At 63.5% G+C, this 53,748-nt stretch carries 60 protein-coding genes, 1 tRNA gene and 1 riboswitch (1 of these 62 only partly in view); of the genes, 29 read left to right on the top strand and 32 right to left on the bottom strand.

Annotated elements, in window-relative coordinates; genetic code table 11:
- The 9 genes from IB272_RS05810 to IB272_RS05770 all read left to right on the top strand — a co-directional run.
- Positions 1-1,087 carry the 3' portion of an ABC transporter substrate-binding protein gene (locus IB272_RS05810; protein WP_029742594.1) on the top strand. The gene continues 74 nt to the left of window position 1, outside the view, so only the last 1,087 of its 1,161 coding nucleotides appear in the window; the start codon falls outside the window, past its left edge; its stop codon occupies positions 1,085-1,087.
- A 194-nt stretch (positions 1,088-1,281) separates the two neighbouring features.
- Positions 1,282-2,280: an ABC transporter ATP-binding protein gene (locus IB272_RS05805; RefSeq protein WP_029742593.1), complete on the top strand. Its 999-nt coding sequence runs from the start codon at positions 1,282-1,284 to the stop codon at positions 2,278-2,280.
- Positions 2,277-3,227, top strand: a complete 951-nt coding sequence (locus IB272_RS05800) for an ABC transporter permease (protein WP_060515874.1) — start codon at positions 2,277-2,279, stop codon at positions 3,225-3,227. The genes IB272_RS05805 and IB272_RS05800 overlap by 4 nt, the downstream gene beginning before the upstream one ends.
- Positions 3,217-4,029 (top strand): ABC transporter permease, encoded by an 813-nt coding sequence (locus IB272_RS05795; RefSeq protein ID WP_034792091.1) that lies wholly within the window; start codon positions 3,217-3,219, stop codon positions 4,027-4,029. Before IB272_RS05800 ends, IB272_RS05795 begins: the two co-directional genes overlap by 11 nt.
- Before the next feature lie 24 nt (positions 4,030-4,053).
- On the top strand, positions 4,054-5,481 hold the full coding sequence (locus IB272_RS05790) for a gamma-aminobutyraldehyde dehydrogenase (RefSeq protein WP_034792090.1): 1,428 nt from the start codon (positions 4,054-4,056) through the stop codon (positions 5,479-5,481).
- Between the two features lie 59 nt (positions 5,482-5,540).
- Positions 5,541-6,035 (top strand): ester cyclase, encoded by a 495-nt coding sequence (locus tag IB272_RS05785; protein WP_060582609.1) that lies wholly within the window; start codon positions 5,541-5,543, stop codon positions 6,033-6,035.
- A gap of 333 nt (positions 6,036-6,368) precedes the next feature.
- Complete coding sequence (gene fhuF / locus IB272_RS05780) at positions 6,369-7,028, top strand: siderophore-iron reductase FhuF (RefSeq protein WP_192444361.1); 660 nt, start codon at positions 6,369-6,371, stop codon at positions 7,026-7,028.
- A gap of 33 nt (positions 7,029-7,061) precedes the next feature.
- Entirely contained in the window at positions 7,062-8,171 is a 1,110-nt protein-coding gene (locus tag IB272_RS05775; protein WP_060605779.1) for an ABC transporter substrate-binding protein, read from the top strand.
- A 250-nt stretch (positions 8,172-8,421) separates the two neighbouring features.
- On the top strand, positions 8,422-8,946 hold the full coding sequence (locus IB272_RS05770) for a hypothetical protein (RefSeq protein WP_060582607.1): 525 nt from the start codon (positions 8,422-8,424) through the stop codon (positions 8,944-8,946).
- Between the two features lie 58 nt (positions 8,947-9,004).
- On the opposite strand, the gene IB272_RS05765 is transcribed toward IB272_RS05770, so the two are convergent.
- Positions 9,005-9,589, bottom strand: a complete 585-nt coding sequence (locus IB272_RS05765) for a cysteine hydrolase family protein (RefSeq protein ID WP_060582606.1) — start codon at positions 9,587-9,589, stop codon at positions 9,005-9,007.
- A 113-nt stretch (positions 9,590-9,702) separates the two neighbouring features.
- On the opposite strand from IB272_RS05765, the gene IB272_RS05760 reads away from it, so the two are divergent.
- Entirely contained in the window at positions 9,703-10,146 is a 444-nt protein-coding gene (locus IB272_RS05760) for an Lrp/AsnC family transcriptional regulator (protein ID WP_246810316.1), read from the top strand.
- A 62-nt stretch (positions 10,147-10,208) separates the two neighbouring features.
- Here IB272_RS05760 and IB272_RS05755 read toward each other — a convergent pair whose 3' ends face one another.
- The 3 genes from IB272_RS05755 to IB272_RS05745 form a co-directional block, all read right to left on the bottom strand.
- Positions 10,209-11,441, bottom strand: a complete 1,233-nt coding sequence (locus tag IB272_RS05755) for an aromatic ring-hydroxylating dioxygenase subunit alpha (RefSeq protein WP_060582605.1) — start codon at positions 11,439-11,441, stop codon at positions 10,209-10,211.
- Positions 11,442-11,562: 121 nt separating this feature from the next.
- Complete coding sequence (locus tag IB272_RS05750; RefSeq protein ID WP_060582604.1) at positions 11,563-14,010, bottom strand: FAD-dependent oxidoreductase; 2,448 nt, start codon at positions 14,008-14,010, stop codon at positions 11,563-11,565.
- Complete coding sequence (locus IB272_RS05745) at positions 14,007-16,454, bottom strand: FAD-dependent oxidoreductase (protein WP_060582603.1); 2,448 nt, start codon at positions 16,452-16,454, stop codon at positions 14,007-14,009. The genes IB272_RS05750 and IB272_RS05745 overlap by 4 nt, the downstream gene beginning before the upstream one ends.
- Before the next feature lie 123 nt (positions 16,455-16,577).
- On the opposite strand from IB272_RS05745, the gene IB272_RS05740 reads away from it, so the two are divergent.
- Positions 16,578-17,453: a LysR family transcriptional regulator gene (locus IB272_RS05740; RefSeq protein WP_060582602.1), complete on the top strand. Its 876-nt coding sequence runs from the start codon at positions 16,578-16,580 to the stop codon at positions 17,451-17,453.
- On the opposite strand, the gene IB272_RS05735 is transcribed toward IB272_RS05740, so the two are convergent.
- From IB272_RS05735 to IB272_RS05720, 4 genes are all read right to left on the bottom strand, one after another.
- Positions 17,450-18,121: an amino acid ABC transporter permease gene (locus IB272_RS05735; protein ID WP_034792072.1), complete on the bottom strand. Its 672-nt coding sequence runs from the start codon at positions 18,119-18,121 to the stop codon at positions 17,450-17,452. The two genes, IB272_RS05740 and IB272_RS05735, sit on opposite strands and share 4 nt — an antisense overlap.
- A gap of 17 nt (positions 18,122-18,138) precedes the next feature.
- A complete protein-coding gene (locus tag IB272_RS05730; protein ID WP_162732994.1) occupies positions 18,139-18,954 on the bottom strand; it encodes a transporter substrate-binding domain-containing protein in 816 nt (271 codons plus the stop codon).
- A gap of 11 nt (positions 18,955-18,965) precedes the next feature.
- A complete protein-coding gene (locus tag IB272_RS05725; protein WP_034792064.1) occupies positions 18,966-19,268 on the bottom strand; it encodes a GYD domain-containing protein in 303 nt (100 codons plus the stop codon).
- 119 nt (positions 19,269-19,387) lie between these two features.
- Positions 19,388-20,056 (bottom strand): isochorismatase family cysteine hydrolase, encoded by a 669-nt coding sequence (locus IB272_RS05720; protein WP_060582600.1) that lies wholly within the window; start codon positions 20,054-20,056, stop codon positions 19,388-19,390.
- Positions 20,057-20,193: 137 nt separating this feature from the next.
- Here IB272_RS05720 and IB272_RS05715 point away from each other — a divergent pair, with 137 nt between their 5' ends.
- Positions 20,194-21,108 carry a LysR substrate-binding domain-containing protein gene (locus tag IB272_RS05715; RefSeq protein WP_060582599.1) on the top strand — a complete coding sequence of 305 codons (915 nt, stop codon included), beginning with the start codon at positions 20,194-20,196 and terminating at the stop codon, positions 21,106-21,108.
- On the opposite strand, the gene IB272_RS05710 is transcribed toward IB272_RS05715, so the two are convergent.
- The 3 genes from IB272_RS05710 to IB272_RS05700 form a co-directional block, all read right to left on the bottom strand.
- Entirely contained in the window at positions 21,102-22,787 is a 1,686-nt protein-coding gene (locus IB272_RS05710) for an alpha/beta-hydrolase family protein (RefSeq protein WP_192444234.1), read from the bottom strand. The genes IB272_RS05715 and IB272_RS05710 overlap by 7 nt on opposite strands.
- A 148-nt stretch (positions 22,788-22,935) precedes the next feature.
- Complete coding sequence (locus IB272_RS05705) at positions 22,936-24,225, bottom strand: mechanosensitive ion channel domain-containing protein (RefSeq protein WP_060515860.1); 1,290 nt, start codon at positions 24,223-24,225, stop codon at positions 22,936-22,938.
- A 137-nt stretch (positions 24,226-24,362) separates the two neighbouring features.
- Positions 24,363-24,821, bottom strand: a complete 459-nt coding sequence (locus IB272_RS05700; protein ID WP_192444233.1) for an Lrp/AsnC family transcriptional regulator — start codon at positions 24,819-24,821, stop codon at positions 24,363-24,365.
- 126 nt (positions 24,822-24,947) lie between these two features.
- Here IB272_RS05700 and IB272_RS05695 point away from each other — a divergent pair, with 126 nt between their 5' ends.
- Entirely contained in the window at positions 24,948-26,231 is a 1,284-nt protein-coding gene (locus IB272_RS05695) for a cystathionine gamma-synthase family protein (protein WP_034792023.1), read from the top strand.
- A gap of 212 nt (positions 26,232-26,443) precedes the next feature.
- Here the strand turns inward: IB272_RS05695 and IB272_RS05690 are convergent, their stop codons facing one another.
- Entirely contained in the window at positions 26,444-26,794 is a 351-nt protein-coding gene (locus IB272_RS05690) for a VOC family protein (protein ID WP_034792008.1), read from the bottom strand.
- A gap of 126 nt (positions 26,795-26,920) precedes the next feature.
- Positions 26,921-27,541, bottom strand: a complete 621-nt coding sequence (locus IB272_RS05685; RefSeq protein WP_060515859.1) for a TetR/AcrR family transcriptional regulator — start codon at positions 27,539-27,541, stop codon at positions 26,921-26,923.
- 83 nt (positions 27,542-27,624) lie between these two features.
- Between IB272_RS05685 and IB272_RS05680 the strand changes: the two genes are divergently transcribed.
- Genes IB272_RS05680 through IB272_RS05670 form a run of 3 tightly spaced genes read left to right on the top strand, consistent with a single transcriptional unit; the run spans position 27,625 to position 29,416 of the window.
- Complete coding sequence (locus tag IB272_RS05680; RefSeq protein ID WP_060582596.1) at positions 27,625-28,440, top strand: crotonase/enoyl-CoA hydratase family protein; 816 nt, start codon at positions 27,625-27,627, stop codon at positions 28,438-28,440.
- Between the two features lie 50 nt (positions 28,441-28,490).
- Positions 28,491-28,853 (top strand): metalloregulator ArsR/SmtB family transcription factor, encoded by a 363-nt coding sequence (locus IB272_RS05675; protein WP_034791974.1) that lies wholly within the window; start codon positions 28,491-28,493, stop codon positions 28,851-28,853.
- Positions 28,850-29,416 carry an SRPBCC family protein gene (locus IB272_RS05670; protein ID WP_060582595.1) on the top strand — a complete coding sequence of 189 codons (567 nt, stop codon included), beginning with the start codon at positions 28,850-28,852 and terminating at the stop codon, positions 29,414-29,416. The genes IB272_RS05675 and IB272_RS05670 overlap by 4 nt, the downstream gene beginning before the upstream one ends.
- A gap of 69 nt (positions 29,417-29,485) precedes the next feature.
- Here IB272_RS05670 and IB272_RS05665 read toward each other — a convergent pair whose 3' ends face one another.
- Together IB272_RS05665 and IB272_RS05660 are read right to left on the bottom strand one after the other, a co-directional pair.
- On the bottom strand, positions 29,486-29,965 hold the full coding sequence (locus IB272_RS05665) for an anthrone oxygenase family protein (RefSeq protein WP_060582594.1): 480 nt from the start codon (positions 29,963-29,965) through the stop codon (positions 29,486-29,488).
- Positions 29,962-30,792 carry an NAD(P)H-binding protein gene (locus IB272_RS05660; protein WP_060515857.1) on the bottom strand — a complete coding sequence of 277 codons (831 nt, stop codon included), beginning with the start codon at positions 30,790-30,792 and terminating at the stop codon, positions 29,962-29,964. The genes IB272_RS05665 and IB272_RS05660 overlap by 4 nt, the downstream gene beginning before the upstream one ends.
- A 104-nt stretch (positions 30,793-30,896) precedes the next feature.
- Between IB272_RS05660 and IB272_RS05655 the strand changes: the two genes are divergently transcribed.
- From IB272_RS05655 to IB272_RS05645, 3 genes are all read left to right on the top strand, one after another.
- Positions 30,897-31,589 (top strand): TetR/AcrR family transcriptional regulator, encoded by a 693-nt coding sequence (locus tag IB272_RS05655; RefSeq protein WP_060582593.1) that lies wholly within the window; start codon positions 30,897-30,899, stop codon positions 31,587-31,589.
- A riboswitch (cobalamin riboswitch) is annotated at positions 31,588-31,850 on the top strand. (Overlaps the previous gene by 2 nt.)
- Before the next feature lie 40 nt (positions 31,851-31,890).
- Positions 31,891-32,067, top strand: coding sequence for a CbtB-domain containing protein (locus IB272_RS05650; RefSeq protein WP_034791966.1), 177 nt, complete (start codon positions 31,891-31,893; stop codon positions 32,065-32,067).
- Between the two features lie 197 nt (positions 32,068-32,264).
- Entirely contained in the window at positions 32,265-33,062 is a 798-nt protein-coding gene (locus IB272_RS05645) for a CbtA family protein (protein ID WP_034791964.1), read from the top strand.
- 38 nt (positions 33,063-33,100) lie between these two features.
- Here the strand turns inward: IB272_RS05645 and IB272_RS05640 are convergent, their stop codons facing one another.
- Together IB272_RS05640 and IB272_RS05635 are read right to left on the bottom strand one after the other, a co-directional pair.
- A complete protein-coding gene (locus tag IB272_RS05640) occupies positions 33,101-33,949 on the bottom strand; it encodes a (2Fe-2S)-binding protein (RefSeq protein ID WP_060582592.1) in 849 nt (282 codons plus the stop codon).
- Between the two features lie 20 nt (positions 33,950-33,969).
- Entirely contained in the window at positions 33,970-35,316 is a 1,347-nt protein-coding gene (locus IB272_RS05635; RefSeq protein WP_060582591.1) for a glucoamylase family protein, read from the bottom strand.
- 147 nt (positions 35,317-35,463) lie between these two features.
- Here IB272_RS05635 and IB272_RS05630 point away from each other — a divergent pair, with 147 nt between their 5' ends.
- The 3 genes from IB272_RS05630 (at position 35,464) to IB272_RS05620 (ending at position 37,569) form a co-directional block, all read left to right on the top strand.
- Complete coding sequence (locus tag IB272_RS05630) at positions 35,464-36,258, top strand: DUF1194 domain-containing protein (protein ID WP_034791962.1); 795 nt, start codon at positions 35,464-35,466, stop codon at positions 36,256-36,258.
- Positions 36,259-36,362: 104 nt separating this feature from the next.
- Positions 36,363-37,085 (top strand): GntR family transcriptional regulator, encoded by a 723-nt coding sequence (locus tag IB272_RS05625; protein ID WP_060515854.1) that lies wholly within the window; start codon positions 36,363-36,365, stop codon positions 37,083-37,085.
- 244 nt (positions 37,086-37,329) lie between these two features.
- Positions 37,330-37,569 (top strand): DUF982 domain-containing protein, encoded by a 240-nt coding sequence (locus IB272_RS05620; RefSeq protein WP_034791960.1) that lies wholly within the window; start codon positions 37,330-37,332, stop codon positions 37,567-37,569.
- A gap of 158 nt (positions 37,570-37,727) precedes the next feature.
- On the opposite strand, the gene IB272_RS05615 is transcribed toward IB272_RS05620, so the two are convergent.
- Positions 37,728-38,744, bottom strand: a complete 1,017-nt coding sequence (locus IB272_RS05615) for a glycosyl hydrolase (protein WP_060582590.1) — start codon at positions 38,742-38,744, stop codon at positions 37,728-37,730.
- Between the two features lie 186 nt (positions 38,745-38,930).
- Positions 38,931-39,284, bottom strand: coding sequence for a hypothetical protein (locus IB272_RS05610; RefSeq protein WP_034791958.1), 354 nt, complete (start codon positions 39,282-39,284; stop codon positions 38,931-38,933).
- 42 nt (positions 39,285-39,326) lie between these two features.
- Here IB272_RS05610 and IB272_RS05605 point away from each other — a divergent pair, with 42 nt between their 5' ends.
- Positions 39,327-39,755, top strand: coding sequence for a hypothetical protein (locus IB272_RS05605; protein WP_162732993.1), 429 nt, complete (start codon positions 39,327-39,329; stop codon positions 39,753-39,755).
- A 358-nt stretch (positions 39,756-40,113) separates the two neighbouring features.
- On the top strand, positions 40,114-41,304 hold the full coding sequence (locus IB272_RS05600) for a glycosyltransferase family 4 protein (RefSeq protein ID WP_192438486.1): 1,191 nt from the start codon (positions 40,114-40,116) through the stop codon (positions 41,302-41,304).
- 59 nt (positions 41,305-41,363) lie between these two features.
- On the opposite strand, the gene IB272_RS05595 is transcribed toward IB272_RS05600, so the two are convergent.
- The 4 genes from IB272_RS05595 to IB272_RS05580 form a co-directional block, all read right to left on the bottom strand.
- Entirely contained in the window at positions 41,364-41,615 is a 252-nt protein-coding gene (locus tag IB272_RS05595) for a hypothetical protein (protein WP_060586354.1), read from the bottom strand.
- Positions 41,612-41,821 (bottom strand): hypothetical protein, encoded by a 210-nt coding sequence (locus tag IB272_RS05590; RefSeq protein WP_060586355.1) that lies wholly within the window; start codon positions 41,819-41,821, stop codon positions 41,612-41,614. Before IB272_RS05590 ends, IB272_RS05595 begins: the two co-directional genes overlap by 4 nt.
- Entirely contained in the window at positions 41,818-42,144 is a 327-nt protein-coding gene (locus IB272_RS05585; protein ID WP_060515850.1) for an ATPase inhibitor subunit zeta, read from the bottom strand. The genes IB272_RS05590 and IB272_RS05585 overlap by 4 nt, the downstream gene beginning before the upstream one ends.
- A 200-nt stretch (positions 42,145-42,344) precedes the next feature.
- Positions 42,345-42,420: transfer RNA gene (locus tag IB272_RS05580), tRNA-Ile, on the bottom strand.
- 259 nt (positions 42,421-42,679) lie between these two features.
- On the opposite strand from IB272_RS05580, the gene IB272_RS05575 reads away from it, so the two are divergent.
- Complete coding sequence (locus IB272_RS05575; protein ID WP_034803426.1) at positions 42,680-43,420, top strand: SIMPL domain-containing protein; 741 nt, start codon at positions 42,680-42,682, stop codon at positions 43,418-43,420.
- Positions 43,421-44,169: 749 nt separating this feature from the next.
- On the opposite strand, the gene IB272_RS05570 is transcribed toward IB272_RS05575, so the two are convergent.
- The 4 genes from IB272_RS05570 to IB272_RS05555 form a co-directional block, all read right to left on the bottom strand.
- Complete coding sequence (locus tag IB272_RS05570) at positions 44,170-44,556, bottom strand: hypothetical protein (protein WP_034803430.1); 387 nt, start codon at positions 44,554-44,556, stop codon at positions 44,170-44,172.
- Positions 44,557-44,963: 407 nt separating this feature from the next.
- On the bottom strand, positions 44,964-45,368 hold the full coding sequence (locus tag IB272_RS05565) for a ketosteroid isomerase-related protein (RefSeq protein ID WP_034803432.1): 405 nt from the start codon (positions 45,366-45,368) through the stop codon (positions 44,964-44,966).
- Positions 45,369-45,468: 100 nt separating this feature from the next.
- Positions 45,469-45,891: a secondary thiamine-phosphate synthase enzyme YjbQ gene (locus IB272_RS05560; protein WP_060516154.1), complete on the bottom strand. Its 423-nt coding sequence runs from the start codon at positions 45,889-45,891 to the stop codon at positions 45,469-45,471.
- A 126-nt stretch (positions 45,892-46,017) separates the two neighbouring features.
- Positions 46,018-46,371: a DUF1428 family protein gene (locus IB272_RS05555; RefSeq protein WP_060515848.1), complete on the bottom strand. Its 354-nt coding sequence runs from the start codon at positions 46,369-46,371 to the stop codon at positions 46,018-46,020.
- 159 nt (positions 46,372-46,530) lie between these two features.
- Here IB272_RS05555 and IB272_RS05550 point away from each other — a divergent pair, with 159 nt between their 5' ends.
- Positions 46,531-46,983 carry a VOC family protein gene (locus IB272_RS05550; RefSeq protein ID WP_113136435.1) on the top strand — a complete coding sequence of 151 codons (453 nt, stop codon included), beginning with the start codon at positions 46,531-46,533 and terminating at the stop codon, positions 46,981-46,983.
- Between the two features lie 44 nt (positions 46,984-47,027).
- Here the strand turns inward: IB272_RS05550 and IB272_RS05545 are convergent, their stop codons facing one another.
- Positions 47,028-47,597, bottom strand: coding sequence for a membrane protein (locus IB272_RS05545; protein WP_034803436.1), 570 nt, complete (start codon positions 47,595-47,597; stop codon positions 47,028-47,030).
- A 251-nt stretch (positions 47,598-47,848) separates the two neighbouring features.
- Between IB272_RS05545 and IB272_RS05540 the strand changes: the two genes are divergently transcribed.
- Together IB272_RS05540 and IB272_RS05535 are read left to right on the top strand one after the other, a co-directional pair.
- Complete coding sequence (locus IB272_RS05540; protein ID WP_113136436.1) at positions 47,849-48,262, top strand: lysozyme inhibitor LprI family protein; 414 nt, start codon at positions 47,849-47,851, stop codon at positions 48,260-48,262.
- Positions 48,238-49,083 carry a DUF2066 domain-containing protein gene (locus IB272_RS05535; RefSeq protein ID WP_192444232.1) on the top strand — a complete coding sequence of 282 codons (846 nt, stop codon included), beginning with the start codon at positions 48,238-48,240 and terminating at the stop codon, positions 49,081-49,083. The genes IB272_RS05540 and IB272_RS05535 overlap by 25 nt, the downstream gene beginning before the upstream one ends.
- Before the next feature lie 55 nt (positions 49,084-49,138).
- Here the strand turns inward: IB272_RS05535 and IB272_RS05530 are convergent, their stop codons facing one another.
- From IB272_RS05530 to IB272_RS05520, 3 genes are all read right to left on the bottom strand, one after another.
- Complete coding sequence (locus IB272_RS05530) at positions 49,139-49,432, bottom strand: GYD domain-containing protein (RefSeq protein ID WP_034803438.1); 294 nt, start codon at positions 49,430-49,432, stop codon at positions 49,139-49,141.
- 193 nt (positions 49,433-49,625) lie between these two features.
- On the bottom strand, positions 49,626-51,683 hold the full coding sequence (gene rpoD, locus IB272_RS05525) for an RNA polymerase sigma factor RpoD (RefSeq protein ID WP_034803439.1): 2,058 nt from the start codon (positions 51,681-51,683) through the stop codon (positions 49,626-49,628).
- 462 nt (positions 51,684-52,145) lie between these two features.
- Positions 52,146-52,490: a GFA family protein gene (locus IB272_RS05520; protein ID WP_034803441.1), complete on the bottom strand. Its 345-nt coding sequence runs from the start codon at positions 52,488-52,490 to the stop codon at positions 52,146-52,148.
- A gap of 217 nt (positions 52,491-52,707) precedes the next feature.
- Between IB272_RS05520 and IB272_RS05515 the strand changes: the two genes are divergently transcribed.
- On the top strand, positions 52,708-53,166 hold the full coding sequence (locus tag IB272_RS05515; RefSeq protein ID WP_060516152.1) for a hypothetical protein: 459 nt from the start codon (positions 52,708-52,710) through the stop codon (positions 53,164-53,166).
- Positions 53,167-53,203: 37 nt separating this feature from the next.
- Here the strand turns inward: IB272_RS05515 and IB272_RS05510 are convergent.
- A partial coding sequence (locus IB272_RS05510) for a zinc-binding dehydrogenase (RefSeq protein ID WP_192444231.1) occupies positions 53,204-53,748 on the bottom strand: 545 nt, incomplete at its 5' end.

Raw genomic sequence — 53,748 nt, 5'->3', positions numbered from 1 at the left:
GCCGCTGAAGGAACTCGGCAAGGGCGAAGGCGAACTCTCCATCGTCGCCTGGGCCGGCTACATCGAGCGCGGCGAGACCGACAAGGCCTATGACTGGGTCACGGATTTCGAAAAGCAGACCGGCTGCAAGGTCTCGGTCAAGACCGCCGCCACTTCCGACGAAATGGTGGCGCTGATGAACGAAGGCGGCTTCGACCTTGTCACCGCCTCGGGCGACGCCTCGCTGCGCCTCGTCGCCGGCAAGCGCGTCCAGCCGATCAACACCGATCTCATCCCGAGCTGGAAGACCATCGACGAGCGCATGCAGAACGCGCCCTGGTACACAGTCAATGGCGTCCACTACGGCACGCCCTACGTCTGGGGCCCGAACGTGCTGATGTACAACAAGGACGCCTTCAAGGGCGAAGCGCCGAAGAGCTGGAACGTCGTCTTCGAGGAAATGAACCTGCCCGACGGCAAGTCCAACAAGGGCCGCGTCCAGGCCTATGACGGCCCGATCCATGTGGCCGACGCTGCCAACTACCTGATGAAGCACAAGCCGGAACTCGGCATCAAGGACCCCTACGAACTCAATGAAGACCAGTACAAGGCAGCGCTCGAGCTGCTGCGCGGCCAGCGCAAGATCGTCGGCCGCTACTGGCACGACGCAATGATCCAGATCGACGACTTCAAGAACGAAGGCGTCGTCGCCTCCGGCTCCTGGCCGTTCCAGGTCAACCTGATGGAAGCCGAGAAGCTGCCGATCGCCTCGACCATTCCGGAAGAAGGCGTGACCGGATGGGCCGACACCACCATGCTGCACGCCGACAGCCAGCATCCGAACTGCGCCTATATGTGGATGGAGCACTCGCTGTCGCCGAAGGTCCAGGGCGACGTCTCCGCCTGGTTCGGCGCCAACCCGTCGGTCGGTGCGGCCTGCAAGGGCAACGAACTCTTGACCGACGCCGGCTGCAAGACCAACGGCTACGAGGACTTCGACAAGGTCAAGTTCTGGAAGACGCCGGTGACGAAGTGTGAAAGCCAGGGCGAATGCGTGCCCTATCACCGCTGGGTCTCCGACTATATCGGCGTGATCGGCGGCCGCTAAGCCGTCAGACCTATCGCAAGCATTTGCCCCTCAGCCTGCCCCTCTCCCCGCACGCGGGGAGAGGGAACGCCCCCGGCCAAACCGTAGGGCGTAAACTTGAGGCAAGACGCCCGCCGCACGTCCCCTTCGCCCCGCCTGCGGGGCGAAGGTGCCCGGCAGGGCGGATGAGGGGCCACATTTCCCGGAGCCATACAATGACCACCGCCGTTCTCTTCGACAATGTTTCCCGCCACTTCGGCGCCGTGCGCGCCGTTGATGGCGTGAACCTCGAGATTGCCGAGGGCGAGTTCTTCGCCATGCTCGGCCCCTCAGGCTCCGGCAAGACCACCTGCCTGCGCCTGATGGCCGGCTTCGAGCAGCCGACCGGCGGCCATATCGAGATCTTCGGCGAAACGGCGGAGGGCGTGCCGCCCTATCGCCGCAGCGTCAACACCGTCTTCCAGGACTACGCGCTCTTCCCGCACCTCTCGATCCTCGACAACGTCGCCTATGGGCTGATGGTCAAGGGTGTCGGGCGCGAGGAGCGGCGCAAGGCGGCCGAGGACGCACTCGCCATGGTCAAGCTGCCGGGCTATGGCACCCGCCGTCCCGGGCAACTCTCCGGCGGCCAGCGCCAGCGCGTGGCGCTCGCCCGGGCACTTGTCAACAAGCCCAAGGTGTTGCTCCTCGACGAGCCGCTCGGCGCGCTCGATCTGAAGCTGCGCGAGCAGATGCAGGAGGAATTGAAGAGCCTGCAGAAGTCGCTCGGCATCACCTTCGTCTTCGTCACCCACGACCAGGGCGAGGCGCTGTCGATGGCCGACCGCATCGCCGTCTTCAACGATGGCCGCATCCAGCAGCTTGGCAGCCCGGAAGACGTCTACAAGCAGCCGAAGACGCGGTTTGTCGCAGATTTCGTCGGCTCGTCCAACGTGCTGCCGCAAAAGCTCTGCCAGCGGCTCGGGCTGAAGGCACCCTTTGCGAGCCTGCGTCCCGAAGCGATCGTCCTCGCCCAGCCGGTAGATGGCGCGCTCAGCCTCTCGGGCACCGTCTCGGCCCATAGCTTCCTCGGTGCCGTCAACCGTGTCGTCGTCGATGTCGATGGCGCCCGCGTCGCGGTCGCCAGCCCCGCAGCGCTCGCCGTGCCCGCGCTCGGCAGCCCCGTCACCATCAGCTTTGCCGCAAACGAGCTGCACCCGATGGAGGACGCATGACCGCCTTTGCCGAACCCCTCGTTCTGCCTGAACGCCGAGGCCCCGCCGGCCGCCTGTCGGACTTCTTCTGGAAGCACCCGCATCTGCTTCTGTTGATCATGCTCGCCCCGCCGCTGCTCTGGCTCGGCGTCGTTTATCTCGGCTCGCTGTTTGCGCTTCTGCTCCAGAGCTTCTTCTCGATCGACGATTTCTCGGGCCTGATCAACTACGAGTTCACGCTCGCGACCTATCGCCAACTGCTCAGCGAAACCAATCTCGACATTATCCTGCGCACCGTGCTGATGGCTGCGACCGTCACCGTCGCTTCCGCCGTCATCGCCTTCCCGATCGCCTATTACGCCGCGCGCTACGCACAGGGGAAATGGAAGGTGCTCTTCTATCTCGGCGTGATGCTGCCGCTCTGGTCGAGCTATCTGGTCAAGATCTATGCCTGGAAGCTGATTTTGGCCAAGGAGGGCATCCTCACCTGGTTCTTCGAAAAGCTGCATCTCATGTGGCTGCTCGACGGCTGGCTGTCGCTACCCGTGGTCGGCGGCAACTCGCTCTCGGTCAGCTACACCGGCACCTTCATCGTCTTCGTCTATGTCTGGCTGCCCTTCATGATCCTGCCGATCCAGGCAGCGCTGGAGCGCGTGCCCGGCAACCTGATCGAGGCCTCCTCCGATCTCGGCGGCACGCCGGCCCAGACCTTCCGCTACGTGCTCTTTCCGCTGGCCCTTCCCGGCATCGTCGCCGGCTCGATCTTCACGTTCTCGCTGACGCTCGGCGACTACATCATCCCGCAGATCGTCGGCTCGTCGCGCCTCTTCATTGGCCAGGCCGTCTATGCCCAGCAGGGCACGGCCGGCAACATCCCGCTGGCCGCCGCATTCACGGTCGTCCCGATCGTCATCATGGGCGCGTACCTCTTCGTCGCCAAACGCATGGGAGCCTTCGATGCGCTCTGAACGAAACCGCTCACCGATGGGCCTGAAGATTGCGGCCGCCGCCGGCCTCGCCTTCCTGCACCTGCCGATCCTCCTGATCTTCCTCTATGCCTTCACGACGGAGGAAAAGAGCTATCAGTTTCCGCCGCCGGGGCTGACGACGCAGTGGTTCGCCGTTGCCTGGAACCGGCCCGACGTCTGGGCGGCGCTGACGCTTTCGGTCAAGGTCGCCTCAATCGCAACCGCGGTCGCGCTGGTGCTCGGCACGCTCTGCGCCGCAGCCGTCAGCCAGACGCGCTTCTTCGGCCGCGAGACGGTCTCGCTGCTCGTCATCCTGCCGATCGCGTTGCCCGGCATCATCACCGGCATTGCGCTGCGCTCCGCCTTCTCGATGGCCGATATTCCGTTTTCCTTCTGGACCATCGTGCTCGGTCACGCGACCTTCTGCATCGTCGTCGTCTACAACAATGCGGTCGCGCGCTTCCGGCGGATTTCCGGCTCGCTGATCGAGGCCTCGATGGACCTTGGCGCCGACGGCTTCCAGACCTTCCGCTACATCATCCTGCCCAACATCGGCACGGCTCTGCTTGCCGGCGGCATGCTCGCCTTCGCGCTCTCCTTCGACGAGGTGATCGTCACCACCTTCACCGCCGGCCAGCAGTCCACGCTGCCGATCTGGATGCTCGAAGAGCTGATCCGCCCGCGCCAGCGCCCGGTGACCAATGTGGTTGCCATGGTCGTGGTGCTCGTCACTTTCCTGCCGATCCTCGGCGCCTACTACCTCACCCGCGACGGCGACCAGATCGCCGGCGCCGGCAAATAACTCGACTATCAAGGGAGAACAGACATGGACACCCAACTGCTGATCGGATCGCGCTTCGAGGCCGGCACCGAGGCCGACGAACACATCCTGAACCCGCGGACGGGCGGCAAGATCGTCGATCTGCCGGAAGCCTCGCATGCCCAGGTCGAGGCGGCCGTCGACGCCGCTGAAAGCGCCTTCACCAGCTGGTCGCAGACGACACCGGCCGAACGCTCCAACTATCTCTTGAAGATCGCCGATGCGATCGAGAAGGATGCGGACGGCTTTGCAGCCCTTGAGGCGCTCAACTGCGGCAAGCCGATCAATGCGGTCAAGAACGACGAACTGCCCGCGATCGTCGACTGCTGGCGTTTCTTTGCCGGCGCCGTACGCAACCTGCACGCCCCGACCGCAGGCGAGTACCTGCCCGGCCACACCTCGATGATCCGCCGCGATCCGATCGGTATCGTCGGCTCGATCGCGCCCTGGAACTATCCGCTGATGATGATGGCCTGGAAGCTGGCGCCGGCGATCGCCGGCGGCAACACCGTCGTCTTCAAGCCATCCGAACAGACGCCGCTGACGGCGCTGAAGCTGGCCCGCGTGCTTGCCGACATCCTGCCGGAAGGCGTGGTCAATGTTGTCAGCGGCCGCGGGGAAACCGTCGGCAATGCGCTGATCAACCATCCGAAGATCTCGATGGTCTCGATCACCGGCGATATCGCTACCGGCAAGAAAGTGCTGGCGGCGGCCGCAAAGACCGTGAAACGCACCCATCTGGAGCTCGGCGGCAAGGCCCCGGTCATCGTCTATGACGACGCCGACCTCGAAGCGGTGGTCAACGGCATCCGCACCTTCGGCTATTACAATGCCGGCCAGGACTGCACCGCCGCCTGCCGCATCTATGCCGAAGCCGGTATCTACGAGAAGCTGGTCGCCGACCTCACCTCGGCGGTCTCGACCATCCGCTACAACCTCGCCGACGACACCGAAAACGAGATCGGCCCGCTGATCTCGCGCCGCCAGCGCGATCGCGTTGCGAGCTTCGTCGAGCGCGCCGCCGACCAGAAGCACATCGAGATCACCACCGGCGGTGCCGCCGGCAGCTCGGACGGCTTCTTTTTCCAGCCGACGGTTGTGGCCGGCGCCACGCAGGAAGACGAGATCGTGCGCCGCGAAGTCTTCGGCCCCGTCGTCTCCGTTACCCGCTTCACCGGCAAGGACGATGCCGTCGCCTGGGCCAACGACAGCGACTATGGCCTCGCCTCCTCCGTCTGGACCAAGGACATTTCCCGGGCGATGAAGGCCGCCTCCCGCCTGCAATACGGCTGCACCTGGATCAACACCCACTTCATGCTGACCAACGAGATGCCGCATGGCGGCGTCAAGCAGTCGGGCTACGGCAAGGACATGTCGGTCTACGCGCTCGAGGACTACACCGCCGTTCGCCACATCATGATCAACCACGGCTGAGGCTCACCGCCCCGGGCGCGGAGAATGCATGCAAACGAAACAAACGGGAGGAGTTTGCGATGTACCGTCGTCAATTGCTTGTTGCCGCTGGAGCCCTCGGCCTCAGCGCCCTCGTGCTCACGCCGGCGGCGTTTGCCGCCGACGCGGCGTCGGATGTGGTCGCGGCCTATGTCGCGGCCTGGAATGCCCATGACTCGAGCAAGGCCGCATCCTACTTCGCCGATGACGTCACCTATTACGACGCGTCGGTCGGCAAGCCGGTCACCGGCAAGGATGCCGCCAAGACCGGCGTCATCGACAATTTCCTGAACGCGGTGCCTGATGCCGTCTGGACCATGAAGGGTGATCCGATCGCTAGCGGCGACAAGGTCTCCTTCGAATGGGAGTTCTCCGGCACCAATTCGGGCGCCTGGGCCGACGGCACGGCCGCGACCAACAAGAGCTTCAAGTTCACCGGCGCCTCGGTCTTCACCGTCAAGGATGGCAAGATCGCCGCCCAGAACGACTATTACGACGCGCTCGGCTTTTACAAGCAGCTCGGTCTGATGCAGTAGACGAGCCGAGCGGAGGTTTCGCCGCTTCGATGGCCGCAGGCTTCGGCTTCCGGCCATCGTCTCTTGGCTTCAAATCATGAATACAAAACTCATAAATGACTTGCACCGGAAAAAATCTTGAGTAACACGATCACTTTATGAGTTTCTGACCACGCTCAGAAGGTATCGCATGCTTGCAGGACGGCGTTCTTCCAAGGCTCCATTTCCGATCGGGCTTACCCGCGCGCGGGTGACGTCTTGACGGCGGCCGTGTCCGAACCGGTCGTCGCGACAGGCGGCCCCAAAGCGCTGTCGGCCGCCTTTGCCGGCACCCATGCCTGGTGCAATGAGAAGATGGTGCTCTCGGACGAGCTTTCCGACGGCATGGCGCTGCCGGACTTCTTTGCCTCCGGCGCCTTCGACCGCGCGCTCGATATCTACACGGAGAAATCCGGCGCCAGCGACCGCCGTGCCGTCGCCTCCATGTGGTCGCTCTACTATTTTTCGAGCCTCACCATTCCCTATCTCGTCGCGCGCGTGCTTGACCATCAGGTACTGCCCGTCGCCTTCGATCAGATGAAGGTGGCGCTCGCCGAGGATGGCCTGCCGCGAACCTTCGGTGTCGCCACACCGGGCGACTGGCAGAAAGCGGACGATAGCGACGTTTTCGCCACGCTTGCCCCCCTGATGCAGGGGCATCTGCGTGAGGTCGTCAGCTATCTCAACTCCGTCGGCGGCATCGCCCCGAAGCTCGCCTGGAACAATGCGCTCGTCTATATCGACTATGCGCTACGCGCCTCCGGCATCGAGCCGCTGAACGCGCAGGCCGACGCGCTGATCGGCAGCAAGTCCCTGCCGGACGGCACACCCAATCCCTTCTTCGATTGCCTGCGGCACGAGGAGGAAGATGGCGCCCGTGTCTGCCGGCGCAAGATCTGCTGCCTGCGCTATCTGCTGCCCGGCGTCCCGAGCTGCGGCAGCCTCTGCGCCCTCCCAAGCCAAAGGAACCAATAGGTTTTGTCTTCCCGCTTCCTCTTCCCGGCCGCCCTGCGGCTGACGCTCGTTTTCATCACCGCCCTGCTCTTTGCTGTCTCCGCCCGCGCCGAAAGCAACTGGCCGATGACCATCACCGATGCGGTCGGCCGCGAGGTGACGATACCGGCAAAGCCGAAGGCGATCCTGCTTGGAAGCGGCTTCAATCTCGTCGCCCTGTCGCTCATCCATCCCGATCCCGTCAGCCTGCTTGCGGCCTGGTCCGGCGACATGAAGACCGACAACCCCGAGATCTACGAGAGCTTCCGGCGTAAGTTTCCTGATATCGCCGACGTGCCGCAGATCGACGATGGCACCGGCCCGGGCCTCTCCTTCGAGACGCTGCTGACGGTGAAGGCCGATCTCGCGCTGCTCAATAACTGGCAGTCCGACACCGAGTCCGGCAGGCGCGCCATCGAGTATCTGACCGGCATCGGCGTGCCCGTGGTGGTGGTCGATTTCAACAACGACGCGCTGACCGGCACGCCGCGCATGATGCGTCTGCTCGGCCGCATCCTCGAACGGGACGAACAGGCAGAAGCTTTCGCCCGGTTCTACGAGGACAAGCTCAAGCTGATCCGCGACCGCATCGCCGCCAAGCCGGAACCGCGCCCGCTGGTGCTGATGGACGCCTTCCCCCAACCCGACCGCTGTTGCTGGGCCTATGGCACCGGCGGTCTCGGAGAATTCCTGACGGTGGCCGGCGGCCGCAACTTTGCCGAAGGCGTTCTGCCGCGGCCGGGCGGCACCGTCAACGCCGAGGCGATCATGGCCGCCAATCCGGAAATCTATATCGCCACCTCCTCGCCCGGCGGCAAATACGGCACGCTCTCGATCGGCCCCGGCGTCAGCGAAGACGAAGCGCGCGAGACGCTGTCCCGCACCATCGAGGCGCCGGCGCTGAAGACCATCCGCGCCGTCGAGGAAAAGCGTGTGCACGGTCTCTGGAACTTCTTCAATGCGATCCCGCTCAACATCGTCGCCGCCGAAGCCTTCGCCACCTGGATCCGGCCGGATCTGTTCGGCGATCTCGATCCGCAGAAGAGCCTTGCCGAGATCAACGCCCGCTTCGCCGCGGTGCCCTTCGAGGGCACCTACTGGGTGGACCTGACACCCGCCAGATAGGGAGACGTCCTGCACACGCGAGCGCGGACCCACACGGTATCGTCACGCGTGTTCACCAATTCGTCAGGGTGCTTCCTTTCGTCCGACGCCCCGGCGTGTTGCCAGTCGGCGCCCACCCTATATAAAGGCCAGGTGGTGTAGCGCGCCGTTCCAAAAGGCGAGCGTCGCTGTAACGCGTTGATCGGCTGCACGATTTCTCTGTTGCGTCGATTCCGGACCAAGGAATGATGCGGGGTTGAGGAGGATCTTGATGCTATGGTTGATCGCGTTACCGCTGGGTCTTGTCGTCGTGTATCTGGCAGCGCGCTTCAGCCGCTTTCGTCATTGGGCCGAACCGATCCTCTCCGTCGCCGTGGCGCTCGGCCTGCTCGTCGCCTTCATCATCTGGTTTGCCGACCGCGACGGTCGCACGCCGGCCGCGCCGCCGCCCGTTGAGACGACCCAACCGGCCGGCCTCGCGGCCGCCGACGTTGCCCTCGAAGGCCTGACCTTCGAACAGAGCCAGCCGGAGAGAAGCTTCCGGCTGCGCGGCACGGTGACGAACAAAGGGCCGCAACTGCTCGAATATTTCCGCCTCGCGGTAACGCTCGAAAACTGCCCTGACGGCAATTGCGAGACGATCGGCAACGACACCGCACTCATCCTCGCCCGCGTGCCGGCGGGCCAGAGCCGTTCGTTCGAAACCTTCCTCACCTTCCCCAACCGCGAGGGCGAAAGCCTGACGGCGCCGAAATGGACGACCGAGATCCAGGAAGTCCGCGGCGCCAACCGGTAGTCGGCGGCGCCGGAGCGGAAGCACCTGAACGGTAGCCCCGTCTGCCCGCGCCCGACCGTCAAGCCGCTGCCGGTCGCTGCAACGCCTCGACGAGCTTCGCCGTCGACAACACCTCGGCAAATTCCGCGCGCAAGGTCGCCACGTGGGCGCGGTGGATTTCGCGCGCCGAGATCACTCCGCCTTCGCCGTCCGGCTGGTCGAAACAATCGCAGGCATCCTCGACGAGGATCATGCGGTAGCCGAGATTGGCGCCGACGCGCACCGAGGTCGAGACGCACATGTCGGTAGAAATGCCGAAGGCGACGACCGTCTCGACGCCGAGACGACGCAGGCGCAAGTCGAGGTCGGTACCGATAAAGGCGGCGTTGACGCCCTTGGTGACGAGTGCCTCGTCTCCCATCGGTCCGAAGCCCGGCCGGAAGCCGTTGCCGGGCGCGCCGAGGGAAAGCGTCGAGCCGGGCATGACGCTGTCGTGGCGCACGTGAATGACTGGTCGGCCGCTTGCCCGCCAGGCGGCAAGAAGCGCAAGGCCGTTGCTGTCGACCGCCTCATTCCAGCGACGCGGCCAGGGGGCGCTGTCAAAGGCCTGCTGCATGTCGATCGGCAGCAGCACGGCGTTGTCGGGGACACTCATTTTGGGCATGGCAAGGCTCCTTGGTTGTAGGGAGACGCTATCTTGCCTATCGTCCGATTTCACTGGACATGATGACGCCTGACCGGACATATGTCCGGAAATGGCGACAAGGAGGCGACGTTTTGACGGAAATCGATGAAAAGGATCGCCTGCTTTTGGCAGCGCTCAGGCGGGATTCGCGCCAGAGCCTGGTGGCACTGGCCCGCCACAGCGGTCTTTCGCGCAGCGCGGCCCATGACCGGCTGCGACGGCTGGAATCGAAGGGCGTGATTGCCGGCTACACCATCCGCCTCGGCATCGAAGACCAGAGCCCGACCGTCAAATCGCTGATCGCGATCACCTTCCAGCCCGGCAAGAACTGCGACCATATCGTGCCGCATCTCTCGGCCATGCCGCCGATCGTCACCTGCTGGTCGCTCGCCGGCGCCACCGACCTGATGGTGCTGGTCGAGTGCGCCTCCAACGGCGATCTCGACACCATCCGCCGCCAGATATCGATCATCCCGGGCGTCGCGACGGTGCAGACGCATGTGGCGCTGAGGACGCATTTCAACCGGCGGGACTAGGCAAACGAAATGCGTCGCCGGCACGCTTGCACCGGCGACGCGATTTGCCTGCAGCTTGCCGCTCAGGCCGGCCGGCTGATCTCGTCGAGATACCAGTTGATGTAGCGCAGCTCGTTCTGCTCCATCGGCGCGATTGGGCCTGGCACAAAGTAGTGCGAACGCACGCCGCGCGACGTGTGCTCGATGATCGCCTTGTCCTCGTCGGTCGTCACCTTCCAGAGCCAGGTGAGCTTTTCCAGATCGTAGTCGCGCCCCTCCTCGGCCTTGCCGTCGACGAGCCAGATCAGCTCCATCTCCGAGGTTTCGGCCGTCTTTGGGATGAAGCGGTAGATCATGCCGTGGTCCGGATAGCAGACGAGGAAGGTGGTGCCACCCAGATGGATCGAGGTGACGCCGCCGTCGAAATCGGTGAAGCGGCCCATCAGCGTGCTCAGCGCCTGTCCGTCCTTGCTGCCGGTCTGGACGCCATCATAGAGCGCGTAGCGGAAGGCATGGATGGTCTCCTTGCCGCCGGTGGAATTCTGCCAGTGATTGCCGGAGGCGACCTCGATCCCGAGCGCGCAGGTACGCGCCTCCATCCTGGCGTTCAGTTCCTCGATCAGGTGCAGCGGCTGTTCCAGCGCATGGGTTTCGGAATACTCCGGATGCGCCGGCCCGCAATGGTAGCACTCGACATAGTTTTCGACCGCAAGCTTCCAGTTTGCGTCGATCGCATAGCTCTGACGATGGGCGATCTTCGCCGATCCCCAGCCATACTGGCCGCAGGTCGCATGCAACAGGCGCTCGACTTCGGAGAAATCAAGCGGCTCGGCGGCAAAGGAGATGAAGATCAGTCCTTCGACGACACGCACGTTGAGCTTCTTCAGGCCGTGGTCCTCACGTTTGAAGTCCTTGGGCATCAGCCGCGCCGCCTTCAGCGCGCCATCATTGCCATAGGTCCAGGCATGGTAGGGACAGACGAAGGCACGGGCATTGCCCTTGTCCTTGGTGCAGACCTCGGCCCCGCGATGACGGCAGACATTGAGCATCGCATGGATCTCGCCGCTTGCCGTACGGGTGACGATCACCTGCTCGGAGGCCATGCGGAAGACCTCGAAATCATTGGCGTTGGGGATCGCGCTTTCATGGGCGACGCAATGCCAGTGACGCCGAAAAACCCGCTCGAGGTCCCGTTCATAGATCTCCGGGTCGAGGTAGAAGGCGCGGGCAAGCCCATGGCCCGGACGATGGCCGGCGACCAGCTGATCGATGCGGTCGCCCGCAACTGTCGTATCCTTAAGCTCCGATGCGAGCATGGACTGAACTCCAGAAAGAAGACCGGAAACCCGCGATCCGGCACGCGTATGCTCTCTATGCCGCCCATCAGCCGCGGTTAGGGGCTGTCTCAAGCGCCAGGCACGCCACCCAAACGCCTGCCTACATCCGCACCCGCTCCGCCCGCGGGTCGTACATCGGCTTCAACGACACCTCCGCCTTCACCCGCGTTCCGGCGATCTCGATCTCGAAGCTTGATCCGAGCACCTCCTCTGCGCTCTCGCCTTCCGAAGGCACGTAGCCAAGCCCGATGGCACCGCCGAGGTGGTGGCCGTAATTGCCTGACGTGATCGTGCCGACGATCTTGCCGTCGCGAACGATCGCCTCGTTGTGGAAGAGCAGCGGCTCTGGATCTGCGAGCCGGAACTGCACCAGCCGGCGCGAAAGCCCGCGATTGTGCTTGGCAAGCACCGCCTCGCGGCCGATGAAATCGCCCTTGTCGGCCTTGACCGCAAAGCCGAGCCCGGCTTCGAGCACATGATCTTCGTCGGTGATGTCGTGGCCGAAATGGCGGAAGGCCTTTTCGATGCGGCAGCTATCCAGTGTGTGGATGCCGCAGAGCTTGAGGCCCAGGTCCTGCCCCGCCGCCTCCAGCGCCTCGAACACATGCGCCGTCTGGTCGGTCGAGACATAGAGCTCCCAGCCGAGCTCGCCGACATAGGTGACGCGGTGGGCGCGGGCGAGGCCCATGCCGACCTCGATCTCGCGCGCCGTGCCGAACGGATGCCCCGCGTTGGAAAAATCGTTCGGGCTCACCTTCTGCATGAGCTCACGCGCCTTCGGCCCCATGACGCAGAGCACGCTTTCGCCAGCGCCGACATCGGTGATCACCACGAACTCGTCCGTCAGATGCTTGCGCAGCCAGGCGAGGTCGCGCTGGAGCGTGGCGCCGGGCACGACCAGCAGGAAGGCGGTTTCCGACAGCCGCGTCACCGTCAGGTCGCTCTCGATGCCGCCGCGGGCGTTGAGCATCTGGGTATAGACGATCCGGCCGGGCTCGACGTTCATCTCGTTGGCGCAGAGCCGCTGCAGGAAGGAAAGCGCATCGCGCCCTTCGACCCGGATCTTGCCGAAGGAGGTCATGTCGAACAGGCCGACGCCGTTTCGCACCGCAAGATGCTCGTCCCTCTGGTTCTCGAACCAGTTCTGCCGCTTCCATGAATAGCGGTACTCGCGCTCCTGGCCTTCCTTCGCAAACCAGTTGGCGCGTTCCCATCCGGCGACTTCACCGAAGACAGCGCCGCGAGCTTTCAGATGCTCGTGCAGCGGCGAACGGCGCACCCCGCGCGCGGTCGCCATCTGGCGATAGGGGAAATGGTCGGCGTAGAGCAGGCCGAGCGTTTCCGAGACGCGGTCTTTCAAATACGCGCGGTTCTTCTGGAACGGCTGCGCCCGGCGGATATCCACCTCCCAGAGATCGAAGGGCGGCTCGCCGTCATTCATCCATTGGGCGAGCGCCATGCCGGCGCCGCCCGAGGAAACGATGCCGATCGAATTGTAGCCGGCCGCGACCCAGTATCCCTTCACCTCAGGCGCTTCGCCGAGATAGTAGCGGTCGTCGGGCGTAAAGCTTTCCGGGCCGTTGAAGAAGGTATGGATCCCAGCCGTTTCCAGCATCGGCATGCGGTTGACCGCCATTTCGAGGATCGGCGCGAAGTGGTCGAAATCGTCCGGCAACTGGTCGAAGCAGAAATCCTCGCGGATGCCGTCCATTCCCCAGGGCTTGGCCTTGAGCTCGAAGGCCCCGATCAGCATCTTGCCGGCATCTTCCTTGTAGTAGGTGCACTCGTCCGGCACGCGCAGAACCGGCAGGCGCTTCAGCTCCGGAATCGCCTCGGTGACGATGTAGAAATGCTCGCAGGCGTGCAGCGGCACCGTGACGCCCGATTGCCGCGCAAACTCCCTGCCCCACATACCAGCGCAGTTGACGACATGATCGGTCTCGATCGTGTAGCTCTCGCCGTTCTGCTCGCAGGTGACGCCGGTGACCCGGCCGTCCTTCTTCAGGACAGAGGTCACCTTGACACCCTCGATGATCGTCGCGCCGTTCTGGCGGGCACCCTTGGCGAGCGCCATGGCGATATTGGCCGGGTCGCACTGGCCATCGAGCGGCAGATGCACCGCCGCCTTCACATCCGAGGTGTTGAGGTGCGGATACATCGCCTTCACTTCGTCAGGCGTGATCTCGCGCACGTCGACATTGAAGGCACGCGCCAGCGACGCCTGGCGATAGATCTCCTCCTTGCGCTCCTCCGTCAGTGCCACGGTGATCGAGCCGTTCTGGCGCATGCCGGTGGAAATGCCGGTTTCGGCCTCGAGCTTGACGTAGAGGTCGGCCGAGTATTTCGCGAGCCGCGTCATGTTCTGCGAGGCGCGAAGCTGACCGATCAGGCCGGCCGCATGCCAGGTGGTACCGGAGGTCAGCTGCTTGCGCTCAAGCAGAACCACATCGGTCCAGCCGAGCTTGGCGAGGTGATAGGCGACGGAACAGCCGGAGACGCCGCCACCGATGATGACTGCGCGGGCTTTCGAGGGAATGGGCTTGCTCATGCGCGCAGTCTTTCATTGGAGGGATCCCAGAGCGGTTGGTCCGCCTCGACCGTCGCCTTGAAGCGATCGCCGAAGATCTCGACCTCGATTTCCTTGCCGGGCACGGCAAGGTCGGCGCGCAGCATGCCGAGCGCGATCGACTTGCCGACGCGGTAGCCCCAGTTGCCCGAGGTCGTCTCGCCGACAACCTGGCCGTCGGACCAGAGCGTCGACATATAGGGCGCGTCGCAGCCGTCGGCGGCGACCGTCAGCGTGACGAAGCGCTTGCTGACGCCCTGCTGCTTTTCACGCTCCAGCGCCGCCTTGCCCTTGAAGCCGGGCTTGCCCCAGTCGACGAAGCGCTCCAGCCCACCCTGCAGGATGGTGTAGTCGGTCGACAGATCGCCCTTCCAGGCGCGATAGCCCTTCTCGATGCGCAGACTGTCGAGCGCTTCCATGCCGAAGGGTTTGAGGCCATGCTTCTGACCGGCCGCCCAGACGGCGTCGAAGATGGCGGCCGTATCCTCCACCTTGGTATGGATCTCCCAACCGAGTTCACCGGCGAAGGAGACGCGCACGAGCTGGCAATAGCGCCCGGCGATCTGCGCCGTCTGGTGCGTGAGCCAGCCCTTGGCGAGATCCGCTTCGCTGACCTCGGCGAGGATCGCGCGCGACTTCGGCCCGGTCAGGATCTGGCAGGAGAAGGACTTGGTGACGTCGTCGATGGTGAAGGCGGCGTCGGCCGGCCGGTGCTTCATCAGCCATTCGAAATCGTGCCACTGCGCGGTTGCGGCGGTGATGAGGAAGAAGAAGTCTTCGTCGAGCATCATCACCGACATCTCGGTTACGATCCGGCCCTTGTCGTCGGCGAAATAGGCAAGACCGATGCGCCCAGGCTTCGGCACGCGGCCGGTGATGAGGCCGGAGAGCCATGCGGTCGCGCCCTCGCCCTTTACCCGGAAGCGCGAGAAGCCCGGCAGGTCGAGAATGCCGGCGGCATCGCGCACGGCCAGGCACTCTTCTTCGATGCGCTTGGCCCAAGGCCCTTCGCGGCCCCAGGTCTGCGTCGCCTCTTCCGAGGTGTCATCGCCTGGTTTGGCGTACCACATCGCACGCTCCCAGCCGTTATAGGGCTTGAACTGGGCGCCGAGTGCGGCGATGCGATCGTGGATCGGCGATAACTTCTTGCCGCGCCCGGCTGGCCAGTAATGCTTCGGAAAGTGCATCGCGTATTCGTGGCCGTAGATCTCCATGCCCTTGGCGATGCAATAATCCTGGTCGGTGTAGTCGGTGTAGCGGCGCGGATCGCAGGACCACATGTCCCACTCGGTCTGGCCCTCGGTGATCCATTCGGCGAGCACCTTGCCGGCGCCACCCGCCTGGCAGATACCGAAAGTGAAGACGCAGGCCTCGAAGGCATTGGGCACGCCGGGCATCGGCCCGATCAGCGGGTTGCCGTCGGGTGCATAGGGGATTGGGCCATTGATGATGCGCGATAGACCGGCGGTGCCGAGGATCGGCACGCGCTCGACGGCGTCGTTCAGGTACCATTCCAGCCGGTCGAGATCGTCCGGAAAGAGCTGGAACGAAAAGTCTTCCGGCATCGGGTCGTCGGGCGTTACCCAGTGGGCGCGACAGTTGCGCTCGTAGGGCCCGAGGTTCATGCCGTTCTTTTCCTGGCGCAGATAGTAGGAGCTGTCGACGTCACGAAGCAGCGGCAGCTTGTGGCCCGCCTCCTTCGACCAGGCGGCAAGCTCCGGGATCTCGTCGAACAGGATATACTGATGGCTCATCACCATCATCGGCACGTCGCGGCCGAACATCTTGCCGACCTCGCGGGCATAATAGCCGGCGGCGTTGACGACGTATTCGCAGCGGATCTCGCCCTGCGGCGTCGAAATCACCCATTCGTCGTTTTCGCGGCGTGCCGCCGTGACGGGACAGAAGCGGATGATCTTGGCGCCCATGTCGCGCGCGCCCTTGGCGAGCGCCTGGGTCAGCTGCGCCGGGTCGATGTCGCCGTCATAGGGATCATAGAGCGCGCCGGTCAGCTCGTGGGTTTCGAGGAAGGGATAGCGGGCGCGCATCTCGTCGGGCGACAGGATATCGAGATCCATGCCCTGGTAGCGCCCCATGCCGACGACGCGTTTGAACTCCTGCAGCCGCTCCTTGGAGTGGCCGAGCCGGATCGAGCCGGTCACGTGATAGTTCATCGGGTAATCGACGAGCGCGCCGAGGTCACGATAGAGCGACGCCGAATAGCGCTGCATGTTCATGATCGACCAGGAGGACGAGAAAGTCGGCACGTTGCCGGCGGCATGCCAGGTGGAGCCCGCCGTCAGCTCGTTCTTTTCCAGAAGCACGCAGTCGGTCCAGCCGGCCTTGGCGAGATGGTAAAGCGAGGAAGCCCCGATCGCTCCCCCACCGATGATCACGACGCGTGCGTGCGACGGCAAATTCGACATCAACTGTTCCCTCGTTTTGGCGAATTCTTGCCGGTGAAGCCGGGCGCCATCAAGCAACGGAAACAGGCTTTATTGATCGATGTTTTCGATTAGATTGGAGCGATTGCAGCGGGAGAGAACGGCATGCAGGTGGAGCTGATCGAAACCTTCCTGGACCTGATGGAGAGCCGCTCCTTCAACCGCACCGCCGAGCGCCTGAATCTCACCCAGTCGACCGTCTCACATCGGGTGAAGGCACTGGAAGCGCAGTTCAACCGCAAGCTCTTTACCCGCAACAAGGGCGGCACCGTGCCGACGGCCGCCGGCCTGCGCTTTCTAGATTACGCAAAAGCCCTGCAAAACCAATGGCATGAGGCCACACGCGCGGTCACCAATGCCGGCGCGCTGGAGCGCTCCATGCGGCTTGGTGTCCAGCATGATCTGGCGGAAGCCTTTGCCGGGGAATGGATGGCAACGATCCGCCGGGAGCTGCCCGGCATCGAGATCTATATGGAGGCGGACTACTCCAACCAGATGAACCGCGATCTCGGCGCTGGCGACCTGGATCTGGCGATCCTCTACACGCCCCACTACCTGCCCGATCTCTATTACGAAAGGATCGGCGATCTGCATTACGTGATGGTGAGCACGGAGGCGCAGATGCTCGCCGAGATCCGCTCCGAGAGCTACATCCGCTCAAGCTATTCGCCAGGCTTCGATCGCGCCCACCGGCTGGCGCTGCCGCATCTCTCCGCAGCGCTGCTTGCCGCCGGCCAGAACATGGCGATCACCCGGCTGCTTCACACACTCGGCGGATCGGCCTACGTGACGGCAGCGACGGCCGAGCGGCTGGCGGACGATGGATTTGCCGCGCGCGTCCACGACGCGCCCGTCATCCCACAGACGGTCTATGCCGCCACCAGCCTGCGCACCCGCCACGCCCACCAGCACCGCAAGATCATCGCCGCCATGGCCGATCTGCTCGCAACGCTGCCGGTGCCGAATTCGGAAGCGGGTTAAGCCATGCGCCGCTGGATCAGCCGCTGCAGAAACATCAGGATCGAAACGATCGCGAGATAGTAGACCAGCGCTGCCGAATACCACTCGACGAAGCGGAAGCTGGAGGCGATCGCGTCGTTGACGACCGCCATGATCTCGCGCATCGAGATTACATAGGCAAGCGAGGTCAGCTTGATCAGGTTGATGAATTCGTTGACCAGCACCGGCATGACGATGCGCAGCGCCTGCGGCAGAACCACCAGAAAGAAGGTCTGCCAGCGATTGAGCCCGAGCGCGCGGGCGGCATCCGTCTGCCCCTGGCCGATCGCCGCAAGCGCCCCGCGCATCGCCTCCGCCATGTAGGCGGCCGTCACCAGCGTAAACGCGATGAAGGCAGCGACGAAGGGCGTGTACCAGGGCGCCCGCGTGAGCCCCGGAAAGAGCTGCGGTGCGCCGTTCCAGACGATCAGGAGCACGAGGATCAGCGGCGCCGAGCGAAACAACCAGACATAGACCTGCGCCGCTGTGCGCCTGACCGCCGCCATCGAATTGAGCGCGACGGCCAGCGGCAGGCAGAGCAGGAACGACGCCGCCTGCACCAGGATCGACAGCAGGATGGCGATGCCCGCCCCCTGCAACATGACGGGCATGGTCAGGGCATCGAAAAACAGTTTCGTATCGAAGTTCATGCCCCGTCTCCTTTCGCTCAGGAGTCGTAGTCGACGTCGAAGAGCGCCGGATCGAGCCCGTATTTCCTGGCGAGATCGCCGAAGAAGCCCTTCTCCTTGAGCGCCTTCAGCCCTGCCTTCACCGCGGCTGCATCGCCACCGTCACGGCGGCTGTAGATGCCGTATTTGAAATCCGATGCCCAGATATAGGGGAGCGTGAGCGCGCCGTCGGAGCGCGACGCGCGATAGGCGCCCTCCGCCTCTTCCGTTACGGTCGCATCGACGCGGCCGACGAGCACCTGCTGGTAGGCGGCCTGCTGGGTCGGGTATTCCTGCACATCGACCGGCGGCAGGCCCTTGGCCGTGAGCGCCTCGTTTAAGGGCCCGATCCGCTCTTCCTTGTAGTAGGCGCCGGCTTCGAGCGCGATGACCTTGCCGCTGAGATCCTCCGGCGCCTTGATCGTATCGCTGCCCGCTTTGGTGACCATGGCGGTCGCCGATTTCATGTAGGGCACGCCGTCATAGGTCTCGCGCCGCTTGGCGTTGATGTAGATGCCGCTGACGATGACGTCGCAGCGCCCTGCCCCGAGCGTCGGCAAGAGGCCGGCGAATTCGGTGACGGTGTAGTTCACCTTCGCATTCCATTGCGCGGCCAGCGCTTCGGCGATCTCGATGTCGATGCCGGTCGGCTTCGCATCGGCCGGATGTTCCTTGAACGAAAGCGGAGGAAAGGCCGCGGTGGTGCACACGCCAACCTCTCCATCGGCGGCGAAAGCCGGCGGCTCGGCCTGTGCGGCGCCGGCCGAAAGCACGGCGGTCGTCAGAAGGGTTGCGCAGGATGCCAGTCTGATCATCTTCATTCCCCTCATTGTGCTGGTGAAACGCGGCCGACGATGTCGCCATAGGTCTGGCTGTCGAAGGCAGGAAGGATGAGCGGATCCACAAAGCCGTCGCGCCGCGCCGTCAGCACGTATTGCATCATCGACGCATTGTCCGGCATCTCGAAAACCTGGACGAAGTCATAGGTCCCGAGCGTGGCATAGAAGGCGACCGAGCGGCCGCCGAGCGCTGCGACCCGATCCTCGCTCACCTTGCGCCGGCTGCCACTATCGGCAAGCTCGGCCAGTCCCTTCGAGGTCAGTCGCATCAGCGAGATGTATCGTTGCATAGGGCATCATTCCGTTGAACGGTTGGCAAAAGGCTTTGGAAATGTGAGGACCGCGCCTGGAGCAATTCCAGGAGAAGCGTGAAGCGGCTTTTCGCCCGGAATTGCGCGGTGCCAGAGCGCTAGCGGGCGGCGGCCTTGGCCAGTCCGGCAATAACGGCATCACTGGTCGAGACCGTGCCGAAGATGCCGTTCTCGATCGAGATCATGTTGATCGCCGCCTCATGCGCCCACTGCTCGCCGCTGGCGCAGCAGTCTGAAATCGTCAGGCACTGGAAATTGCGGTCGCAGGCTTCGCGCAGCGTCGTATGCACACAAACGTCCGTGGTGCAGCCGGTAAAGAGCATGTGGGTGATGCCCTGGGATCTCAAGACATGCTCGAGATCCGTATAGGTGAAGGAACTGTTGCAGGTCTTGTCGATGATGACGTCGGTCTCGGCGACATCGAGTTCCGGGAGCAACTGGAAGCCGGGGCTGGAACGCAAAAGCACCTGCGTGTTCTCAAGTCCGGAGCGCTTGCGCCGCCATTTCTCGTAAGGCGTCATGTCGGCGAGATCGGCGCGGTAGCCCTGGCGCGTGTGGATGATCAGGCAGCCGGCTTGCCGTGCCGCCGCAATCACCCGGTTGACCGCGGGCACGATCGCGGCCAGCGGCGCCGGATCGTAGCCCATCGAGGCGAAGTAACCGTTGGGCGAGCAGAAGTCGATCTGCAGATCGATCACCATCAGCGCCGTCTGCGCCGGAACCAGCTTTCCATCATAAGGAAAATCAAACGGTTGTGCCTCGATCATCGTAGTCCTCCCTCTCTCCGGTCAGATTCATAGGAGCAAAAATCGATTGGGAATAGCGATTTTTTATGCTTGATATTGTGCAGTCTGGCTAAACGATTTCACGCCGTGAGGGGCGCGATCAGAGCGGGAGGGCTCACGTGAAGGCGTTGCATTTCCTGCCCTACATCCGGGCGTTCGAGGCGGTCGCACGCATCGGTTCCGTGCGCCAGGCGGCGGATGAGCTGGGCTTGAGTCCCGGCGCCGTGTCGCTGCAGCTGCGCCGGCTCTCGGAGACGACCGGCCTGACGCTGCTTGAAAAATCCGGCCGCAACATCAAGCTTACGGCCGCCGGCCGCGAGTTCGCGCAGACGGTTTCCCACGCGGTCGGCAACCTTGCCGCCGCCGTCGAGGACGGCACCGACCGACGGCTCGAAAGCCACCAGCGCAAGCTGACGGTCGGCCTGCCCCCGGCGCTCGCGATTGCCTGGATGGCCGGCCTCCTCGTACAGTTCGCGGGTGCGCGCGGCGTCACCGATCTTTCGATGCGCAATTGCATCCGCGCCAGCGACGTCGTCTGGGACGATGTCGATCTCGCCGTCGTCTACGACAATCCGCCCTTCGACGGCCTGTGGTGGCAGGCAGTCAGCGACGTGAAGCTCAGGACGGTCTGCTCGCCGCTCCTCTTCCCCCGGCTCGAGGGCCCGCTGCGCGAGCGGAAGCTGCGCGACGTCACGCTGCTGCATGAGGATGACGGCCGGGAATGGACGCGCTGGTCGGCCGCCTCGCGCATCTCGCTCGAAGGCAGCCGGAGCGTGCGGGTGCAATCGGTCGCGATCGCCGTCGCCTCGGCGCTACAGGGCCAGGGCATCGCGCTCGTCTCCGACGTGCTGACACGCTCCTATCTCTACGAAGGACGCCTGATCCAGCCCTTCCCGACGGCGATACCGGCCTCGGCCGGCTACTATCTGCTCTGCCCGACGGAAAAGGCGGAGGAGCCGCTGATCCAGGCCTTCGCCAACCAGATCGCCGCGCACCTGCGTGGCGAGCGGTCCGGCGACAAGCAGGCTCAGTAGCGACCCTTGAGCAGCGCCTTCAGCCGCTCGGCGTCCGCCTCGCTGACATCAGCCGGTGCCATCACCTGCATCCACGCGTCGATATAGTGCTCCGGCGCATAGACATGGCCGTAGCCGATCGGCGAGGTCGTCGCGAGCGCCATGTCGGCAAGCAACTGAAACATGGTGACGACGGGGAACCATCTGAGCGCAGGAGAGACGTCGGCACCGCGCGGCGCCTTCATCCAGTCGGGCTCGCGGTAGAAGGAGTATGGATCGAAGAAGGTGATCGGATCACTGGCATATTGCAGATAGACGATGCGGACATTGCCCCAGGTCGCGCCCGGGATGTTCAGCGCATTCTCCTGATTGGTGAAACGGATCACCGAGCCGTCGCGATAAAGCGGCCGCCATTCCGGCGAGCCCGGATTGCGGTTTCGGGTGATCTGCAGCCAGGTCTTGGTCGGGAACGGCGAGCCGACCCAGAGCGCGCCCTGGAACGGATCGCTGATGATATCGAAGGGATCGACCGAACCTTGCGAGTTCATCGAGCCGAGGCTGAGGCCATAGAGATAGAGCTTCGGCCTTCTGTCCTTCGGCAACGTCGTCCAGTAGCCATAGACCGCATCGAAGAGCGCATCGGCCGTCTCCGCGCCATATTCCGGCTCGACCAGCACCGACAGCCAGCTCGTGAGATAGGAATACTGCACCGCGACGCTGGCGACGTCGCCCTTCAACAGATATTCGAGCGAATCGAGGCCCGGCGGATCGATCCAGCCGGTGCCGGTCGGCACCACGATCAGAAGGTTCGTGCGCTCGAAGCCGCCGACGCGCTTCAATTCCTCCAGCGCGAGCTTCGCCCGCTCCTTGGCGGTCTCGGCCGAATTGAGGCCGGCATAGACGCGCAATGGCTCTTTTGCCTCTCCGCCGAAGAAGCCGGCGATGTCCTTCGCCGCCGGACCGGAAGCGATGAACTGGCGCCCCTGGCGGCCGAGTTCGTCCCACGTCATCAGCGACGCGTTGCTGCCGGTCTTCAACGGATCGGTCGGCGGCGCGACATCCGGATCGATCAGCGCGTCCAACCGCTGGAACGAGCTGTCGGCCGCATGCAGCGCGAAGCGGAAGATGACGCCGTCAACGGCGGACCAGAACAGCGCAACGGCGGCAACGACGGCTGCGACCTTTGCCAGCGGCCGGGTCAACACATGCTCGAAGCGGCGGGTCAGAAACCGGAAGGTCAAGCGGAACAGGCGCGCGATGAGCACGATGGCGACAAACACGAGTGCCGCGATCAGCCCGAGCTTGAACGGCTCAGCACTTTCGACCGGGTCGAGCCCCATGATCTGCCGCACCGTGTTCTGCCAGTAGGCGGCGCGCCAGAGGAAGGCGAGCGCAACCGCGGTGCAGCCGAGCGCCGCTAGCACCTTCACCGTAAGGCCTGTGCGGCCGCGGATCTCCGGCAGGTCGAGCAAGGACCACAGCCAGCGCAACAGTACGCCGATCGCATAGCCGGCGGAAAGCGACAGGCCCGAAATCACCGCCTGCACCACATAGGGCCGCGGGATGAGGCTCGGCGTCAGCGACATGGCAAAGAAGAAGACGCCGACGATGAGCCCCGTGGTCGAGAACGATGCCAGCAGCGTCGAGAGAAAACGCGGCATCGGCAACCTCGACAGCGGCGTCTGTTGAAGATGGTCCATGGCGTCGGGTCCCCACTGATGCTGGCACGGTCACCGGAACAACTGCGGGCTGTTCCGGCGCCGGCAATGTCGCTTCCCCGGCGTGTCCAGTCAATCGCCACAACCGCAAGACACCCTGACGCGAACCGGTCGACGGGCACTTCGGCCCCTAAACCCGGGTGACCTCGACCGGCGTCTTCATGATGATTTCACGGTGCGGGAACGGGATCGAAATGCCCGCCGCCTTGAACGCATCCCAGAGCGCCATCAGCACCTGCCCGCGAATGTTGGTGAGCCCGTTGCTCGGATCGGAAATCCAGAACCTCAGCTTGAAATCGAGCGACGAGGCGCCGAAACCCGTCATCCAGCACACCGGCTGGGCGTAGCTGCTCGCCACCCGCGGCAGCGATGCGGCGGTCTCGATGGCGATGCGCGCCACCTCGTGCGGGTCGCTGTCATAGGAGGTGCCGAAATCGACCTCGATGCGGACGAAGTCGCTGGAGAACGACCAGTTCACCACCTGCTGCGAAATGAAGTCCTCATTTGGAATGAGGTATTCCTTGCCGTCCCGGGTGATGACGGAGACGAAGCGGGAGCGCAGGTCGCGCACGGACCCGAAGGTATCGCCGAGCGTGATCGTGTCGCCCGGCTTGATGGATTTGTCGAGCAGGATGATGATACCGGAGATGAAGTTGGAAACCACCTTCTGCAGACCGAAACCGATGCCGACACCGACCGCCCCGGAGAAAACCGTCAGCGCCGTCAGGTCGATGCCGGTGGCCGATAGCGCGATTGCGCCGGCAAAGCCAATCAGTGCAATCTTGACCAGCTTGCTGATCAGCACCTTGAAGGAGGGTGTCAGGTCCGCTGACCGCTGGATCCAGTGCGACGAGACATTGCCGATCAAAACGGCAAGCCAGATCAGCGCGGCGGAGAGCACGATGGCCTTCAGGACGAGCAGCAGCGACAGGCGAACCGCACCGAGATTGATGGCAACGCCATCAAGTGTCGTCAGGATCACCCGGTCGAGCCCGACCGCATAGAGCGCAAAATAGATCCAGCCGACGACGGCGGTGACGCGCGCCAGCATCTGGTTGCGGATGATGCGTGTGAGCACCGAGATGACGAACCACGCCGCCGTCAGCGTCAGCGCGGTCGCCACCAACCAGCGATAGGACGGCCAGCCAAAGCGCAGGATCATGCCGTCGGCAATCCAGAGCCAGACGATCAGAAACAGCCACCGCAGCCGCCGCATGAAGGCGATGATGACCCGCAAGAGATCCGGATTGCCCTTGATCAGACGGGCTCGGGCTTCGACCCGCGGCTCTATTCGCTTCGCCAGTGCGCCGCAGACCAGGTAGCCGGCTACGATGATGGCGAGCTGATAATAGGTCCACTCGTTCAAAAAGACCGTCTGCAGCCAGGAAGCGGCGGCATCGAGCGCTGTTGCGAAATCCATCGTCTCTCTCCGAGAGAGTAAGGCGCCCGCCGAGCGTGTGGGACGCCCTCCTAACTCGAATCTAGGGCATCCCTAATGGTTTCAAAGCCGGATGGACGATTATCGAACCGCTTCAGAGGCTTATGGAGGGGTTGGCGCTAGACTCGCCGCTCCTTGATCGTGTTCATCACGAAACTCGTCTCGATCGAGGCGACGCATTTGAGCCTTGCGATCTTCTCCTTGATGAAACGCTCGTACTGATCGAGGCCGGCGCTCATCACCTTCAGCACGTAGTCGCGCGAGCCGGTCACCAGATGGCATTCGAGCACCTCGTCCCAGCCGCGCACCGCCTCTTCGAACATGACGATCTCGTCTTCGTGCTGGCGGCTGAGCGTGACGGTCGCAATCGCCGTCGTCGTCCAGCCGTCGACTGCGGGATCGACCAAAGCCGTATAGCCGCGGATGACCCCGGTCTCTTCCAGCCGCCGTAGCCGACGCAGACAGGGCGACGCCGAGAGCCCCACCCGCTCGGCGAGCTCGTTGTTGGTCAGGCGGGCATCCGCCACCAGTTCCTTCAAAATCCTGCGATCCGTCTCGTCGGCAATTTTCTGCGCCATATCTTCTCAACTCAGCCAAATCTTTGCACAACTCAAGGCGATCCCGCCGGAAATAGCAAGGATCGGTCCAAGCATCTGATATAATTTGCCTGTCAGTCGAGTCCGCTTCGCTTGAGGAGACAAGCCATGACCGCACCGCATCCCTCCAAAACCCACATCGGAAACCACAAGCTGCATCCTGAAACGCAGATGCTGAACTATGGCTACGATCCGGAACTGTCGGAGGGCGCGGTCAAACCTCCGGTCTTTCTGACCTCCACCTTCGTCTTCCGCTCCGCCGAAGAGGGCCGCGACTTCTTCGACTTTGTCTCCGGCCGGAAGGAACCGCCGGCGGGTGTCGGCGCCGGCCTCGTCTATTCGCGCTTCAACCACCCGAACAGCGAGATCGTCGAAGACCGTCTCGCCGTCTACGAGCGCACCGAAAGCTGCGCACTGTTCTCGTCGGGCATGTCGGCGATCGCCACGACGCTGCTCGCCTTCGTCAAGCCGGGCGACGCGGTGCTGCACAGCCAGCCGCTCTATGGCGGCACCGAGACGCTGCTTGCCCGCACCTTCCTCAATCTCGGCGTTTCCGCCGTCGGTTTTGCCGATGGCGTGAACGAGGCGGCCGTCAGCGCCGCCGCAGAAGAGGCGATGGCCAAGGGCCGGGTCTCGGTGATCCTGATCGAGACGCCGGCGAACCCGACCAATAGCCTCGTCGACGTCGCCATGATCCGCCGCGTTGCCGATGCGATCGGCAGGAAGCAGGGCCATACCCCGATCGTCGCCTGCGACAACACGCTGCTTGGGCCCGTCTTCCAGCGGCCGATCGAGCACGGCGCCGACATCTCGCTCTATTCGCTGACCAAGTATGTCGGTGGTCACTCCGACCTGATCGCCGGCGCCGCGCTCGGCTCTAAGGCGGTGATGAAGCAGGTGAAGGCGCTACGCGGTGCGATCGGCACGCAGCTCGATCCGCATTCCTGCTGGATGCTCGGCCGTTCGCTCGAAACGCTGGCGGTGCGCATGCAGAAGGCCGACGACAATGCCCGCATCGTCGCCGAATTCCTGCACGACCACCCGAAGGTCGAGCGTATCCACTACCTGCCCTTCCACGGCGAGGACACGCCGGTCGGCCGCACTTTCAAGACGCAGTGCACCGGCGCTGGCTCGACCTTCTCCTTCGATATCGCTGGCGGCCAGGAGGCGGCCTTCCGCTTCCTCAATGCGCTGCAGATCTTCAAGCTCGCCGTCAGCCTCGGCGGCACGGAATCGCTCGCCAGCCACCCGGCGGCGATGACCCATTCCGGCGTGCCGATCGAGGTGCGCCACCGCATCGGCGTGCTGGAATCGACCATCCGCCTGTCGATCGGTATCGAGCATCCCGACGACCTCGTGGCCGATCTTTCAAACGCGCTGTCGCTCGCCTGATGCAAGAGGCCGCCGGTCCAGCCGGCGGCATCCTTCGCGAGTTTGCAAGGACGCAATTCCGGACGGAAAACCGCTGCGCACTTTTCCTGGAATTCGCTCGCTTGGCTGGCGCAATTCCGGACGGAGAACCGCTTCGCACTTTTCCTGGAATTCGCTCGCTTGGCTGGCGCAATTCCGGACGGAAAACCGCTGCGCACTTTTCCTGGAATTGCTCAGTGCGCCAGGATGTTGACGATATTGCCGAACGGGTCGCGCATGTAGAAACGGCGCACGCCCCAGGGCTCGTTGGTGATGTCGTAGACGATCTCGACACCGGCGGCCTTGGCTCGCTGATAGGCCCGGTCGACATCGTCCACCTCGATCGAAAGCACCGGCACCGGCGTATCGTTGCCGCCCTCGCTGGCGATGCTCACCTGTGGCATCGCGGCCTTGCCCTCGGCGGCAAAGGTCAGGATCCAGCCGTGATCCATCACCACGTCGAGTTCAAGCAGGTCGCCGTAGAAGGCGCGCGCCACTTGCGGGTCCGGGGCGTAGAGGTTTGAGACGATACGCTTGACTGTCATGGAATTCTGCTCCCTTCGACGCGCCGCAACGCGGCAGCATCGACGCTTACTGGTTGTTCGGCTGATAACGATACAGCCCATACTGCCCGCCAACGGCAGCCGATTGAAAGCAGAAATCGCCTCGCTTCAGAATGAAGCCGCCGCATGTTCCGATGGCGCCTTCGGGTTTGCTCCGGCAAGCGCCACCCGCACAAGCGTCGCCGCAGCCTTGCCCGCCACCTCCATGTAGTTTGGATCCCGGTGCAGCAGCACGACCGCGAAACTGCCGTCGAGCAGCAGCAGGATCTGCTTTGCCAGCACGGCCGGCTCGGCGACACCGGCTTCGGTAAAGGTCTCGGCAATCCAGGCCTCGAACTTCTTCTTGTGGGCGGCACCGATGCGGATCGCCGGATGACCGGGCATGTTGGCAAGCTCGGCGGAGGTGCGCAGGAAGCCACAGCCCTTCCATTTCGGATGGCGCGCCGCCCGCGCCAGGTTGACGAAGATCGCCTCGACCTTGTCGGCAATGTCCCCGTCGCCCGCGTCGAACCACTTGCGGAAGAGTTTCAGATTGGGCTGGTCGCGGCCTTCGAGATAGGCGGCGATCAACTCGTCCTTGCTGTCGAAATGATAGTAGAGCGTGCGTTTGGTCACGCCCGCGGCTTCCGCCACCGCATCGACGCTGACGGCGCGGATGCCCTCGGCATAAAACAGCTTTTCCGCCGCTGCGACGATCAGGTCCCGGGTCGATTTCTCTGCTTTCGCCATCTCTCATGTATACCGACTAGTGAATATACATGGCATCTTCCCTCACCTAGCCTCTCCCCGTCAACAGCTGCCGGAGAGCAACCATGTCGAACACCGTGCTGATGCAGATTTCCGAGGGCATCGCCCTCCTCACTCTCAACCGACCAGAGAAACTCAACGCGCTGAACTACGAGCTGATCGACCGGCTCATGAGCCTTCTCGACCAGATCGAAGCGAACGACGGCGTCGGCGCCGTGATCATCACCGGCACCGGCGACCGCGCCTTTTCCGCCGGCGGCGATATCCATGAGTTCTCGGAAAGCGTGGCCAAGGGCGTAAACCCGGCCGTGCGCGATTTCGTCCGTCGCGGCCAGGGCCTGACGGCCCGGCTCGAAGCCTTTCCGAAGCCGGTTATCGCTGCCGTCAACGGGCTTGCCTATGGCGGCGGCTGCGAGATCACTGAAGCGGTGCATCTCGCTGTTGCAAGCGACCGGGCGCGTTTTGCCAAACCGGAAATCAAGCTCGGCATGCCGCCGACCTTCGGCGGCACCCAGCGCCTGCCGCGGCTCGCCGGCCGCAAGCGCGCGCTTGAACTGCTGCTGACAGGCGAGGATTTCTTGGCCGATCGCGCGCTGGAGCTGGGGCTCGTCAACCACGTCGTCGCTCATGAGGAACTGATGTCGGCCGCCCGTGACCTGGCAAAACGCATCATCGGCCACTCCCCGCTTGCAGTGCGCTCGATCATCACCGCCGTCACCCGCGGCCTCAACATGTCGATCGCCGAGGGGCTGCTGGTCGAAAGCGAACAGTTTGCCCAGATGGTGCCGACCGACGATCTTGCCGATGCGCTTGCCGCCTGGACGGGACGGCGCCTCCACGACGACCCACCGCGGCGTGGTCTCTTTTCGCGATACTTTTAAATTCAACCGAACGGTTGACAATTAGGTCGACCGAGAGGATATTCAACAATATGGTTGAATATCAGAACGCACATCTCGATGCCGTGTTTCACGCGCTTTCGGACCCGACGCGGCGCGCCATGCTCCAGGACCTTTCGCAGGGCGAAAGACTGGTGGGTGAGCTTGCGGCGCCGTTCTCGATCTCGCTGGCCGCGGCATCGAAGCACATCAAGGTGCTGGAAGGAGCAGGTCTGGTGCGCCGCGAAGTGAAAGGTCGCACGCATGTGTGCCGGCTCGATGCCGCGCCGATGCATGCAGGCATGGAATGGATGCGCCACTACGAAGCCTTCTGGCGCACCCGCATCGACGCACTCGAGGCGCTGCTTCTCGCCGAAGACGCCACAATCCAAACTGATCCGGAGGAAAAGCCATGACTTCGTCTGCCACAGCCTTTGCCGGCGCCGATTACGGCCGTGTCGTCGCACCAGACGCGGTGCGCATCGAGCGCCTGCTTCCCGGCCCGATCGAGCGGGTCTGGTCCTATCTGACGGAGGAAAGCAAGCGCCGGCTCTGGATGGCGTCCGGAACGATCGGATCGAAGGAAGGGGCCGAGGTCGAGCACGTCTTCCGCCATTCGGAACTGACGACGGAGGACGATCGGCCACCGCAGAAATACGCCGAGCACGCCGGCGAGGTGCACAATTACGGCCACGTGCTCGCCTGGGAGCCGCCACGACTACTGGCCTATACCTGGAACGAAGAGACCGGCACCCCGTCGGAGGTCCGCTTCGAGCTCAGCCCCCGCGGCGACAAGGTGCTGCTCGTCGTCACCCATAAGCGCATCGCCGACCGCGCGGTCATGACCAGCTTCTCCGCCGGCTGGCACGTACACCTCGACATTTTGCGCGCTCTGCTCGAAGGCGAAAAGCCGGCAGCCTTCTGGAGCAAGTTTGCCGACCTTGAAGCGCAATACGACGCGCGTATTCCGAAGCCCTGACGGCGGGATGGGCTTGAAGGTCAGGACGCGTGCAGGCGCCGGCAAGGATCGACTTGCCGGCGCTTTTCGTCAGGTGCGGGCGAAACCGAGAACGAAAAACGCCAGCGCGCCGATCGAGGCCCATGTGCGCACGTGGTTCCACCAGACCCAATCGGTCAGATAGCGCTCACGCCAGAGATCGGTCGCCGCCTGACCGGGGGCTGCCGCGGCGAGCGCGTCATTCATCGGCACGTTGAAGACAATGGTCACCAGCAGCACGCCAACGACATAGGCAATGCCACCGGCGGCAAGCCACCACCTGCCCTCGCCCCCCGAGATGAAGGCGACGACGACGAGCGCCAGGGCGAGCAGCGCCGTGCCCATGAAGGCGCTGAGGAAGATCGGGTTCTGGATCACGACATTGATGGCGTTCATCGCGGCGATCCCCTGCTCCGGCGGCAGCCGCGACAGGGCCTGCATGATGCAGACCGAGAAGATGAAGAACAGCCCGGCCATCAGGCCGGAACCGATCGCGGCGGCAAACGCCAGAGCGGGGATCAACGGGATCATGCGGCAAGACTCCAAACACCAGTTGCTGCGGTTTCCCGGGCGTAATCGGCAAAGTCGCGCGGACGCCGCCCAAGCACGCGCTCGACATCGGACGTCATGCTGGAATTGCGTCCGTCGAGCACCGAGGTGAAGAGATAGCGGATGAGTTCGACATAGTCATCCGGCACGCCGTCCGCCTTGAGATGCGCTGCGAAGTCGGAAACCGGAATGGCCTGATAAGAGATCCGACGGTTGGCGGCCGCGGCGATCTCGGCGACGGCCTGGGCAAAGGTCATCAGGCGCGGGCCGGTCAAGGCATAGACCTTGCCGATATGCGCATCGTCCAGAAGAGCCTCAACCGCCACGTCGGCAATGTCGTCGCAACTGACGAAGGGCTCGGTGACCTCGTCCACCGGCAGGAAGACCGAACCACTCACCACGCCGTCGGCCAGGAAGCCTTCGTCGAAATTCTCGAAGAACCAGCTGCCCCGGATGACCGTCCAGTCGGCGCCGGAGGCCTGCAGCGCACGCTCGGAGGCTTCCGCCTCGTCCTCGCCGCGGCCCGACAGGAGCACCAACCGTTTGATGCCGGAGCGAACGGCAAGGCTCGAGAACTTGGCGATGACGTCGACGGCGCCCGGCACCGCCAGATCGGGCTGGTAGCAGACATAGATGCGATCGACATTTTCAAGGGCGGGCGTCCAGGTCGCCTCATCCGTCCAATCGAAGGAAGGCGACGCCGAACGGGCGCCGATGCGGACCGCTATGCCCCGCTCCCGAAGGCGATCGGCCACCCGCCGCCCCGTCTTGCCGGTACCGCCCAAAACCAGTGTGACTTTCTGAGACATCGTTTCCTCCTGAGGTTCCACCAACAAACATGAGCATCTCTCACATTTGCAAATGTGATAAATCCTCGTATTTTAGGAGTCAAGTCAAAATGTGAGCATTACTCATGATTCCAGATGCAAGTCCCGCCACGCTTCCCGCCAACGACGAGCCTGCGCTGCGCCGGACGCCGAGCCAGAAGCGCAGCCGCGAGCGCGTCGAGCAGATCCTTGCCTGCGCGACGGCGCTCATCCAGGAGAAGGGCAGCGACGCCATGCGCATGAGCGAAGTCGCTGAAAAGGCGGGGATTTCGATCGGCTCGCTGTATCAGTACTTTCCCGACAAGGCGGCAATCGTGCGCACGCTGGCCGAGCGCTACAATGCGGTCTGCAACGAGTGCATCGCGGCCGAACTGGCCAAGGTCACGTCGATAGCCGAACTGCGCGACGCCTTCTCGCTGCTGTTCGACATCTACTACGACATGTTCCTCGCCGAGCCGGTCATGCGCGACATCTGGTCGGCGATGCAGGCCGACAAGGCGCTGCGCGAGATCGATCTTGCGCAAAGCCGCGCCGGCGGAAAGCTGCTTGCCGATGTCTGGGCCCGGCTTGTGCCGGAGACACCGCGCGAAGAGATCGACAGCGCCGCCTTCCTGATCATGCATCTCGGCGACTGCACCATGCGACTTGCAGTCTCGGTCGACCGGGCCGAGGGTGACCAGATCGTCGAAGCCTACAAACGCATGACCATCAAGGATTTTGTCGCGGATGGACCGCGCGGCGGCGCGCACTCAATTGACAACTCCATGACACAATCCTAATCATCTGGGATCGATTGGTTCCCGGGACGCGAACGTGTTTCGGGAGTAAACGGGAATGTGACGGATGGACCCAAGCTGGGCATTCAAATCACGGCCGACCCCGCGACTGTAGAGCGACGTCGATCCACCGTTCCGGAGCGATCCGGAAGAAGCCACTGGCAAGACCGCGAGAGGGCGGCCGAGCTGGGAAGGCGAGGCAGATCGAGGGCATCGAGCCCAACGCCGTGAGCCAGGAAACCTGCCACTCGATACGGGCATAGGGCCCAACCGGGAATTTCCCGATGCCATCACGGAGGTTGTCATGGCTACGTCTACCATTTCGAGCACCCCGCTCTCCCTCAGCGATCGTCTGACCGCTGGCGTCATCGCGCTCTTCATCGGCGCATTCCTCGTCTTTGGCGCCGGCCTTGCCAACTCGGCAGTGCTGCACGACACGGCGCACGACACCCGCCACTCCTACGGCTTCCCCTGCCACTGACCGATGCGCCGGAACGTGAACAACGTTCCGCATCGAACAATCTGCGGACCTGAACGCATCCGGCCCGAGCCGGATGGAGGCCTGCGTGCATCCCGGTTTTTCCGGCGCGCGAAGGCCATCCGCAGCATAGGGAAAATGGGAAGGCTCAAGGACCACGCCACAGGGCGTGGCTTTTGTCGTTATCGAGGGATTTCAAGATGATTGTCAGAACGCTTCTGGCCGCGATCGTGGCTGGATTGATTGCCGGTGTCTTCATGACCGGCGCCCAGGAACTGCGCGTCACACCGCTGATCCTGCATGCAGAAGAATTCGAAGGCGAGGCACCGGCCGCCACCGAACAGCCCGCCGCCCAGCCGGGTGCGGCACAGCCGGCCGCAGAAAACCACGACCAGCATTCGTCGCTCAAAGCCGTGTCGCCGTTCGGCGCTTTCCTCGACGCTTTGTCGCCGATCACCCCGGCCTATGCCCATGAGGGCGAGCATGAGGAAGGCGGCATCATGTTCGGCATGAGCCGCTTCTCCGGCACGCTGATGGCGAACCTCGTCACAGGTTCCGGCTTCGGTCTGCTGCTCGCCGGCGTCAGCCTGGTGATCGGCTACCCGATCACGCTCAGGAACGGCGCGCTGTGGGGCGCCTGCGGCTGGCTTGCCGTGCACATGCTGCCGGCGATCGGTCTGCCGCCGGAACTGCCGGGCTTTCCGGCAGCCGAACTCGGCGACCGCCAGACCTGGTGGCTGGTGACCGTGGCGCTCTCCGCCGTCGGCCTCTATCTCGTCGTCCTGCGCGAGGAGATCGTCTCCAAGGTCGCAGGCCTGGTGGCGATCGCAGCACCCCATGTCTACGGTGCGCCGCAGCCGCTCGATATCACCAGCAACGTTCCGGCCGTGCTCGGCGCCGAGTTTGCGGTTGCCGCACTCGCCACCACGCTTGCCTTCTGGATCGTACTCGGCGTCGTCTCCGGCTTCATCAACGAGCGCTTCGTCAAGGCACAGTGATCACTGATCACAGATCGTCAGCAAAGCGACGGCGGGGTTCAGGTCCCGCCGTTTTGCATGAGATGCGCCGCCAGCCGCGCGCGGCGATCTTCCGGCTCCAGCAGCACGCAAGTGTCGCAGAAGCTGCCCCCTTCCGTCTTGAAGTAGAGACAGCAGCCGCAACGGATCCGATACTGGCGCGACAGCTGAGCGCCGCTTGCCGGATCGAGAGCCGCGATCTGCTCGTAGCAGAGCTCCTCTGAGTAGAGCCGCGAACCCGGTCGCTTGACGATCGCCAGCGCCTCGGCCATGCCGCGCGCCTCGTCGCCGATCGCGCGGCCGATTTCCAGGAACGCGCCGGCCAGGGCATCGGCCGCGAGCCGCCATTGCGCCCCGCTCGACAGCCCTGCTCGCGCTTTCAGAACCGCAACGACGGGTGCCAGATGGGCGATGAAGCCCTGTTCGAATGCGCTGACACCTTCGCCACCCTGGCGCTCCGTCGCCGGCGGATGCAGGCGAAAATGATAGCGCTTGCCCGCGACTTCGACGCCACGGTGAAGCCGCGTCCAATCCTCGAAACGAATGCCGGCCACCTCCGCCTGCGACCCGGCGCCGAGATGGAACGCGCCAAGGACTACGCTCAGCTGGCGGCTATAGAAGGCGATCAGATGCGCCGCCCGGACCCGGTCGGTCATGCCGACCCCGAAGAAATCCTGATAGGCGAGCCCCGCCTCAAGGCCAGCGCTGCCGGTAGCCCAGAAGTCGCCCGGCGCGCTGAAATCACTGGCCGCCGGCCCGAGCGAGACGGCAGCCTCGGGAAACTGGGCACGCAGATGGTCGGCGACGGCCAGCGCCTGCGGCGCAAACGCCGCGGTCTCCGCTGTCGGCCGGTGGTCGTTCAAGCGCATGCCGTCTCCGTCGTCCGTTCTCATCCTCTGGCGCGGGATGCGGGCGGATTACCACACGCGCCTTCCCCCTCCTGCAGCCAGCCACCGTCGAAGCCCGCCCGTTCAAGGCCGAGGCGGATCGCCGGCATGCTGCGCATCAGCGCCCAGCTAAGGCCGCTTTGCCAGTTCTCGATCATCATGACAACGAGGCCCTGGTCAAGACCGACGACCCGCGCATCGATCCAGCCCTCCGGGCCTGCGCCGGCGGCCAGGCTCGGGTTAAAGCCGCCAGGAAAGCGCCCTTCGCTCAAAAGTCCCGGATAACTGTCTGCCATATGCACCAGGGAGGCCTGCGCCGCATCCGGCTCGAACGGCAGGCAGGCAAGCGGCGCCCAGGGCACGAGCGTGCCGTCATCAAGGCCGTAGGGTGCGCCGCGGTTCACATAGCCGAAAAGCCGCTGCTGGCGCCCATCCGCAAGCCGCAGCCGGCCGCGCGGCGCATGGCAGGCGCTGAGGCCCCACAGGTCCTCGCCATATCCGGCGAAACCGCCGGGATTGGAGCGCGCATGGTCCCGCTGCAAGGCGATGGCGCGTCGGGTATTCTCGAAATAGTCCGTCCCCCGCTCTCGCATCGGCCGGTCGGAAAGCCCGCGTAGATCGAGCCAGGCCTGCGGAAAGAGATGGATGAAGAGTGGGGCCGCATGCAGATGCGGCCGGCCGTCGACCGGAATCCAGTCATGGCCCTCGGCGAAGGCCGCATAGTGCTCCGGTTCGATCGAATGGTCGGGCGCGCCGAGTGCCAGCACATAGAGCAGCAGCGCTTCGCTGTAACCCCGCCAGCGATGCTTCAAGAACCGCCCCGGCGGCCGCCAGCCCATCGTCAGCGTGTCGCCCCGATTGAGCGCCCAGCGCCAGTCCACCCGCGCATAGAGCCGATCGGCAAGCGCGCGGATCTCGCATTCGTCCGCATCCCTACCGTAAAAATATGCAGAGGCGGTCAGGCAGCCGGCGATCAGCAGCGCCGTATCGACGGTCGAAAGCTCGCTCTGCCAGGTGCGCTCACCGGTCCGCATGTCGAGGAAGTGATGGTAGAAGCCGCGATAGCCGGTCGCCTGCCGGTGGCGGGACTGCGGGCTTTGGACAAGGAAGCGCAGGGTCGTCGCCACCCGCCGCGCCGCGTCGCTGCGCGAAAGCCAGCCGCGCTCGACGCCGATCGGATAGCAGGAAAGGCCGAAGCCGGTCGCAGCGATGCTCGCCGGCGCGCCCGGCAACGCGGTGTCGGCGATCAGTCCGGTGACCGGATCCGAATGTTCGAGGAAATACCCGAACGCCGTCTGCTGCAATCGATCGATCTGAAATCGCTCAGTATTTTCCGTACGCTGCGGCATTTCGCCTTTCCTGTCCGACATCCGGCCTCATGCAGGACCCGGCAAAATCACTCTTTAGTGAAGGCCAACTACACCCAAACGGTCGCCGAAATCCAATCTTGTGTTACAGTCTTCTAATCTGACCGCGCGCAATGACTGGTTGAAGCGATGTTGAGCGTGTTGGCGTTACTCCTTTCATTGAGTGGTGGCCCGAGCCCATCGACCGCCGAGGCGACGAATGTCGACGTCGAACTGATCCTGGCGGTCGACATGTCCGGCTCGATGGATCTCGACGAGGCCCGCATCCAGCGGGCCGGCTATGTCGAGGCACTCCGGCATCGCGACTTCCTTGATGCGGTCGAAAGCGGCCAGCTGGGCAAGATCGCCATCGGCTATTTCGAATGGGCCGGAACGGTGAACGAGTCCTCCGTTGTCGCCTGGAAGGTCATCGACAATGCCGCCGACGCCGACGCCTTCGCCAAGCTGATCGAAGCGCGGCCGGTCGGCACACGCCGCGGCACCTCCATCTCCAACGCCATTACCTATGGCACGGCGCTGATCGATTCCAACGCGTTCAGCGGCGTGCGAAGGGTCATCGACATCTCCGGCGACGGGCCGAACAACATCGGCCCGCCGGTGCTTCCAGCCCGCGAGATCGCGATCACGCGCGGCATCACCATCAACGGGCTTGCCATCCTCATCCGCCCGTCGGTTTCGACCGGCCCGCTTGACCAATATTATGCCGAATGTGTCATCGGCGGCCCCGGCTCCTTCGTGCTGCCGGTGCACGAGCCCGAAGATTTCTCCATCGCGATCCGCCAGAAACTGGTGCTCGAAGTCAGCGGCCTGCCACCACCGCCGACCATACGCTATGTCGATGCCTTCCCGGCGCCCGATTGCCTGATCGGCGAGAAATTGCGACCGGGCTTCCTCGACCGGGTCTATCCGGAGCTCGACAAGTAGCCTCGCTAGACCGGACGATGCCCCCGCAACCTTTGCGCGTCAGATTGTCGTTTCCCTTCGCTTCGTCCGACGATAAGATGGCGCGTTGCTTCGCGGATCGATTCATGTCCTTGACCACCACGCCCCATCAGGCCGAACTGGCCACAGACCCGACCACCGACACCGGCAGTCAGCACATCCGCGATACATTGCGCGATGCGATCGTCGAGCGGCGGCTTGCGCCTGGCACCAAGCTTTCGGAAAGCGACGTCGGCGAACTCTTCAACGTCAGCCGAACGCTGGTGCGCGCCGCCCTGCAGGCGCTGTCCTATGAAGGCCTCGTCAACGTCGAGAAGAACCGCGGCGCCTTCGTTGCGCACCCTTCGATCGACGAGGCGCGCCAGATCTTTGCGACCCGCCGGCTGATCGAGCCCGGCGTCGTGCGCGCCGCCGCCGCCCAGATCGGCAAGGCGGAGCTTTCCGAACTCAGGCGCATGCTGGCAGCCGAGCGCCAACTGACCGAACAGCGCGGTCAATCGGCCCGTCGTGCGGAAATCAAGGCATCGGGCGATTTCCACCTGGCGCTTGCCGACCTCTCCGGCAACACCATTCTGCGCCGCTTCATGGACGAGCTCGTCGCCCGCTCCTCGCTGGTCATCGCGCTTTACGGACAATCGACCGTTTCGAGCTGCGGCCACAGCGAACACGACGAGATCGTCAACGCGATCGAGCGTGGCGACATCGACGCGGCCGCGCGGCTGATGGTCCACCACATCGACCATATCGAAGCCGACCTCGACCTGCGCGTTCTGAAGTCGACCGACCTCAAGGCAGCGCTGGAACTCTAGTGCCGCCACCTGCGCCGGGCCTGGATTTTCAAAGCTTTTCAACACCGGTCCGAGCTCGATGGAGCTCCCGCCGGACCTCCCTTCGTCCGCCGTCGGCAAAAGCGACGCAACCAAAAGATCAGGTTCGCAAAGCCGGAGAGAACTCGCCTGCCGTCAGCGCGAATAAAATCGGTCGACAACATGGAACCATCCCGCTGCTCTCGCGTTGCCCTCTCGCTCGAAAAGACTGTGAACGAGGAATGCAATGAGCGAGAAACTCTTTCCCACTCCCATCCCCCTGAAACTTTCGGCACGACGGCAGACCGTGGTCAGAACGGTGTTCGAAGCCGTGGAACTGCTCAGGCAGTGGCCGGGCCGTCGTGGCCGGGAATATCGCGCAGCCCTCAGGCGCTGCCTGGATGCGCTGGATGGATTGACGAGTACGGACCGGGCGAGCCGCTGCTTTGCCGCAGCCGCCCGGGAATCGGGCCTGTTGCTGGCCTGATCCGGGCGACCGGGATGATCCGGAACCGCAAAGGTGATCCGGGATATCAAGGGCTCGGAGTTTGAAGCTTTCACGATGCGCCGAAGGACGATCGGCGCATCGCCCCGACCGAAAGCACCTCAGCTGCGATCAGCAAGATTTCATGCCACGCGCGGCGATCAGTCGGCGAGTTCGGCCGCTTCCTTCGGTCCACGGTCGGCAAGCGCCTTGAGCGCCGCCTTGTCGAGCCGCCAGTCCGGCGCTCCGTAACCGAGCGGCCACTTGTACGGCTCCTTGTCGTTGAAGAAGACGACGGTCGTCAGAAGCGGGAAGGCCTGGCGGTAGGTCTGCTGATCCAGGATTTCGGCATACCATGCACGCTTGTAATCGGCCGAGCCGGAGACCCCGAGTTCGGCAACGATCACGGGCTTGCGGTAACGCGAAACGCGCTGGTACTTTTCCTTGAGCGCTTCGCCGAAGCGACGCTCGCGGCCCCAATAGTCGACGTCCATCTTCTGCAGGCCCCAGACAGGGATGCCGATCGCATCGACGACATCGTCGCCCGGATAATAGGCCGCGAGATTGCGATGGCCCTTCGGCGACCAGACGTAGCGGGCGGCCGGCGCGAGTTCCCGGCACTTGCTGACGAAGTAGCGGAACGCCGTCTTGTAGCCTTCGCTGTCGCGCCGCGCCCAGGGATAGCGCTCGCCGGGCTCTTCCATCTCATGGCCCCAGCGAACGTAGACCCGCCCGCGGAAGTCGGCGGCGCGCGTGCAAATATCGGTAATCTCGCGATCGAAGCGGCCCTTGCCGATATCGGCAAACAGCCGGTTGCCGCCGGCGCGCCAGTCGGCGGCATGGGTATAGGGCTCGACCGAAAGCATCAGCGCCCGCCCCTGTCGCGCGGCATTTGCGAACTTCCGTTTCAGCTGCGCCCGATCCGGCTTCTGCCAGTAGACGAAGACATGCTCGAGTGTCAGCGCGTCGCTGGATGCGACCGCATCATGCGGATCGTAAACACCGATTTCGACCGTGCGTGTTTCCCGCTCCCTTGCCTCAGGCGTGATGGCGGCGGTCGTCAGCGACCGGTCGATACCGTCTACGGAATCCTGCGCGCGACCCGGCGTGACTCCGGCAACCGCCAGAAGCGCCAGCGCGCCAGCACCGAGGACCGATCTTGGGACAGCAATAGGCAACGATTTTCTCCGGCGTGCCACATCTGGCACCGCATAAAACCAGACATGGCTTGCTGCGCGCTGGAAGCCGGTGCGATCGCGAGGCCGTGGGCGTCATGCCCGGATGGCAAAAAGGCCGCCGCCAAGGCTGGCAACCGCCCCGTCTCCATGATCGATTGCGCCTGCCTTCCCGAACGCGACAGACTGTTAGAGCGAGGCTCTGAGGAAACAGTGTGACGTGCGCCCGAAGCCGCTCGGCGAGCAGATATAGGGGGCGCGGCCGAGGTAGGTTGCCGTGCGCCTGCGCGTCGGTGCCGGCTCGACGATGTCTTCATCCGCCTCGGCGATCTTCAGCTGCTTCTCTTCCTTGCGGACCTTGATCGAAGGGCTCGCATAGGCACTCGAATGGCCCGATGCAAACAGCGGCGTTTCGCTGACGACCGTCGACGAGCAGCCGGCGGACAGAAGCAGGAGGCTTAGAACTGATGTCGTCGGTACGAGAAACTTGAAACCCGAAACGGCGGTGCGGCCTACGCCGGCACATGCGGTTTTGATTCGCATAAACGTCCTTTCGAATAGCGGTCCAGCCGCCTGGGGCTTCCTTTGGGCGAAAAGGCGGCGATCTTCAACCCCCTTTTTCATTATTCATTGCTTAAATTAACAATTCCTTTCTTAGAGATTCCGCCATGGTTGTGCCGCCGCTTTCGCCCTGCGCTGGCGAACATCGACGCCTTGCGGACGGCGGACGCAGGCATCGGCGCGGGCTATGAGCGAAACAATACGGAAAAGCAAAGGCTTGCCGGGTTCCCTGTATCACGGCATCGGCGAACGGCGACCCGTCTCTGCCGCTTCCGCGCCACCACGCCCGGTGGCAATATCCGGCCGATGCTACGGCTGATGTCCCCGGACAAAAAATCGACCCCAGCCACCGGTTCTCCGCTGGAATCCGGACGGCGGCGGCTGGCGGGGACGACGGGCCGCTGCCATTCGCTATTTTTAGCTATCGCGCATTTACGGATCCTTGACCTCTGACGGCCACCTTGGAGCGAGGCGCAACATGTTTGAGCGTATGCGCCCACTCCAAAACTGCCCGCCTCCCGCGGGCATTTTTTTTGCGCGCACGGTAGCCCTGCGAGCACCAGCCGCCCGGTATTCCCAGAGACGACACCTTCCCCCGCGCGCCGCTTCAACCCGCCCCATCCTCGGCGCCCATTGCACGGGCTGAGGCCTTCCAACGTCTGGTCTTGCCTTGCCGATGGGACATGCGAACTGCGCGCCGGCCAGCCGCGATCGGCTGTTCGCCAGCGCGTTTACCACACTGCGAAAGTCCCATTGCGAGAATTTAAGGAGTTGTTAATAATAGAAAGCGGAGAGCGAGGGGCAATCCAAATTGGATCAAGATACAGGTGCCGACATCGTCGGAGCCGCCGGCATCGCTGGCGCGCGCATAACCATCATTGTTTCTGCACTCGGCGCCGGCGGCACCGAGCACGTCGTCAGTCTCGTTGCCAGCCACTGGGCCCGCCTCGGCTGCACCGTCACGGTGATTACGCTCGAAGCGCCGACCTCCGAACCCTATTACAGGCTCGATCCGCGCGTCACCATCGAGCGGCTCGACGTGCCGGTTCAGAAGGCTGGCAAGCTGCGGGCCGCCTGGCTGGTGGCAAGGCGGCTCTACCGACTGCGCTCGACGATCAGCCGCACCCGTCCCGACTTCGTGCTGAGCTTCCTGACGCGCACGAACGTGCTGACGCTGCTCGCAACGCGAGGCCTCAGGCTCCCGGTGATCGTGTCCGAGCGCAACAACCCGGCGGCGCAGCCCTTCGGCCCCTTCTGGAAATGGCTGCAGCTTCGTCTCTACCCGCGCGCCTTTGCGCTGGTGACGATGACCAAGGGCGCGCTGGACTATTTCCCGCCGAATGTTCGCCGCTCCAGCCGGGTGATCGCCAATGCGATCAATCTGCCCGACGGCTGGCAAAAGAAGCGCGGCAACAATGTGCTCACCGCCGTCGGGCGCCTGACTGAGCAAAAGGGCTTCGATCTGCTGCTCGAAGCCTTCGCCAAGGCGGCCAGCGACCACCCCGAATGGAAGCTCGTCATCTGGGGCGAAGGCGAGGCGAGAAAAGCGCTGGAAGCCCAGCGCAACGCGCTCGGATTGGCCGACCGGGTGGAAATGCCCGGCGTCACCGCGAAACCCGGCCTCTGGGTCGAAACCGCCGACCTCTTCGTCCTGTCATCCCGCTACGAAGGCTGGGGCATCGCCCTGCTTGAAGCGATGGCCGCAGGCCTCCCCGTCGTCTCCTTCGCCTGCGAATGGGGCCCGACCGACATGATTGCCAACGGCGACGACGGCATTCTCGTCGAAAACGGCGACATCAACGCCCTGGCCGAAGCCCTCTCCAACCTGATGGGCGACGAGACCCTGCGCGCCCGTCTCGCGGCCAACGCCGAAGCCAATGTCCGACGCTACGACGCCGAACATATCCTCTCCCAATGGGACGCCGTGGCGCTCTCGGCACTGGAAAACTCGAGCACCCCGAGGGCCACGATGAAGCCCCGGGCCATCCCCGCTTCCGGCTAAGGATCTGGCCGCGTTGGCGGAGACAACTGCGAACGTGGCCTCGGAAAGGGTATGTCCTGTCAAAGCGGTCGCGACAGGCGAGCGCTTTGTAGACCAATGCTGGTCAGCGTGCCGCCATAGTTGAAGACCCGGTAGATGCCGGCGCCGAAGCTGCCGCCGGAGGAGACGGAAACGTTGAGCGTGCCGTCGAGCACCAGGTTGCCACCGACATCGACAAGATCGTTGAGCGCGCCACCGGCGACATTGGCCTGGCCGAATTCGAAATCGACGATGGAAGCGGCAGCGAGCGACAGATTGCCATTGATCGTCAACGTTCCCGGGCTGTTGCCGAGCGCCAGCGTGCCGCGTCGTTCACGACGACGCTGCCGCCGATCGTGCCGTTGCCGCCGAGCACGGCGCCAGAACCAACCGTCGTCAGTCCGGTTGCAATCGACTGGTTGCCGTTGACCAGCAGCTTGCCGGCATCGACGTTCGTGGCACCCGAATAGCTGTTGCGCCGGAGAGGATCGTCGCTCACGATCCTTGCATGAGGTGACGTGCAATCTGCACCAGCGCTGCATCGCTGCCGTCTGACCCCTTTGTTCGTTTTCCCGCCTCCAGCCAGCAGACGTTCATGACCGCCAGAATGTCGTCGTCCGATTGGACCACGCCTGCCGCGTCAAAGTCTCTTCGAATGATCGCAAGAATGTCGCTGCGTTCGACGTCCAGCGCCGCCATCGCAAGACCATCCGAGTAGGTCTTGGCATTTTCGCCGGCAAGGGCCAGTTTCTCCGCCGCCCAAAAGCCAACCAGCTTGTTGCGACGTACGATTCGCACCATTTCCGCGCCCGGACCAGCCATCGAAATTCTCCATTGCTGCCTGGCCGGCCATCCTAGCAGAAACCACGAGGAAGAGGGTTGGATTATCCGACGTTGGCGGAACATGCCGTGCGCAATTTCGCGTCGTGCAAAGTCGCTGGAAGTGTCCCCAACCTGCGCGCACATCAAATCTGGGCAAAAATCAGCCAGAAAACCTAGAAAATTCAATGTTCGCAAGTGATTGGTGGGCCCGGAGGGACTCGAACCCCCAACCAAGCGGTTATGAGCCGCCGGCTCTAACCATTGAGCTACAGGCCCACTCTGGATCCGCTCCTGTCCTTAAACCGTAACGGTCCAGGGATAAGACACGGGGCAGCAACTTTAAGTGCTACGGTGGCCTTTGCGCTTCTGAACGAGGCGTGGCACCGTCGTGATCCAGGCCCGCGAACCAATGGCAGTTTGCGGGTGGCCAAGGCTCTAGCGGAAAACCTTTTTGCGGACAAGCCATTGCCGCAATGCTCACACAATCGATAGCCAAGAAGACGCTTGGGACGGAACAACCGGAGAGACATTGAAGATGATTTCCACACGCACTGCCCGCACGCTTTCGATCGCCGCCTTCGCCGCAGCTTTTGCTGGCGTTGCCGCCGCTCAGGCGCAGGAGACGGACAAGGACAAGGCCACCATCGTCGTTGCCGGCGAAGGCCGCGCGACGACCGCGCCGGACATGGCAGTCCTGCAGCTGAGCGTCGTCAAGGATGGCAAGACCGCGCGTGAAGCGCTGGACGCCAACAACAAGACCATGGCCGAAGTGCTGAAGGCGCTGAAGGACGGCGGCATTGCCGATCGCGACCTGCAGACGAGCGGCTTCATGCTCAACCCGCAATACAGCTACCCGACCAACACCGACGGCAGCAACCGCGCGCCGGAGTTGATCGGCTACCAGGTGACGAACGGCGTCAGCGTCCGCGTTCGCGATCTCGCCAAGCTCGGCGAAGTGATCGACAAGTCGGTTTCGCTCGGCGTCAACCAGGGTGGCGGCGTACAGTTCACCAACGACAAGCCGGAAGCCGTGATCACCGAAGCGCGCAAGGCAGCCGTTGCCGATGCCGTTGAGAAGGCCAAGGTGCTGGCCGAAGCGGCCGGCGTCTCGGTCGGCAAGATCGTCAACATCTCCGAGCAGGGCTTCCGCCCCGAGCCGGTGCCGATGATGCGCGCCGGCATGGCCAAGGAATATGCCGCCGACGCCGTTCCGGTCGCAACCGGCGAAAACAGCTACAACGTGACGGTCAACGTGACCTTCGAAATCAAGCAGTAAGGCTTGTCAGCAACGCCCACGGCCAAGCGCGGGCGTTCAACGATCGAACGCCCCTGGTGCCAAGGATCGGTGCCGGGGGCTTTTCTTTTGGGCGCTGGTGCTCGCGATGCACTCGACTAAGACTGGGCCCGGCGCTGAACGCCGTCCGACCTCCAGGCTTAAATTTGCCGGCACCTGCTTTGACATCGCTTCCCGCGCGCGATTTGCTGCCGCCCCTCGCCCTGCGGCATCGCCCGCGACCGCTCCGCGATCTCCGCCTGGCGTCGCCCTCGCCTCCACGTCCTCGTGATCTTCGCCGCTAAAGCGGACATCCAGCCACATCGCATGGATCGTTGGTCCCGAGTGTTCGGTCGAGGAGATCCTTGGCAGGTGTTCCGGGCGATGGCTGACACATGGGCTGGATCTGGTCTGAAGAAGATCAGCCGATGCCTAGGCCGCAGATGTCCGCGATGGAATTGCGCCGCGCGTTCATTCGTCTGGCAATGCTAGAGGGCAAACCGGCCGGAGCCTTGCCGGCGGTTCGGCAACTACGGTGCCTGACACGACGATCGCCCGAGCGGACGATTCGCACGTATGGACCGCGCTGTCGGCCTGATCCACTTCGCTTCGTTCACGCGTCCCGACCAGGACTGCGCGCAACCGGCGCCCCTTGGTCGCTGCGGCGTCAAACAAAAAGCCCCCCATGCCTTGGCATGAGGGGCCATTCTTCCGCCGGCCGGGGGAGACGAGGCGGGAAGATTGCTTAGATGTTACCAACGGCCGATCGTCGGGCAGCCGCGGGCGTTCGCAAACACGATCGTCTGGCGTTGGCCGTGGCGACGGCCTTCGACGACGACGCGGCGCGAAGAGACGTCGGCGACATAGGCGCGGCGGAGTCCACGATCGCGGGCCTTGTCGACGGCCATCCAGGGCGCGCAACGGCCGCGGCGGTCACGGTCCCAGTGGCGGTCACGGCCGCGACCCCAGTCGCGCTCGTCACCGTAGCCGCCGTCGTAGTCGCGATACTGGACGTCGACGCCGCCGCGCGGGCCGAAACCGAATTCGATCGATTCAGCCGAAGCGGTGGAGGCGGCACCCAGCAGGCCGGTAAGTCCGATGACGGCGGCGGCAGCGGCGTTAAAAAGGCGGTTCTTCATAAGATCTCTCCAAGCTTGAAGGGTTCGAGGGGCAATCACCGTCCCAAGCGATTGATCAGAGAATAGGGTCGCCAAGCTGAACGACAGCGGAACCCGATGTTCATGGGACGTTCAGATTGCCAGAACGTGATGACCACACGCGCGTGGAGGAGACTTTCGTGCAAGTCACAGTCGATAAGGTATTGCTTATAAACAAGTATTTCGAAGAGCTTTGACCGCGGCCAAGGCGCTGGGACGCGCCTTCGCCTGCGCTTGGACAAGCGGCGAATCAGCCGCCGTCATCGGCGTGCCAGAGGTGATTCGCGCCGGCATTTTCCCCATCAAGACATGATCGGTCATCCGGCGGTCAGTAAGAAAACTTGAAAATGAAGGGGCGCGACCGTCAGGAGCGGTCGGCTACGCGTCGCTCAGCCGGCAAGCGCCCGCTCAAAGACGCGAATATTGCGATAATGGCTGAGGCGGGTGATGGCGCCGTCCTCGATCTCGAAGACGAGCACGCTGGGGATAGAGTAGCTCTGGCCAGTCGCAGGGGGAAAGCCTTCCATGGTCTCGCGGTAGGTGCCCCGTACCGTCAAATCGGCGGCCACGCGCTGGCCGAAGGCATCGCGCATCAGCACCACGTCTCCGAACTGCTCGTCGAATCGGCGCAGATAGTTCATCAGCCAGGCGCGCAAGGGGCCGACGCCGACGGTGCGTTGACCGGTCAGCGAATCGAGTTCTATGTCCTCATGCACGAGCCGCGCCAGCGCCTCGAAATCCCGCTGGTTCAGCGCCTCGATAAAGCCGCTGGCAATCGTCTGTGCATCGGTCATTCCGATTCCTCCCTAGCCTCGAAGGCCGGTTCCCAAGCCCTTGCTCTCGCCCCTTTATCTAGAACCCTTGCGTCGCCGTTCAATCGTCGGCGCCGGCCAATCAGGCGGAAAGATGCAGGACGATCTCGCGGCGATGCGGGCGGTCGCGATGCTCGAAGAGGTAGAGCCCCTGCCAGGTGCCGGTGAGCATCCGGCCACCACTGACGGGAATGCCGAGCGATACCGGCGTCAACGCCGCCTTGATATGTGCCGGCATATCGTCGGGGCCTTCCTGGGTGTGCACGATCCAGCGCATGGAGGGATCCGAGGAAGGCGGCACGAGGCGGCGGAAAAAGGCGTCCAGATCGCGCTTCACGTCCGGGTCGGCGTTTTCCTGGATGAGAAGCGAACAGGAGGTGTGCCGCACGAAGACCGTGAGCAGCCCCTCGCCGTCGGCGTTGGCGCGTACGAAGGCCGCCGCCTCGTCGGTAAATTCATAGAGCCCCTGGCCATGGGTGGCGATGGTGATGCGCGTTTGCGGCATGAAGGCCTCCGGCAGGCGGTCGCATCCGCCCGAGAGGCGGTGCGACCCGTTGATATGCCCAATGCTTCTATCCCCGGACCGTTCCCGGTCCAAGGCGATCTGCCGCAATCCGTCGCGGTGGCGTGCCTACATCTCCAGGAAGGTCTCGAAGCCGCCATAGATCATGCGCTTGCCGTCGAACACCTGCTTCCAGGCATCGCCCTGCAGCCGCGGATCGGCCATGACCTTGGCAACGATCGCGTCGCGCTCGGCGCGGGATTTGTAGGTGATCCAGGAGAACACCACCGTCTCATCGTCCTTGGCCTGCACCGAGCGGGGAAAGGACGTCACTTCGCCATAGGGCGCGTCATCCGCCAGGCATTCGTTGTAGGCGAGCGCGCCGTGCTCCATCCACACCGCACCCGCCGCCTTCGCCATCGCCTTGTAGGCCTCGATATTCGCCTTCGGCACGGCAACGATAAAGCCATCCACATAGGTCATCGATATAGTCTCCTCTGTTCGTTCTACGAGCATAGGACGCAGGACGGCCAAGAGTTCCGACATCGGGACGGAATTTTCTTTCAAGTGCGGCGCGGCTTTTGTCGGAACCGCGCTTCCCCGTTCGTCCTTGGCCGGTAGCATCCAAATCGGGAGACACCCATGCAGAAGATCACGCCGTTTCTCTGGTTCGACGATCAGCTGGAGGACGCCATCACTTTCTACACCGCCATTTTCCGCAACACCCGCATCACCGACGTGAAGCGGGGCCCCGACGGCAGGGCCTTTACCGCATCCTTCGAGCTCGAGGGGCAGCACTTCATGGGGCTCAACGGCGGGCCGCATTTCAAGTTCAGCGAGGCCGTGTCGTTCTTCCTGCGCTGCACCGACCAGGCGGAAGTCGACTACTTCTGGGAAAGGCTCTTGGACGGCGGCACGCCGCAGCATTGCGGCTGGCTGAAGGACAGGTTCGGTCTTTCCTGGCAGATCATCCCGGACGCCCTGATGCGTCACCTCGGCGATCCTGATCCGGCGCGTGCGGCCCGCGCCCAGCAGGCGATGATGGGCATGGTGAAGATCGATGTCGCGGAACTTGATCGCGCAGCCGCTGGTTAAGCGGAAGAACGGTCCCCTGGCGCCGGCTCAACCGGGCTGCGGCGTTAGCTGCCGCAGCCTCTGAGCTGCTTGCTGTAGACCTGGGCCATGCCGGCCGCCCGCTTGGCGCCGTTCTTGGCCGTATCGCTCCAGTTGCCTCGGGAATAGCCGCCGTGGCCATGGTAATAGGCGATGTAGAGCCTGTAAGCGTCGTTGAGGGCGATGCCGTTCCGCTGGGCACTTTCGCGATGGTACCAGGCGATGAAGCGAATCGCGTCGCCGAAGTCCGAACGCCGCGCTGCCCAGCGGCCGGTCTCGCTCTGATAGCGCGCCCAGGTGCCGTCGAGCGCCTGGGAATAGCCGTATGCTGTCGAAGCGCGCGTCCAGGGGATGAAGCCGAAAAGCTTGGTGCGTGGCGGACGGGCATTATGGCGGAAGCCGGATTCGGTGTAGATCGTCGCCATCAGGATCGGCACGGGCACGCCGTATTCACGCTGGGCGCTATAGGCTTCCCGGCGCCAATTGTTGAAAAGGCCATCTTGCTGCTCGAAAACCGCGCAGGCATTCCGGGTGTCTCTCGGCACCGTTCCGCAGCCGGCCAGCAACAGGAGGACGACGACAAATACGCAACGCATCGCAGAACCTCTTGCTTCCCCGCAGCACGGCGATTGCGCGCAAGGCAATGCCGCGGGAAAAATGCTCGAACACCACGGGCCGCCCGTCGGGGCCGCGGCGCTCCAGAGATTGATAAAACGTAAACCTTAAGGATCTCTTTTGATTCAAAGGAGAACCATCGAAGGCCCGGCCATTGAACTTTCGCCACCGGAGGTTTTACGATCCACGGGAGACATGCAGCGCCAGCCATAGGGCGCAAAGGAGCGTATCGATGAAAATATCCGCCTTGATGGTGCTCGCCTTCACCGGCTTGTTCGCCGCGACTGGCCTCGCGCGCGCCGACGAATGCGCCGATGCGAGCGACCAGGCGACGATGAATGCCTGCGCCGACAAGGCGCTGAAGGCCTCCGACGCCGAACTGAACGCCCTTTACAAGAAAATCCAGGGACGCCTGAAGGACGATGCCGACAAGACGAAGCTGCTGGTTGCCGCGCAAAGGGCCTGGATCGCCTATCGCGATGCCGAATGCGATTTCGCAAGCTCGGGCGTTGCCGGCGGCTCCGCCCAGCCGATGATCACGCTTGAATGCCGCGACGATCGCACACAGAAGCGCGTCGCCGACTTCAAGACCTATCTGAGCTGTGAGGAGGGCGATCTCAGTTGCGTCCTGCCGCCGGCAAACTGATCCGGAAAAGAGCGACGGTCACGGCGCTCGTAGCGGCGCTTCTCTGCCACGCCGGCAGCAACGCCGGGGCGGCAGATATCGACGCGCTTTATCGCAGTGACGCGATCGTCACCGGCACGGGTGAGGCGAATCGTGAGATCGGTTTTCGCGAATGCCTGCGTGAAGTGCTCGTCAAACTATCCGGCGATCCGACGATCACAGAGGCGCCCCGGTTTGCTGCAGCGGAGGCAAAGGCCGGCAGCTTCGTCTCGACCTTCTCCTACCACGATCGCCTCGAAGGCATCCCGATCCATGACGAACAGGGCACGCACGACCGCCCGCATGACCTCACCTGCCGGTACCAGCCAGCAACACTGAATCCGCTTCTCGCAGAACTCGGCCGCAAGCCATGGCTCTCCCCTCGCCCGGCGATCGCCGTATGGCTGGCGGTCAAGGACCAGAAGCGCCGCTTCGTGCTGACACGCGACGGCAGTGAAAGCCCCTATATGGCGGATTCGCTTGAGGCAGCTGCAAAGCCGCTGGCGCTTTCGACCGTGCTGCCGGATGCGGCGACCGTAACCGCCCGGAAACCCGCGCTCGACACCCTTCCGCAAGCGGATCCGGCGCAGCTCTTTGCGTCCGCGACACAGACCGCCGGCGACGTGCCGCTCCTCGGCACGCTCGTCTGGTCCGACGCCGCCCGTGGCTGGATCGCCCAATGGCAGATGGACGCGGGCGGCAAGCGTTACCTCTGGCAGTTGAGCGGCATCAGCTTTGACGACGCCTTTCGCAACGCCATGCGCGGCGCGGCCCGCATCCTCTCGGGAAACGGTGCGCCGTGAACGAGGCATCTGACGTTGTGGCCGCGATTATCCTCACGGCCGCAACACCGGCCGTTCATCCAAGCGAGGCGATCAGTTCGCGATAGGCAGCCTCAGGGAAGGCTTTCAGCGTCGTCGAGCGCACATTGCCGGCCATGCCAAGCGTGAGCGCGAAGCGTGCGGCCACCGCATCGTCAGGCGCTTCGACGATGGCCACCATGTCGTAGTCGCCCATGGTCAGGAAGAAATGCTTGAAGGAACCGCCCATCTCGCCGAGCACATTCCGTGCGAGGTCGAGCCTCTTCGGGGAATCACGCACATTCTTGACGCCCTGCTCGGTCCAGTTGAGGAGCATGACATACGTCGTCATCTGACACCTCCACGGGGGCACGCTTCACGCCCGCGGTGCGATTGCTCCCGCGTACAAGACGGGGTGCCCCAGATTACTGCGAAGGGGCGACTATACTCCCCGGCGAAAGCGCCCACAATAAATCGCATGGGTGAGGCGGAAACGAAAAAGCCGGGCACGTGGCCCGGCTTTCGATCTTTCCATGTACCCGACTTTAGCTGTCGAGGAAGCTTCTGAGCTTCCTGGAGCGGCTCGGATGCTTGAGCTTGCGGAGCGCCTTCGCCTCGATCTGACGGATACGTTCGCGGGTAACCGAGAACTGCTGGCCGACCTCTTCAAGCGTGTGGTCGGTGTTCATGCCGATGCCGAAGCGCATACGCAGAACGCGCTCTTCGCGCGGCGTCAGCGAGGCGAGAACGCGGGTGGTTGTCTCGCGCAGGTTCGCCTGGATGGCGGCGTCGATCGGCAACAGTGCGTTCTTGTCCTCGATGAAATCGCCGAGGTGCGAATCCTCTTCGTCACCGACAGGCGTCTCGAGCGAGATCGGCTCCTTGGCGATCTTCAGGACCTTGCGGACCTTTTCGAGCGGCATGGCGAGCTTTTCGGCCAGTTCTTCCGGCGTCGGCTCGCGGCCGATCTCGTGCAGCATCTGGCGCGAGGTGCGGACGATCTTGTTGATCGTCTCGATCATGTGCACCGGGATGCGGATCGTGCGGGCCTGGTCGGCGATCGACCGGGTGATCGCCTGACGGATCCACCAGGTGGCATAGGTCGAGAACTTGTAACCGCGGCGGTATTCGAACTTGTCGACCGCCTTCATCAGGCCGATGTTGCCTTCCTGGATGAGATCGAGGAACTGCAGGCCGCGGTTGGTGTACTTCTTGGCGATGGAGATGACGAGGCGCAGGTTCGCTTCGACCATTTCCTTCTTGGCGATACGCGCTTCGCGCTCGCCCTTCTGCACCATCGAAACGATGCGGCGGAACTCGGCGATCGAGATGCCGGTTTCCGTGGCCAGATTCTGGATCTCCTGGCGGATGTCGCGGATCGTCTGGTTTTCGCTCTTGGCGAATTCCTTCCAGCCCTTGCCGGCCAGGTTGCTGATCGACTTCATCCAGTTCGGATCAAGTTCGGCGCCCGAATACTGCTCCAGGAACGAGTCGCGCTTGACGCCGTAGGATTCTGCAAGACGCAGCAGACGGCCTTCGTTCTGCATCAGGCGCTTGGAGATGTCGTAGAGCTGCTCGACCAGGCTGTCGACGCGGTTCTGGTTGAGCGACAGCGACTTGACCGCCTTGATCAGCTCGTCCTTGAGTTCCTTGTAGCGGCGCTCCTGGGCGGGCGACAGCGTGCCGGTGGCAGCAAGGCGGGCTTCCACCTGCTGGTCCTGCAGCTTGCGCAGCTTCTTGTAGGTCTCCGCGATGATGTCGAGGGTTTCCATGACCTGCGGGCGCAGTTCCGCTTCCATGGCGGCGAGCGAGAGGTTCGACTCGTCGTCGTCTTCCTCTTCCTCCTCGGCCGGCATGACATCGCCGCCGACATTGGTGATGTCGTCGTCGTTGGCAGGCGAGCGAACCTTGCGGGTCTTTTCCTTTTCCTCGGCAGCCTTGCGGTCGGCCTCGATCTTTTCCGGGCTCTGGAACTGCGGAGCAGCCTTGGCCTCGGGACCGGAATAGGTGGTCTCGAGATCAATGATCTCGCGCAGAAGCGTCTGGCCTTCGTTCAGTTCGTCGCGCCAGATAATCAGCGCCTGGAAGGTCAGCGGGCTCTCACAGAGACCGGCGATCATTGTCTCGCGGCCAGCCTCGATGCGCTTGGCAATCGCGATTTCGCCTTCGCGCGACAGAAGCTCGACCGAACCCATTTCGCGCAGGTACATGCGAACCGGGTCGTCAGTGCGATCGGTCGGTTCCTTCTTCTTGCTGGTCGCAAGCGAAGTACCGCTGGAAGGGGCCAGTTCGCCGCCTTCGCTTTCGTTATCGTCGTCGCTGGCCTCATCGTCGCCGCCGCCGGCAGCTTCTTCGGCTTCCTCGTCCTCGATCACGTTGATGCCCATGTCGGACAGCATTGCCATCGTGTCTTCGATCTGTTCGGAGGTGACTTCCTCGGACGGAAGGACCGAGTTCAACTCGTCCATCGTCACGTAGCCGCGCTTCTTGGCGGCCTTGATCATCTTCTTGACAGCGTCATCGGAAAGATCGAGAAGCGGGCCGTCCGGAGCGCCTTCGCGTTCTACGTCAGCTTCTTCGTTTTCTTTGACTTTGGTTGCCATTTAGTTCGTCGCTTTCCTTGTCGCAACCGGCGTGAGCCCGGTGCCAATGCCGCTCGAAGGTCCGGGTGCGCCGCGCACCCGCCACCGAATCATTTCCCCTGACGTAACGGGATGATGTTTAATTCCTGTTTAACCACGAGTGTACTCGTGGCAAAGCGGACAAGCTCCGACAGTCCTGCCACTGAAACGTCTCTGGCATGATTCCCTAACCGCCGTGTCATCTCGCCATTTCTTATTCGGAAATGGTGATTCCCAGAATTTTCGATCCCGTCAAGCATTTCCGCTGAAAAACCGGATGATTCGATAAAAATCACCGTTCCTGTCGCTTTTTGGGGTTTATCAGCTTCCGCTGAAGATGTAGGCGCTGCCCGCCAAAAGACAAGGGTAGCAACAATTTAATCGGCAAGGTCTCGTTGTGCCATATGCGCACGCGCAACCAGGACTGAATTTTTCGGTCCGGTGCTAAACCGATCGGCCGTCGTATTTGACGACTTTCACCGCCTCGATATCGAACTCCGGCAGGCAGCGCAGGTTGATCGCCGCCATCTTCCCATGCGGCCCGTCGCCCTCACCGAATGGCGCGATTCCGCAGGTGTCGCAGAACCGGTGCTGGATCACATGCTTGTTGAAGACATAGGTCGAGAGGTCCGCTTCCGGCGTCGTCAGCGTCAGCTTGTCGCGGGCAACGAAGGCGAGCAGTCCGCCGCGACGACGGCAGAGCGAGCAATTGCAGTCGATCGCTTCGCCAAATTCCCCTTCCACCTCGAAGGCGATCTTGCCGCAATGACAGCTTCCCTCATAACGCATGCATGCATCTCCTCTACTTCCCGGTGCGACGACGTCGCCACTGCCATCAAGATAGAGCCTCCCTGCCCTCAAGCAAGCGCAGGCGGCAGCCAGGCATGTGCACGCAAAACGATTCCCGAAGGAGCCCATTGTCGAGGAAAAATCGCAAGATTATTCCGGCTTTTTGCTTGCGCTTGACCTGATCGCGCAGGACCTTCGCACCGAAACGGAGGCTCGAATGCTCATCAAGGAAACCGACGCCATGCGGGTGTTATCGATCGGTCGGCGGCTCACCATTCCAGACGTCAAGACGGAGAGCGCCATGCTGGCGCCTCTCATCGAGGCGGAGATGGAACGTGCAGGCATGATGCCCGCAGGTCCCTGGATCTTCATCGCGAACGATCTACCGAAAAACGCCAAGACGCCGTTCGACTGGCGCATCTGCCGCCCGGTCACGGGCGGCAAGGATTATCGCGGCGCGCTCGATCTGATCGAACTGGAGCCGATCATGGTGGCGTCCACGCTGCACCAGGGTCCGATGCGCAGCCTTTTCACCCAGGGCTACGCGCCGCTTGTCGCAAAGATCGAGATGTCCAGGCACAATTTCTCCGGCGAGAGCCGCGAGATTTACCACCGCTGGGCGGGCCAGGGCGCCCGCTATCACGAGATCGAGATCCAGTTCGGCCTCGCCAACTGAGCCGCCGACGCTCACGGGTACGGCGGCCCTTGCGGCCTTACCAGTCCATGACGACCTTTCCGGAATTGCCGGAGCGCATGGCCTGAAAGCCGTCGCGGAACTCGTCGATCTTGATGCGGTGGGTGATGACGGGGGCAAGGTCGAGGCCGCCCTGCACGAAGGCGATCATCTTGTACCAGGTCTCGAACATCTCGCGGCCGTAGATGCCCTTGAGGTTGAGCATCTTGAAGATCACCTTGTTCCAGTCGATCTCGAAGCCGGCCGGTGCGATGCCGAGGATGGCGATCTTGCCGCCATTGTTCATCTTGTCGATCATGTCGCGGAAGGCAGGGGCCGCACCCGACATTTCCAGCCCGACGTCAAAACCTTCGGTCATGCCGATCGCCTTCATCACGTCGGCAAGGTTTTCCTTCGAGGCATCGACGACATGGTCGATGCCGACGCTTTTGGCGAGCGCCAGCCGCGTCGGGTTGATGTCGGTGATCACCACCTTGCGCGCGCCGGAACGCTTGGCGACCAGCGCCCCCATGATGCCGATCGGCCCGGCGCCGGTCACCAGCACGTCCTCGCCGACGAGATCGA

This window comes from Ensifer sp. ENS08 (genome assembly GCF_014852195.1).
Lineage (GTDB): Bacteria > Pseudomonadota > Alphaproteobacteria > Rhizobiales > Rhizobiaceae > Ensifer > Ensifer adhaerens.
This window is presented reverse-complemented; position numbering and strand designations above follow the sequence as displayed.

Excerpts from the sequence above, each read along its gene's own strand:
- IB272_RS05805 (WP_029742593.1), top strand. The coding sequence starts at position 1,282 with ATGACCACCGCCGTTCTCTTCGACAATGTTTCCCGCCACTTCGGCGCC.
- IB272_RS05630 (WP_034791962.1), top strand. The coding sequence starts at position 35,464 with ATGTTGAGCGTGTTGGCGTTACTCCTTTCATTGAGTGGTGGCCCGAGC.
- IB272_RS05690 (WP_034792008.1), bottom strand. The coding sequence starts at position 26,794 with ATGACAGTCAAGCGTATCGTCTCAAACCTCTACGCCCCGGACCCGCAA.
- IB272_RS05735 (WP_034792072.1), bottom strand. The coding sequence starts at position 18,121 with ATGAACTTCGATACGAAACTGTTTTTCGATGCCCTGACCATGCCCGTC.
- IB272_RS05560 (WP_060516154.1), bottom strand. The coding sequence starts at position 45,891 with ATGCCGCAAACGCGCATCACCATCGCCACCCATGGCCAGGGGCTCTAT.
- fhuF (WP_192444361.1), top strand. The coding sequence starts at position 6,369 with ATGGTGCTCTCGGACGAGCTTTCCGACGGCATGGCGCTGCCGGACTTC.
- IB272_RS05755 (WP_060582605.1), bottom strand. The coding sequence starts at position 11,441 with ATGCTCGCATCGGAGCTTAAGGATACGACAGTTGCGGGCGACCGCATC.
- IB272_RS05720 (WP_060582600.1), bottom strand. The coding sequence starts at position 20,056 with ATGATCGAGGCACAACCGTTTGATTTTCCTTATGATGGAAAGCTGGTT.
- IB272_RS05695 (WP_034792023.1), top strand. The coding sequence starts at position 24,948 with ATGACCGCACCGCATCCCTCCAAAACCCACATCGGAAACCACAAGCTG.
- IB272_RS05725 (WP_034792064.1), bottom strand. The coding sequence starts at position 19,268 with ATGCAACGATACATCTCGCTGATGCGACTGACCTCGAAGGGACTGGCC.
- IB272_RS05635 (WP_060582591.1), bottom strand. The coding sequence starts at position 35,316 with ATGCCGCAGCGTACGGAAAATACTGAGCGATTTCAGATCGATCGATTG.
- IB272_RS05650 (WP_034791966.1), top strand. The coding sequence starts at position 31,891 with ATGGCTACGTCTACCATTTCGAGCACCCCGCTCTCCCTCAGCGATCGT.
- IB272_RS05800 (WP_060515874.1), top strand. The coding sequence starts at position 2,277 with ATGACCGCCTTTGCCGAACCCCTCGTTCTGCCTGAACGCCGAGGCCCC.
- IB272_RS05550 (WP_113136435.1), top strand. The coding sequence starts at position 46,531 with ATGCAGAAGATCACGCCGTTTCTCTGGTTCGACGATCAGCTGGAGGAC.
- IB272_RS05645 (WP_034791964.1), top strand. The coding sequence starts at position 32,265 with ATGATTGTCAGAACGCTTCTGGCCGCGATCGTGGCTGGATTGATTGCC.
- IB272_RS05520 (WP_034803441.1), bottom strand. The coding sequence starts at position 52,490 with ATGCGTTATGAGGGAAGCTGTCATTGCGGCAAGATCGCCTTCGAGGTG.
- IB272_RS05685 (WP_060515859.1), bottom strand. The coding sequence starts at position 27,541 with ATGGCGAAAGCAGAGAAATCGACCCGGGACCTGATCGTCGCAGCGGCG.
- IB272_RS05730 (WP_162732994.1), bottom strand. The coding sequence starts at position 18,954 with ATGATCAGACTGGCATCCTGCGCAACCCTTCTGACGACCGCCGTGCTT.
- IB272_RS05655 (WP_060582593.1), top strand. The coding sequence starts at position 30,897 with ATGATTCCAGATGCAAGTCCCGCCACGCTTCCCGCCAACGACGAGCCT.
- IB272_RS05565 (WP_034803432.1), bottom strand. The coding sequence starts at position 45,368 with ATGACCGATGCACAGACGATTGCCAGCGGCTTTATCGAGGCGCTGAAC.
- IB272_RS05555 (WP_060515848.1), bottom strand. The coding sequence starts at position 46,371 with ATGACCTATGTGGATGGCTTTATCGTTGCCGTGCCGAAGGCGAATATC.
- IB272_RS05670 (WP_060582595.1), top strand. The coding sequence starts at position 28,850 with ATGACTTCGTCTGCCACAGCCTTTGCCGGCGCCGATTACGGCCGTGTC.
- IB272_RS05790 (WP_034792090.1), top strand. The coding sequence starts at position 4,054 with ATGGACACCCAACTGCTGATCGGATCGCGCTTCGAGGCCGGCACCGAG.
- IB272_RS05610 (WP_034791958.1), bottom strand. The coding sequence starts at position 39,284 with ATGCGAATCAAAACCGCATGTGCCGGCGTAGGCCGCACCGCCGTTTCG.
- IB272_RS05675 (WP_034791974.1), top strand. The coding sequence starts at position 28,491 with ATGGTTGAATATCAGAACGCACATCTCGATGCCGTGTTTCACGCGCTT.
- IB272_RS05705 (WP_060515860.1), bottom strand. The coding sequence starts at position 24,225 with ATGGATTTCGCAACAGCGCTCGATGCCGCCGCTTCCTGGCTGCAGACG.
- IB272_RS05660 (WP_060515857.1), bottom strand. The coding sequence starts at position 30,792 with ATGTCTCAGAAAGTCACACTGGTTTTGGGCGGTACCGGCAAGACGGGG.
- IB272_RS05765 (WP_060582606.1), bottom strand. The coding sequence starts at position 9,589 with ATGCCCAAAATGAGTGTCCCCGACAACGCCGTGCTGCTGCCGATCGAC.
- rpoD (WP_034803439.1), bottom strand. The coding sequence starts at position 51,683 with ATGGCAACCAAAGTCAAAGAAAACGAAGAAGCTGACGTAGAACGCGAA.
- IB272_RS05640 (WP_060582592.1), bottom strand. The coding sequence starts at position 33,949 with ATGCGCTTGAACGACCACCGGCCGACAGCGGAGACCGCGGCGTTTGCG.
- IB272_RS05740 (WP_060582602.1), top strand. The coding sequence starts at position 16,578 with ATGCAGGTGGAGCTGATCGAAACCTTCCTGGACCTGATGGAGAGCCGC.
- IB272_RS05575 (WP_034803426.1), top strand. The coding sequence starts at position 42,680 with ATGATTTCCACACGCACTGCCCGCACGCTTTCGATCGCCGCCTTCGCC.
- IB272_RS05515 (WP_060516152.1), top strand. The coding sequence starts at position 52,708 with ATGCTCATCAAGGAAACCGACGCCATGCGGGTGTTATCGATCGGTCGG.
- IB272_RS05620 (WP_034791960.1), top strand. The coding sequence starts at position 37,330 with ATGAGCGAGAAACTCTTTCCCACTCCCATCCCCCTGAAACTTTCGGCA.
- IB272_RS05710 (WP_192444234.1), bottom strand. The coding sequence starts at position 22,787 with ATGGACCATCTTCAACAGACGCCGCTGTCGAGGTTGCCGATGCCGCGT.
- IB272_RS05585 (WP_060515850.1), bottom strand. The coding sequence starts at position 42,144 with ATGGCTGGTCCGGGCGCGGAAATGGTGCGAATCGTACGTCGCAACAAG.
- IB272_RS05530 (WP_034803438.1), bottom strand. The coding sequence starts at position 49,432 with ATGACGACGTATGTCATGCTCCTCAACTGGACCGAGCAGGGCGTCAAG.
- IB272_RS05625 (WP_060515854.1), top strand. The coding sequence starts at position 36,363 with ATGTCCTTGACCACCACGCCCCATCAGGCCGAACTGGCCACAGACCCG.
- IB272_RS05665 (WP_060582594.1), bottom strand. The coding sequence starts at position 29,965 with ATGATCCCGTTGATCCCCGCTCTGGCGTTTGCCGCCGCGATCGGTTCC.
- IB272_RS05785 (WP_060582609.1), top strand. The coding sequence starts at position 5,541 with ATGTACCGTCGTCAATTGCTTGTTGCCGCTGGAGCCCTCGGCCTCAGC.
- IB272_RS05770 (WP_060582607.1), top strand. The coding sequence starts at position 8,422 with ATGCTATGGTTGATCGCGTTACCGCTGGGTCTTGTCGTCGTGTATCTG.
- IB272_RS05750 (WP_060582604.1), bottom strand. The coding sequence starts at position 14,010 with ATGAGCAAGCCCATTCCCTCGAAAGCCCGCGCAGTCATCATCGGTGGC.
- IB272_RS05680 (WP_060582596.1), top strand. The coding sequence starts at position 27,625 with ATGTCGAACACCGTGCTGATGCAGATTTCCGAGGGCATCGCCCTCCTC.
- IB272_RS05570 (WP_034803430.1), bottom strand. The coding sequence starts at position 44,556 with ATGAAGAACCGCCTTTTTAACGCCGCTGCCGCCGCCGTCATCGGACTT.
- IB272_RS05540 (WP_113136436.1), top strand. The coding sequence starts at position 47,849 with ATGAAAATATCCGCCTTGATGGTGCTCGCCTTCACCGGCTTGTTCGCC.
- IB272_RS05745 (WP_060582603.1), bottom strand. The coding sequence starts at position 16,454 with ATGTCGAATTTGCCGTCGCACGCACGCGTCGTGATCATCGGTGGGGGA.
- IB272_RS05700 (WP_192444233.1), bottom strand. The coding sequence starts at position 24,821 with ATGGCGCAGAAAATTGCCGACGAGACGGATCGCAGGATTTTGAAGGAA.
- IB272_RS05795 (WP_034792091.1), top strand. The coding sequence starts at position 3,217 with ATGCGCTCTGAACGAAACCGCTCACCGATGGGCCTGAAGATTGCGGCC.
- IB272_RS05545 (WP_034803436.1), bottom strand. The coding sequence starts at position 47,597 with ATGCGTTGCGTATTTGTCGTCGTCCTCCTGTTGCTGGCCGGCTGCGGA.